52 protein-coding genes (2 of these 52 cut by a window edge) are annotated in these 57,671 nt (G+C 52.2%); 28 read left to right on the top strand and 24 right to left on the bottom strand.

The features are described 5' to 3' along the window. Window positions 1-820, bottom strand: partial view of a DMT family transporter gene (locus tag OGV57_RS02540; RefSeq protein ID WP_054528223.1) — the 5' portion only. Its footprint begins 95 nt before the window's first position; 820 of the gene's 915 nt are visible here — the first part of the coding sequence; its start codon is at window positions 818-820; the stop codon falls past the left edge of the window. Window positions 821-922: 102 nt separating this feature from the next. Here OGV57_RS02540 and OGV57_RS02535 point away from each other — a divergent pair, with 102 nt between their 5' ends. Then, a complete protein-coding gene (locus OGV57_RS02535) occupies window positions 923-1,837 on the top strand; it encodes a LysR family transcriptional regulator (RefSeq protein WP_003836947.1) in 915 nt (304 codons plus the stop codon). A gap of 5 nt (window positions 1,838-1,842) precedes the next feature. Here the strand turns inward: OGV57_RS02535 and OGV57_RS02530 are convergent, their stop codons facing one another. Then, window positions 1,843-2,391, bottom strand: a complete 549-nt coding sequence (locus OGV57_RS02530) for a TetR/AcrR family transcriptional regulator (protein WP_003035341.1) — start codon at window positions 2,389-2,391, stop codon at window positions 1,843-1,845. A gap of 85 nt (window positions 2,392-2,476) precedes the next feature. On the opposite strand from OGV57_RS02530, the gene OGV57_RS02525 reads away from it, so the two are divergent. The 3 genes from OGV57_RS02525 (at window position 2,477) to OGV57_RS02515 (ending at window position 4,889) form a co-directional block, all read left to right on the top strand. Next, window positions 2,477-3,685, top strand: coding sequence for an MFS transporter (locus tag OGV57_RS02525; RefSeq protein ID WP_003836950.1), 1,209 nt, complete (start codon window positions 2,477-2,479; stop codon window positions 3,683-3,685). Continuing rightward, on the top strand, window positions 3,685-4,500 hold the full coding sequence (locus tag OGV57_RS02520; RefSeq protein ID WP_003035335.1) for a Cof-type HAD-IIB family hydrolase: 816 nt from the start codon (window positions 3,685-3,687) through the stop codon (window positions 4,498-4,500). Before OGV57_RS02525 ends, OGV57_RS02520 begins: the two co-directional genes overlap by 1 nt. A gap of 107 nt (window positions 4,501-4,607) precedes the next feature. Beyond that, entirely contained in the window at window positions 4,608-4,889 is a 282-nt protein-coding gene (locus OGV57_RS02515; RefSeq protein WP_003836954.1) for a hypothetical protein, read from the top strand. 28 nt (window positions 4,890-4,917) lie between these two features. Here OGV57_RS02515 and OGV57_RS02510 read toward each other — a convergent pair whose 3' ends face one another. Continuing rightward, window positions 4,918-6,150: an MFS transporter gene (locus tag OGV57_RS02510; RefSeq protein WP_054528222.1), complete on the bottom strand. Its 1,233-nt coding sequence runs from the start codon at window positions 6,148-6,150 to the stop codon at window positions 4,918-4,920. Window positions 6,151-6,448: 298 nt separating this feature from the next. Between OGV57_RS02510 and ybjG the strand changes: the two genes are divergently transcribed. Together ybjG and deoR are read left to right on the top strand one after the other, a co-directional pair. After that, window positions 6,449-7,057 (top strand): undecaprenyl-diphosphate phosphatase, encoded by a 609-nt coding sequence (gene ybjG, locus OGV57_RS02505; protein WP_003836958.1) that lies wholly within the window; start codon window positions 6,449-6,451, stop codon window positions 7,055-7,057. Window positions 7,058-7,121: 64 nt separating this feature from the next. Then, the gene (gene deoR, locus OGV57_RS02500; protein ID WP_003836960.1) at window positions 7,122-7,880 is read left to right on the top strand and encodes a DNA-binding transcriptional repressor DeoR; all 759 of its coding nucleotides are present in this window, start codon (window positions 7,122-7,124) and stop codon (window positions 7,878-7,880) included. A 44-nt stretch (window positions 7,881-7,924) separates the two neighbouring features. Here deoR and dacC read toward each other — a convergent pair whose 3' ends face one another. Beyond that, a complete protein-coding gene (gene dacC, locus OGV57_RS02495; protein WP_003035316.1) occupies window positions 7,925-9,127 on the bottom strand; it encodes a serine-type D-Ala-D-Ala carboxypeptidase in 1,203 nt (400 codons plus the stop codon). 328 nt (window positions 9,128-9,455) lie between these two features. Here dacC and OGV57_RS02490 point away from each other — a divergent pair, with 328 nt between their 5' ends. Beyond that, the gene (locus OGV57_RS02490; protein WP_003836961.1) at window positions 9,456-10,082 is read left to right on the top strand and encodes a glutathione S-transferase family protein; all 627 of its coding nucleotides are present in this window, start codon (window positions 9,456-9,458) and stop codon (window positions 10,080-10,082) included. Between the two features lie 5 nt (window positions 10,083-10,087). Here OGV57_RS02490 and OGV57_RS02485 read toward each other — a convergent pair whose 3' ends face one another. Continuing rightward, a complete protein-coding gene (locus tag OGV57_RS02485; protein WP_054528221.1) occupies window positions 10,088-11,185 on the bottom strand; it encodes a PQQ-dependent sugar dehydrogenase in 1,098 nt (365 codons plus the stop codon). A 102-nt stretch (window positions 11,186-11,287) separates the two neighbouring features. Beyond that, window positions 11,288-11,671 (bottom strand): biofilm formation regulator BssR, encoded by a 384-nt coding sequence (bssR, locus tag OGV57_RS02480; RefSeq protein WP_003845496.1) that lies wholly within the window; start codon window positions 11,669-11,671, stop codon window positions 11,288-11,290. Between the two features lie 229 nt (window positions 11,672-11,900). Between bssR and rimO the strand changes: the two genes are divergently transcribed. Then, window positions 11,901-13,226, top strand: a complete 1,326-nt coding sequence (rimO, locus tag OGV57_RS02475) for a 30S ribosomal protein S12 methylthiotransferase RimO (protein WP_003035305.1) — start codon at window positions 11,901-11,903, stop codon at window positions 13,224-13,226. A 55-nt stretch (window positions 13,227-13,281) separates the two neighbouring features. On the opposite strand, the gene gsiD is transcribed toward rimO, so the two are convergent. The 6 genes from gsiD to OGV57_RS02445 all read right to left on the bottom strand — a co-directional run bounded on the left by gsiD (window position 13,282) and on the right by OGV57_RS02445 (window position 20,533). Continuing rightward, entirely contained in the window at window positions 13,282-14,193 is a 912-nt protein-coding gene (gsiD, locus tag OGV57_RS02470; protein WP_032936384.1) for a glutathione ABC transporter permease GsiD, read from the bottom strand. Window positions 14,194-14,195: 2 nt separating this feature from the next. Then, window positions 14,196-15,116, bottom strand: a complete 921-nt coding sequence (gene gsiC / locus OGV57_RS02465) for a glutathione ABC transporter permease GsiC (RefSeq protein ID WP_003836970.1) — start codon at window positions 15,114-15,116, stop codon at window positions 14,196-14,198. A gap of 46 nt (window positions 15,117-15,162) precedes the next feature. Next, window positions 15,163-16,701 (bottom strand): glutathione ABC transporter substrate-binding protein GsiB, encoded by a 1,539-nt coding sequence (gene gsiB / locus OGV57_RS02460; RefSeq protein ID WP_054528220.1) that lies wholly within the window; start codon window positions 16,699-16,701, stop codon window positions 15,163-15,165. Window positions 16,702-16,729: 28 nt separating this feature from the next. After that, window positions 16,730-18,601 carry a glutathione ABC transporter ATP-binding protein GsiA gene (gene gsiA / locus OGV57_RS02455; protein WP_003836972.1) on the bottom strand — a complete coding sequence of 624 codons (1,872 nt, stop codon included), beginning with the start codon at window positions 18,599-18,601 and terminating at the stop codon, window positions 16,730-16,732. Continuing rightward, entirely contained in the window at window positions 18,588-19,553 is a 966-nt protein-coding gene (iaaA, locus tag OGV57_RS02450; RefSeq protein ID WP_003836974.1) for a beta-aspartyl-peptidase, read from the bottom strand. The genes gsiA and iaaA overlap by 14 nt, the downstream gene beginning before the upstream one ends. Before the next feature lie 191 nt (window positions 19,554-19,744). Beyond that, complete coding sequence (locus OGV57_RS02445) at window positions 19,745-20,533, bottom strand: aminoglycoside adenylyltransferase family protein (RefSeq protein WP_054528219.1); 789 nt, start codon at window positions 20,531-20,533, stop codon at window positions 19,745-19,747. 175 nt (window positions 20,534-20,708) lie between these two features. Here OGV57_RS02445 and moeA point away from each other — a divergent pair, with 175 nt between their 5' ends. Continuing rightward, window positions 20,709-21,944, top strand: coding sequence for a molybdopterin molybdotransferase MoeA (moeA, locus tag OGV57_RS02440; RefSeq protein WP_054528218.1), 1,236 nt, complete (start codon window positions 20,709-20,711; stop codon window positions 21,942-21,944). Beyond that, complete coding sequence (moeB, locus tag OGV57_RS02435; RefSeq protein WP_054528217.1) at window positions 21,944-22,693, top strand: molybdopterin-synthase adenylyltransferase MoeB; 750 nt, start codon at window positions 21,944-21,946, stop codon at window positions 22,691-22,693. Before moeA ends, moeB begins: the two co-directional genes overlap by 1 nt. A 48-nt stretch (window positions 22,694-22,741) precedes the next feature. Here the strand turns inward: moeB and OGV57_RS02430 are convergent, their stop codons facing one another. Together OGV57_RS02430 and fsa are read right to left on the bottom strand one after the other, a co-directional pair. Next, window positions 22,742-23,671, bottom strand: a complete 930-nt coding sequence (locus OGV57_RS02430) for an Rpn family recombination-promoting nuclease/putative transposase (RefSeq protein ID WP_054528216.1) — start codon at window positions 23,669-23,671, stop codon at window positions 22,742-22,744. Between the two features lie 179 nt (window positions 23,672-23,850). Beyond that, window positions 23,851-24,513: a fructose-6-phosphate aldolase gene (gene fsa / locus OGV57_RS02425; RefSeq protein ID WP_003836983.1), complete on the bottom strand. Its 663-nt coding sequence runs from the start codon at window positions 24,511-24,513 to the stop codon at window positions 23,851-23,853. Between the two features lie 132 nt (window positions 24,514-24,645). Here fsa and OGV57_RS02420 point away from each other — a divergent pair, with 132 nt between their 5' ends. The 4 genes from OGV57_RS02420 to OGV57_RS02405 all read left to right on the top strand — a co-directional run bounded on the left by OGV57_RS02420 (window position 24,646) and on the right by OGV57_RS02405 (window position 30,381). Continuing rightward, window positions 24,646-25,545 carry a glycyl-radical enzyme activating protein gene (locus OGV57_RS02420; RefSeq protein WP_054528215.1) on the top strand — a complete coding sequence of 300 codons (900 nt, stop codon included), beginning with the start codon at window positions 24,646-24,648 and terminating at the stop codon, window positions 25,543-25,545. Window positions 25,546-25,550: 5 nt separating this feature from the next. Continuing rightward, entirely contained in the window at window positions 25,551-27,983 is a 2,433-nt protein-coding gene (locus OGV57_RS02415; protein WP_054528214.1) for a glycyl radical protein, read from the top strand. Window positions 27,984-28,149: 166 nt separating this feature from the next. After that, the gene (locus OGV57_RS02410) at window positions 28,150-28,965 is read left to right on the top strand and encodes a Cof-type HAD-IIB family hydrolase (protein ID WP_003836989.1); all 816 of its coding nucleotides are present in this window, start codon (window positions 28,150-28,152) and stop codon (window positions 28,963-28,965) included. Window positions 28,966-29,118: 153 nt separating this feature from the next. Then, a complete protein-coding gene (locus tag OGV57_RS02405) occupies window positions 29,119-30,381 on the top strand; it encodes a DUF1479 domain-containing protein (RefSeq protein WP_048998119.1) in 1,263 nt (420 codons plus the stop codon). Window positions 30,382-30,524: 143 nt separating this feature from the next. Here the strand turns inward: OGV57_RS02405 and OGV57_RS02400 are convergent, their stop codons facing one another. Continuing rightward, window positions 30,525-32,120 carry an ABC-F family ATPase gene (locus OGV57_RS02400; protein ID WP_003035269.1) on the bottom strand — a complete coding sequence of 532 codons (1,596 nt, stop codon included), beginning with the start codon at window positions 32,118-32,120 and terminating at the stop codon, window positions 30,525-30,527. A gap of 232 nt (window positions 32,121-32,352) precedes the next feature. Between OGV57_RS02400 and ldtB the strand changes: the two genes are divergently transcribed. Beyond that, window positions 32,353-33,273, top strand: coding sequence for a L,D-transpeptidase (gene ldtB, locus OGV57_RS02395; RefSeq protein WP_003845438.1), 921 nt, complete (start codon window positions 32,353-32,355; stop codon window positions 33,271-33,273). A 64-nt stretch (window positions 33,274-33,337) separates the two neighbouring features. Here ldtB and OGV57_RS02390 read toward each other — a convergent pair whose 3' ends face one another. Then, window positions 33,338-34,447 carry an anion transporter gene (locus OGV57_RS02390; RefSeq protein ID WP_048233313.1) on the bottom strand — a complete coding sequence of 370 codons (1,110 nt, stop codon included), beginning with the start codon at window positions 34,445-34,447 and terminating at the stop codon, window positions 33,338-33,340. Then, on the bottom strand, window positions 34,444-34,917 hold the full coding sequence (gene mntR / locus OGV57_RS02385; RefSeq protein ID WP_003035264.1) for a manganese-binding transcriptional regulator MntR: 474 nt from the start codon (window positions 34,915-34,917) through the stop codon (window positions 34,444-34,446). Before mntR ends, OGV57_RS02390 begins: the two co-directional genes overlap by 4 nt. Before the next feature lie 186 nt (window positions 34,918-35,103). Here mntR and mntS point away from each other — a divergent pair, with 186 nt between their 5' ends. Continuing rightward, window positions 35,104-35,232 (top strand): manganase accumulation protein MntS, encoded by a 129-nt coding sequence (gene mntS / locus OGV57_RS02380; protein WP_003836996.1) that lies wholly within the window; start codon window positions 35,104-35,106, stop codon window positions 35,230-35,232. A 276-nt stretch (window positions 35,233-35,508) separates the two neighbouring features. Continuing rightward, window positions 35,509-37,095 (top strand): phosphoethanolamine transferase, encoded by a 1,587-nt coding sequence (locus OGV57_RS02375; RefSeq protein ID WP_046669903.1) that lies wholly within the window; start codon window positions 35,509-35,511, stop codon window positions 37,093-37,095. 63 nt (window positions 37,096-37,158) lie between these two features. Here the strand turns inward: OGV57_RS02375 and ompX are convergent, their stop codons facing one another. Next, window positions 37,159-37,674 (bottom strand): outer membrane protein OmpX, encoded by a 516-nt coding sequence (gene ompX, locus OGV57_RS02370; RefSeq protein WP_003035257.1) that lies wholly within the window; start codon window positions 37,672-37,674, stop codon window positions 37,159-37,161. Window positions 37,675-38,027: 353 nt separating this feature from the next. Between ompX and rhtA the strand changes: the two genes are divergently transcribed. The 6 genes from rhtA (at window position 38,028) to ybiO (ending at window position 44,705) form a co-directional block, all read left to right on the top strand. Next, window positions 38,028-38,915: a threonine/homoserine exporter RhtA gene (rhtA, locus tag OGV57_RS02365; RefSeq protein ID WP_003035255.1), complete on the top strand. Its 888-nt coding sequence runs from the start codon at window positions 38,028-38,030 to the stop codon at window positions 38,913-38,915. Window positions 38,916-39,217: 302 nt separating this feature from the next. Continuing rightward, complete coding sequence (dps, locus tag OGV57_RS02360; protein WP_003035253.1) at window positions 39,218-39,721, top strand: DNA starvation/stationary phase protection protein Dps; 504 nt, start codon at window positions 39,218-39,220, stop codon at window positions 39,719-39,721. A 365-nt stretch (window positions 39,722-40,086) separates the two neighbouring features. Further along, window positions 40,087-40,833 carry a glutamine ABC transporter substrate-binding protein GlnH gene (gene glnH / locus OGV57_RS02355; protein ID WP_003837002.1) on the top strand — a complete coding sequence of 249 codons (747 nt, stop codon included), beginning with the start codon at window positions 40,087-40,089 and terminating at the stop codon, window positions 40,831-40,833. Between the two features lie 137 nt (window positions 40,834-40,970). Then, on the top strand, window positions 40,971-41,630 hold the full coding sequence (gene glnP / locus OGV57_RS02350) for a glutamine ABC transporter permease GlnP (protein WP_003035248.1): 660 nt from the start codon (window positions 40,971-40,973) through the stop codon (window positions 41,628-41,630). Then, a complete protein-coding gene (gene glnQ, locus OGV57_RS02345; protein ID WP_003035246.1) occupies window positions 41,627-42,349 on the top strand; it encodes a glutamine ABC transporter ATP-binding protein GlnQ in 723 nt (240 codons plus the stop codon). The genes glnP and glnQ overlap by 4 nt, the downstream gene beginning before the upstream one ends. A 118-nt stretch (window positions 42,350-42,467) precedes the next feature. Continuing rightward, window positions 42,468-44,705, top strand: coding sequence for a mechanosensitive channel protein (ybiO, locus tag OGV57_RS02340; RefSeq protein ID WP_048233310.1), 2,238 nt, complete (start codon window positions 42,468-42,470; stop codon window positions 44,703-44,705). Here the strand turns inward: ybiO and rlmF are convergent. Continuing rightward, window positions 44,702-45,628: a 23S rRNA (adenine(1618)-N(6))-methyltransferase RlmF gene (gene rlmF, locus OGV57_RS02335; protein ID WP_048233309.1), complete on the bottom strand. Its 927-nt coding sequence runs from the start codon at window positions 45,626-45,628 to the stop codon at window positions 44,702-44,704. The two genes, ybiO and rlmF, sit on opposite strands and share 4 nt — an antisense overlap. A gap of 210 nt (window positions 45,629-45,838) precedes the next feature. Here rlmF and mcbA point away from each other — a divergent pair, with 210 nt between their 5' ends. From mcbA to ybiJ, 5 genes are all read left to right on the top strand, one after another. Next, a complete protein-coding gene (gene mcbA / locus OGV57_RS02330; RefSeq protein ID WP_003837009.1) occupies window positions 45,839-46,099 on the top strand; it encodes a DUF1471 family periplasmic protein McbA in 261 nt (86 codons plus the stop codon). Window positions 46,100-46,392: 293 nt separating this feature from the next. Beyond that, window positions 46,393-48,678, top strand: coding sequence for a catecholate siderophore receptor Fiu (locus tag OGV57_RS02325; protein ID WP_286530709.1), 2,286 nt, complete (start codon window positions 46,393-46,395; stop codon window positions 48,676-48,678). 43 nt (window positions 48,679-48,721) lie between these two features. Next, complete coding sequence (ybiX, locus tag OGV57_RS02320; protein ID WP_054528213.1) at window positions 48,722-49,399, top strand: PKHD-type hydroxylase YbiX; 678 nt, start codon at window positions 48,722-48,724, stop codon at window positions 49,397-49,399. A gap of 75 nt (window positions 49,400-49,474) precedes the next feature. After that, window positions 49,475-49,741: a DksA/TraR family C4-type zinc finger protein gene (locus tag OGV57_RS02315; RefSeq protein WP_003035233.1), complete on the top strand. Its 267-nt coding sequence runs from the start codon at window positions 49,475-49,477 to the stop codon at window positions 49,739-49,741. A 303-nt stretch (window positions 49,742-50,044) separates the two neighbouring features. Then, window positions 50,045-50,305, top strand: a complete 261-nt coding sequence (gene ybiJ, locus OGV57_RS02310; protein WP_003035231.1) for a DUF1471 family protein YbiJ — start codon at window positions 50,045-50,047, stop codon at window positions 50,303-50,305. A gap of 98 nt (window positions 50,306-50,403) precedes the next feature. Here ybiJ and OGV57_RS02305 read toward each other — a convergent pair whose 3' ends face one another. The 5 genes from OGV57_RS02305 to OGV57_RS02285 form a co-directional block, all read right to left on the bottom strand. Further along, window positions 50,404-51,489 (bottom strand): malate/lactate/ureidoglycolate dehydrogenase, encoded by a 1,086-nt coding sequence (locus tag OGV57_RS02305; RefSeq protein WP_003845417.1) that lies wholly within the window; start codon window positions 51,487-51,489, stop codon window positions 50,404-50,406. A gap of 162 nt (window positions 51,490-51,651) precedes the next feature. Beyond that, window positions 51,652-52,620 (bottom strand): DNA-binding protein YbiB, encoded by a 969-nt coding sequence (gene ybiB / locus OGV57_RS02300; RefSeq protein WP_003035227.1) that lies wholly within the window; start codon window positions 52,618-52,620, stop codon window positions 51,652-51,654. Window positions 52,621-52,649: 29 nt separating this feature from the next. After that, window positions 52,650-54,800: an ATP-dependent DNA helicase DinG gene (gene dinG / locus OGV57_RS02295; protein ID WP_003035224.1), complete on the bottom strand. Its 2,151-nt coding sequence runs from the start codon at window positions 54,798-54,800 to the stop codon at window positions 52,650-52,652. A 154-nt stretch (window positions 54,801-54,954) separates the two neighbouring features. Next, the gene (locus tag OGV57_RS02290) at window positions 54,955-56,376 is read right to left on the bottom strand and encodes a DASS family sodium-coupled anion symporter (RefSeq protein WP_003837022.1); all 1,422 of its coding nucleotides are present in this window, start codon (window positions 56,374-56,376) and stop codon (window positions 54,955-54,957) included. Window positions 56,377-56,409: 33 nt separating this feature from the next. Then, a protein-coding gene (locus OGV57_RS02285) for a class-II fumarase/aspartase family protein (RefSeq protein ID WP_054528212.1) crosses the window boundary here: on the bottom strand, window positions 56,410-57,671 show its 3' portion. The gene runs 91 nt beyond the window's last position; the window shows 1,262 of its 1,353 coding nt (coding positions 92-1,353); its start codon lies off the right edge, out of view; it ends in the stop codon at window positions 56,410-56,412.

Raw genomic sequence — 57,671 nt, 5'->3', positions numbered from 1 at the left:
AATGCAGAGTGACGTGCAAAAACATCACGCTAAATAATCCGCCACTCAATGGGATCAAGTGTGAATAGATCTCTCCACGCGTTGCGCCAATGGCGCTAATCCCTTTGTTCCATAATAGATATGACAGCCAGGAAGGAAAAATAACAAGGTATGCCAGCCCAGTTACAACGCCTGTATTGGCATAGCTATTCCATCCCGGCATACCATTGCGTATCAACTCCAGAGCCAGTACCGGAATAAGTACAATCGCACCTAACAGCGCGCTCACTGCGACAAAGGCGTTTCCCTTTACCTCACGCGGTTTAATGCGTAAAAAGGCACAATAGACGGCCCAACTTAACGCTGACCCCATGGTCCAGAAATCGCCCTGATTCAGATGCGCAAATACCCGCGCATTTATCACATCACCCTGCGACACCAGCCATATAACACCAACAGTACTCAGGATCACACCAGCTATATTTCGCGCAGAAATCCGCTCTTTAAAAAAGAACTTATTGATTAACAGTACGAGCGCCGGGGTGGTGGACATATAAATCGCGGCATTAAGCGAGGTTGTATATTGCAAGCCGATATACAACGTTAAGGGGAAAAGAACCTGACCACAAAGCGCAAGGAAGACGATAGTACCAAAGGATTTTTTCATCACCGGCCATTGCTCTGTGACCTGACGAAAATAGAGCGTCATCAATAATAACGCGGTAAATACCCAGCGTGCCGCTGATAAAACGATGGGATTAACTTCAGCGACCAAGAGATGACCAATCACATAATTTCCACCCCAAAAACAGGCAGCCAGACTGAGTAAAAGATAGGGCATATTTGCGCCTTATTGTCAGTTGTACGGTATGACCACAAGGCTACGGCGGCGTGAGAATGAATGCTAATATAACGTTTTTATCCATCTGCATAGATTAAAACTATGAAATTTACGCTAAGGCAACTTGAGTTTTACATCGCGCTTGCAGAAACATTACAAATTTCCAAAGCTGCTGCACGCTGTCATATTTCTCAGTCATCAATGACCATTGCCATGCGGAACCTGGAAGAAGCATTAGACGTGCAGCTATTTGTACGTTATCCCAAAGGTGTGAAGCTCACCGCTGAGGGCGAGCGCTTTCTGGCACATGCCTGCAACATCATCAACAGTAGCCACTCGGCTATTGACGCCCTGCATGACAGGAGCGAAATTCTCACCGGCACGGTGCGCATAGGCATTGCTGAAACGCTCTCTGCCTATCTTATCCCGGATATACTCAACGATATTGAACGACGTTTCCCTTTGCTGGAGATCGTGTTTTATGAAGCTACTGCACCGGAACTGGTACAGGCGCTACGGGAACAAAAGGTCGATTTTTGCCTGCTTCTGACCTCAAATATCAACCATGATAACGACCTGGAGATCGAAACATTTATTCGTTCACAGCGCCGCCTGTGGACGTCTATTGGGCATCCGCTACAGAGCCAGGCATCGATCCGTTTAATAGACGTCGAGAAACTACCATTTTTACTACTGGAAACCGATAAGTACCCTGACGTAATCATCGATTACTGGCAGCAGCGTGGCTATACGCCCAATATCAGTTTTCGCAGCAACTCTTTTGAAGCAATAAGAAGTCTGGTTGCAAAAGGTAGAGGGATAACCATTTTATCCGACCTGGTGTATCGCCCGTGGTCACTGGATGGTCTGCGCGTCATGCACAGAACGATTGATGATTTTATTACTTATATGGATGTCGGGACGGTAAAAATAGCCGCCCGACCGTTGACGCCAGAGGCGGTAAAAGTCATTGATTTTTTACGTCAGGCCGTTACCCGCCTCGACAAACCATTTTGAGGATTTTATCTCTGCGGCAATTCGGCAATACGCTCCACCATCATCAGAATATCTTCTCGCTGCAGCGGTTTTTTATCCGTGACAAAATGCAGCGTCATTCCTTCAATAAACGCATCCAGCGCCCGCGCCGTAACCGGATCAAACCACTGCTCTAACGTTTGTTGGCTACGTAGCATCCAGTTCTGCATCACCGTTTTCAACGCTGGTTTACGGCTGGCGAAAGCATACAGCTGATACATAAGCTCCATATTATCAGGCGTTGTGACCTGGGAGCCGTAAATCATATCGGTAATCGCATGGCAGGCCGCCTGCGCATCAGCAACGTCGGCAAAAAAATCCTGGTACTGCTGAGACATAGTATGCGTAAAACAGCTGAATGCCTCCAACAGCAGATCATCTATTCCTGCAAAATAATAGGTCATGGAGCCCAGTGGCACCTCGGCAATCATAGCGATTTTACGGTGTGTAACCCCATGAATACCATGGATTACTATCGCCTTAAGGGTGGCCTGAACTATTTTTTCCCGCCGCTGCGGATCGTTTGCACGTCGCACTGCATTTCCTCTTCTTGCATTTGTGTACAAATGTACACAACCTTGCTAATGTTGTCTTCTTTCCTCTTTTCTTTGGCTCGAATTCATGACTGGCATCTCATCACGCAAAGCCTTAAGACGTCGCACCTGGGCGCTGTTCACGTTCTTCTTTTTACCAGGATTATTAATGGCCTCCTGGGCAACGCGTACCCCTGCCATCAGAGATATCCTCTCAATCTCTACCGCCGAAATGGGCGCGGTGCTGTTTGGACTCTCTATTGGTTCGATGAGTGGCATTCTTTGTTCGGCCTGGCTGGTGAAACGATTTGGCACGCGCAAAGTGATCCGCACTACCATGTCATGTGCGGTCATTGGGATGGCTATCCTCAGCGTGGCGCTCTGGCTACATTCCGCCTGGCTTTTCGCATTTGGTCTGGCCGTGTTTGGCGCCAGTTTTGGCGCAGCAGAAGTGGCCATCAACGTCGAAGGTGCGGCGGTTGAACGCGAAATGAATAAAACCGTGCTGCCGATGATGCATGGTTTTTACAGCCTGGGAACGCTGGCGGGCGCAGGAGTCGGGATGATGCTTACCGCCTTCAGCGTCCCGGCAAACGCGCATATTCTGCTGGCGGCGCTGGTAGCTATCACTCCTATCTTTATCGCCATCAAAGCAATTCCTGACGGCACGGGTAAAAATGCCGCTGATGGTTCTCCCTCCGGTGAAAAAGGACTGCCTTTTTATCGCGATATCCAGTTATTGCTGATTGGCGTCGTGGTGCTCGCAATGGCATTTGCTGAAGGTTCCGCCAACGACTGGCTTCCGCTGCTGATGGTGGACGGTCATGGGTTTAGCCCAACATCAGGCTCTCTGATTTATGCCGGATTTACGCTGGGCATGACCGTTGGCCGCTTTACTGGCGGCTGGTTCATCGACCGCTACAGCCGCGTCACGGTGGTGCGCGCCAGTGCGCTGATGGGCGCTCTCGGGATTAGCCTGATTATTTTTGTCGACAGCTCTTGGGTGGCGGGTGTTTCCGTTATTTTGTGGGGACTCGGTGCATCACTCGGCTTCCCGCTGACCATTTCAGCCGCCAGCGACACCGGCCCCGATGCACCAACCCGCGTCAGCGTTGTCGCAACAACCGGCTATCTGGCGTTCCTGGTTGGACCGCCGCTGCTGGGCTACCTGGGTGAACACTACGGCCTGCGCAGCGCTATGCTGGTGGTGCTGGCGCTGGTGCTTGTCGCCGCCATCGTCGCGAAAGCGGTGGCGAAACCGGATCTCAAAAATACCACGGTGATGGAGAACAGCTAATGAGCATCAAATTAATTGCGGTCGACATGGATGGCACATTTTTAAGTGACCAAAAAACCTATAACCGTGAGCGCTTTATGGCGCAATACCGCCAGATGAAAGAACAAGGGATCCGCTTTGTGGTCGCCAGCGGCAATCAATATTATCAGTTGATTTCCTTTTTCCCCGAACTGGCCAGTGAGATCTCATTTGTTGCCGAAAACGGCGGTTGGGTAGTCAGTGAAGGTGAAGATGTTTTTAACGGCGAACTGGCAAAGGATGATTTCCAGGCCATCGTTGAACATCTGCTGACCCGTACAGACATTGATATCATTGCCTGTGGTAAAAGCAGCGCCTACACGCTGAAGCAGTACAGCGATGAACATAAAGCTGTTTCTGCCATGTATTATCATCGTCTCGAATTTGTAGATAATTTTGACAATCTTAACGACGTTTTCTTCAAGTTCGGGCTGAATATTTCCGACGACAGAATCCCACAGGTGCAGGCCGATCTCCACGAGGCGATTGGCGACATTATGGTGCCGGTGCATACCGGCTACGGGAGCATCGATTTAATTATTCCTGGCGTGCATAAGGCAAATGGTCTGCGGCTGCTGCAACAACGCTGGAATATTAACGACGATGAGGTTGTTGTGTTTGGCGATGGTGGAAATGATATTGAAATGCTGCGCCAGGCGGGATTTAGTTTTGCAATGGCCAACGCTCATGAGCCGGTTATCAAGGCGGCGAAATATCGCGCGGGATCGAACAACGAAGAGGGCGTCCTGGATATTATCGACCGCGTGTTAAAGAATGAAGCACCGTTTACGCATTAACGCCTCAGCACAGACGGCAACAAAATGATGGCATGATCTATTCATAATCCGCCTCAAATTAACCCACTGGATTATTACTTCCAGTGAATATTTCAGGTGAGCGGATTATGAAGAAAAGTGTACTGATGGCGACATTGTTGCTGGGTTTTGCAGGGTCAGTATTTGCACAAAGCGTTACCGTTGATGTACCAAGCGGTTATAAAGTGGTGATCGTGCCCTCTTCCGTCAGCGTGCCGCAGGCGGTCAACGTGACTACCGCGCCACAAACGGTGTATGTTGCCCCGACTCCTGCCCCGGCTCCTGTTTATCGCGCACATCCTTATGCGCGACATGTTGCCAGCGTCGGTGAAGGCATGATCATCGAACATCAGATTGACGATCACCACTAAGCTTCTGCCAGGCCCGGGCAACCGGGCTTTAGCCTTCCCGGGAATCCCCTACCCGTTTATCTTTCAGGAAGATCACCATCAGAATCAGCCACAGCACCCCGCTGGCCAGATTGAACAAGCTGAACAAGCCGTTGCCTCCCAGCAGATAAGCGTGTTTACTCAGCTCGATACCAACGGTAAAAATCAGCATCTGCAACATACCCATTGCGGCAGAAACCGTACCTTTACTCATTTCACTGGCAAACAGCGTCAGGCGCACCAGCCCCGCATTCGCCACGCCAATGCCAAACGCATAGATACTCAAACCCGCCGTCATCCATAGATATGCATGAGATGACACCACCGTGGCCGCAGCGGCAATAATCAGGCCAACGGCAATTGGCCAGCCGCCCATGATAATCAGCGAACGCACGGTTTTTCGCGAAGTCAGACGCGCCAGCACCAGGTTACCGGCAATCAGCGCACCAAAAATCGGCACCTGCAACAGGCCATATTCGTAACTACTGAGATGTTCTCCGCTGATGATAATAATCGGAGATTGCGCAATCCACGCCAGTAACGGCAGGCTGACAAAACCCAACGCCAGTGCGCCTGCAACGAAACGCACGTTCCTTAGCACCAACTTATAATCCTTGCCCAGCTCTTTAATGGACAGCTTTTCACCCAGCCGGGTTGCCGTTTCCGGCATCGCGCGTTGCAGACCAAAAAAGGAGATGGCCGCCAGAGCAGCAAACAGGATAAACATCCCTTCCCACGGCAGAACATGTACCCAGGCTGCGCCTACCAACGGACCCAGCAGCGGCGCAATCAGCGCCACGTTTGCCATCAGCGCGGTAATTTTTATGCAGACCGCTTCTTCAAAGGATTCCTGAATGGCGGCGTAACCCACCGCACCAATAAAGCACAGGCTTATCCCCTGCAAAAAACGCAGGAAAGTAAATTGCTCAATATTCTGTGCAAGCAGGGTCGCAAGGCAGGTCACGATGAACCAGAGCACGCCGGTTAACATCACCGGACGACGCCCAACACGATCCGATAGCGGTCCTAACAACCACTGTAAAAACATGCCGCCAGCCAGATAGGCGGTCATGGATGTGGGTACCCAATCTAATCCGGCATTGTATTGCTCCACCACCGCCAACATTCCAGGCTGGATCATATCGTTGCCGATATAAGTAGAGAATTCGTAAAGCACCAGACAGAGAGGGAAAAGTAATGCATGACGCCCCAAACGGGCGCCTGAAGATAAACGGTTCTGCATGCAGTCTCTTAGCTATAGAAAAATCGCGCAAAGTGTAATAAATGCGCCGTACTGGTGATAGTGAATTATGTGATTTGAAAGCAAAATGCGCACATTTTTACATTCATTTGCTCAAGAAGATTTTGCTTTAAGGTTAATTTAAGTTGAGACCGCTATCATGCTCAATAAGTCTCATTAATTGTCTTAAAAATAGTCATTTAGCAGACAAATAAGACAAGACCGCTTTTTATCCCGTGAAAGCAATTTTATGCTCTCGCTCCCATGGGCCTTTTTAACGATTACACTGAGTCTGGACGTTATGCTGGAAAATCTGAACAACTCACTTTTTTACCTGATCAATGCAACACCCGACTCTGCGCAATGGGCAATTTCGCTCGCCATTTTCATTGCCAAAGATCTGATCAGCATTGTGCCGCTGTTAGCCGTTGTGCTCTGGCTTTGGGGACCGCGTGGTCAGGTTACGCTCCAGCGCCAGTTGGTCATCAAAATGGCCATTGCGTTGATAGTTGGTCTGACGATTTCCTGGCTGATGGGACATCTGTTCCCTCACGATCGCCCGTTTGTAAACCACATTGGTTACAACTTCCTGCATCATGCGGCAGATGATTCTTTCCCGAGTGACCACGGTACGGTTATCTTTACCTTTGCACTGGCCTTCCTGTTCTGGCATCGCCTGTGGACGGGCGCTCTGCTGATGGTCGTTGCCGTGGCGATTGCCTGGTCGCGGGTTTACCTTGGCGTACACTGGCCGCTGGATATGCTGGGCGGATTACTGGCTGGGTTGATCGGCTGTCTGAGCGCCCAGATGATCTGGCAGCGCTTTGGCGCGACCCTGTACCTCGGCTTGCAAACTTGCTATCGCGCCTGCTTCGCCCTCCCCATCCGTAAAGGTTGGGTACGTGACTAACCCACGGTAAAAAGAGTAGTATTAAGCGCGAAACTGAGCACTTATTCTATTCTCCAGGGGAACTATGGAAACTCGACGCGACGAGCGTATTGGTCAATTACTGCAGGCGCTGAAACGCAGCGATAAATTACACCTCAAAGAAGCCGCAACGTTGCTGGGCGTATCTGAGATGACCATTCGTCGCGACCTGAATAATCATGATGCTCCCGTCGTACTGCTCGGGGGCTATATTGTTCTGGAACCCCGCAGCGCTAACCATTATTTAATCAGCGATCAAAAATCCCGTCTGGTTGATGAAAAACGTCGCGCCGCCCAGCTGGCGGCGAGTCTCGTGCAGGCGCATCAGACCATCTTTTTCGATTGCGGTACTACCACACCGTGGATCATTGAAGCGATCGACAATGAACTGCCCTTCACCGCAATCTGCTACTCGTTGAATACGTTTCTGGTGCTGCAGGAAAAACCGCAGTGCCGCGTCATTCTGTGTGGTGGCGAATTCCATGCCAGTAACGCGATTTTTAAACCGCTCGACTTCCAGGAAACGCTGAACAATCTGTGTCCGGATATCGCCTTTTATTCCGCGGCAGGCGTTCATATCGAGAAAGGCGCGACCTGTTTTAATCTGGAAGAACTGCCGGTGAAGCACTGGGCAATGTCGATGGCGCAGCATCACGTTTTGGTGGTCGATCACAGCAAGTTTGGCAAGGTGCGGCCTGCGAGGATGGGGGAATTAAAACGCTTTGATACCATCATCAGTGATAACCGCCCTGACGATGAGTTTGTTGAGTACGCTAAAGCGCAACGTATCACGCTGAAGTATTAAGAGATACTGCCGGACGGCGATTGCGCCATCCGGCATAGGTAAGGTTAAGAGAACCAACCACCAAACCACTGGTGGAATTTCATCATCACAAAGTCCCACATGCGGCTAAAGAAACCACCCTCTTGCACATCCTCCATCACCATCAACGGACGTTGCTCAATGGATTTTCCGTTCAACTGAAAGTCGATAGTGCCCACAACCTGACCTTTCTTCAGCGGTGCAGTTAGCTGTGGTTCAGTCAGGGTAAAGCTGGCCTTCAGGTTTTTGAGCTGGCCACGCGGGATGGTCACAGAACCGCCTTCTCCGGCCCCCAAATTCACTTCACTCTTATCGCCAAACCATACGCGCTGAGTAACGAAAGTCGCATCCGGCTTGATCGGCGTAACAGTTTCAAAGAAGCGGAAGCCCCAGGTCAGCAGCTTTTCTGACTCATTAAAACGAATGCGATCGGTTTTCGCCCCCAGCACCACGGAGATCAGGCGCATATCGCCCTGGGTCGCGGAAGCCACCAGGTTGTATCCCGCCCCGGCAGTGGTCCCGGTTTTCATACCATCCACGTTCAGGTTGGTGCTCCACAACAGACGGTTGCGGTTCGGTTGACGAATTTTATTGAAGGTAAATTCTTTCTCTTTGTGAATAGCATACTCTTCCGGCACATCGTGAATTAACGCCTTCCCGAGCAGCGCCATATCACGTGCGGTACTGAACTGTCCTGCCGCATCCAGACCGTGCACCGTCTGGAAAGTAGTGTTGGTCAGCCCCAGTTTTTTCGCATAGCCGTTCATCAGACCAATAAAGGATTCCTGGCTGCCGGCAACGTAATCAGCGAGTGCAATACACGCATCGTTACCTGACTGAATGATAACGCCTTTATTCAGATCTGACACCGCAACCTGATCGCCGGGCTTGAGGAACATGACCGACGAACCGCGCAGGGCTGGATTACCGGTCGCCCAGGCGTCTTTGCCCACAGTGACCATGTCGTTGAGGTTAATTTTTCCGGCCTTCAGCGCCTGCCCAACCACATAGCTGGTCATGATTTTGGTCAGACTGGCAGGATCCAGTTTCTCATCAGCATTACCTTCCGCCAGCACCTTGCCACTGGCGTAATCCATCAGAATCCACGCGCGCGCGTCCACGCTCGGCGGGGCCGTCGGTTGCTCCGCCGCCTGTACGGTCGGCGCCAAAAGGATTAAGAGTGCAGAACCTGCAGCAAAGCTGCGAAGTGAAGAGAAGTATTGCGTCATAAATGCCACCCGAGTATCCATTCCAAAAAACCACGTCATACCACACCGTGTTTACACAAAACCGGCCAAGCGACCTCGACCAACCCATGCAGAAAAAGTCTGATGGATGACGTGTAAAATAAGTGCGGTGAGTAATAACGCACTAACGAGCTTAAAGAAACCGTAAGTTGGTAAAGTTTTTAAAGTTTATGCAATAACGCCGCGCTGCGCTGCTCCTGGCACGATTTTTTTAGACTTTGTTGCGTAAATATTAGGTTTACCCCACCATGTGAGCTAGTCAGATGGCATCTGCAGCCATAAAGCTGCTCAATTAATTTGCGGGGTTACTATGATTACACTGTGGGGTCGCAATAACTCGACCAACGTAAAAAAAGTATTGTGGACGCTCGAGGAACTGGAACTGCCGTATAACCAAATTCTGGCGGGCGGACAGCATGGCGGTAACCGCGATGCCGACTATCTGGCACTAAACCCGAACGGACTGGTCCCGTTGCTACGCGATGATGAAACGGACGTTGTTCTGTGGGAATCCAATACCATTGTCCGCTATCTGGCCGCTCAGTACGGACAAAAACGTTTGTGGATTGACGCTCCGGCCGCGCGCGCCGTCGGCGAAAAATGGATGGACTGGGCAAATCAGACGCTAAGCCCCGCGCATCGGGTTATCTTATTTGGCCTGGTCAGAACACCTGCCGATCAGCGCGATCTAGCGGCCATTGAGGCCAGTAAGCAAGTTTGCGATAACCTGTTTGCCATTCTGGATAACGCGCTGGCGGACCAGCCATGGTTCTCCGGCGCTGAATTTGGCACTGCCGATATCGCCGTTGCGCCGTTCATCTATAACCTGTTCAACGTTGGCCTGAGCTGGACCCCGCGCCCTCATCTGGAGCGCTGGTATCAACAACTGACCGAGCGCCCGGCGTTTCAAAAAATCGTGATGATCCCGGTTAGCTAAACAAATCAGGGACTCACTTTTAGTAATTCCCCGTCGGACTCGTCGGTTAACACGTACATATAACCGTCTGGTCCGACGCGCACATCTCGGATCCGTTGCCCCCTTTCCTGCAACAGACGACCATCCTCAGTGACCGTATTCCCTTTAACGCTCAGTACGATCACTTCTTTATCTTTCAACGCGCCGATGAACAACTTCTGCCGCCACTGTGGAAAGGTATCGCTATTATAAAAAGCCATTCCGCTGACCGCTGGCGACTTTTCCCAGTAAAAGATGGGTTGTTCCGTGCCAGCAACAATTTGACCTTTTGCTTCGGGAATTTTCAAACCACTGTAGTTAACACCCCAGGTCGCGACAGGCCAACCGTAGTTTTTCCCTTTCTCGGGGATATTAATTTCATCGCCTCCGCGTGGACCATGCTCATTGAGCCACAACACATCACTCCACGGATTCATCGCCATACCCTGCGGGTTGCGGATGCCATACGACCAAATCTCTGCCCGCGCTCCCGCCATGTTCACAAACGGATTATCCGGTGGAATTTTGCCCTCATCGGTCAGCCGTACGACCTTGCCCTGCAGCTTATCCAGATCCTGGGCGGTAGCGCGTTGATTATTCTCCCCCAGGCCAATAAACAGATAGCCGTTGCCATCAAATACCAGACGTCCACCAAAATGGTTTCCGGTAGAGAGCTTTGGCTGTTGGCGAAAAACGGTCTGAAATCCTTGCAGGTGTTTGAGATCGTCACTCAATCGCCCGTAGCCTACCGCGGTGCCCGCTTTGCCTTCGCGGTCGGTTTCAGCGAAGCTTAGCCACACCCGACGGGATCGTTCAAAGTCCGGAGCTAACACCACATCAAGCAATCCGCCCTGACCATTCGCCCAGACTTTTGGTACGCCGGTTAGCGGGTCGGAAAGCCCTTTATCAGGCTGCCAGAGTCGAAGCTGTCCACCTTTGAGCGTAATGAGCATACCGCGGTTATCGGGTAAAAAAGCCAGTGACCATGGGTGATCGAGTTTGGTTTGCAGCACTTCCACTTTTACCGCGACGGCATAAGAGGAAAATAGCGCAAGTGGGATAGCACAGAGAAAGAGTCGACGCATAACACCTCCTTAATGGCTCTGCATAAAGCGTAGCCAGCAAGGGGAATCACCCCGTCATATTTACATAATCTTAACGAAAAGGGGGAGCGCCCTCCCCCTGATTCAGACGTGTTCCAGCGTTGGGTAAGATTGCAAACTCTGGATACTCAGCGTCAGCGTTGTCAGGCAGTTTTCCAGTTTCTCTGCGTTAACGGCGATAAACGTTGGACAATCATGGTGTCCACTCATAAGACAAACAGCGGCGGCGGCTAACGCCCCTTCAGCACGATGAAGGGCATTCCACTCTTCCTGATCAAGATGCATACCGTGAAGCTGTGATTGTTCGTGCAATTCGCGATTCAGTGCAAAAAAATTATCACGCAGACGATCGCTCTCGCTGACTGACATGTAGCCTTTCGCTTTTCTCAACAGCAGATAAGCGGCAAGTTCGATACGGGCGTTTATCAATTTGTTGAGAAGATCGGTTCTCAGTCTGTCAACAACCATACTTTGTTCCTCCTCTTTCCAACTATGGTGCAACTTAATAGTATGGTTGTTTTTTGAACAAAGTCGTGTCCAGGATCAATCCATCACTTAAAATTAACATAATTTACAAATAATCTTTAATTCCGCGCCCGGCAGGCCGCTGATGGTATGAGATTGCGATACAATTTTTGTTCAGAACTCTGTAGAATCCCTGCCCTGAATATTCCAATAACTGAACACTTTTTACGCTATGAGCAATGTAACCCACCAGCCGAAAATCGGCTTTGTCTCCCTCGGCTGCCCGAAAAACCTCGTCGATTCTGAGCGCATCCTGACCGAACTTCGTACCGAAGGCTATGATGTCGTGCCAAGCTACGACGACGCGGATATGGTTATCGTTAATACCTGCGGCTTTATCGACAGTGCGGTTCAGGAATCCCTGGAAGCAATCGGCGAAGCGCTTAACGAAAACGGCAAGGTGATCGTCACCGGTTGTCTGGGCGCGAAAGTCGATCAGATCCGTGAAGTCCACCCGAAGGTGCTGGAAATCACCGGGCCGCATAGCTACGAGCAGGTTCTGGAGCACGTTCACCATTACGTACCCAAACCAAAGCATAATCCGTTCCTGAGCCTGGTTCCTGAGCAGGGTGTCAAGCTGACTCCGCGCCATTACGCCTATCTGAAGATTTCTGAAGGCTGTAATCACCGCTGTACGTTCTGCATTATTCCATCCATGCGCGGCGATCTGGTGAGCCGTCCGATTGGCGACGTCCTCAGCGAAGCCAAGCGTCTGGTCGATGCGGGCGTGAAAGAGATTCTGGTAATCTCTCAGGATACCTCTGCGTACGGTGTGGATGTGAAACACCGGACCGGTTTCCATAACGGCGAGCCGGTCAAAACCAGCATGGTTGATCTGTGCGAACAGTTATCAAAACTGGGGATCTGGACGCGCCTACATTACGTCTACCCCTACCCGCACGTTGATGACGTGATCCCGCTGATGGCAGAAGGGAAAATCCTGCCGTATCTGGACATCCCGTTACAGCATGCCAGCCCGCGTATTCTTAAACTGATGAAACGCCCAGGCTCCGTAGACAGACAGCTGGCGCGCATCAAACAGTGGCGTGAAATCTGCCCTGAACTGACGCTGCGCTCCACCTTCATTGTTGGTTTCCCGGGTGAAACGGAAGAAGACTTCCAAATGTTGCTCGACTTCCTGAAGGAAGCACGTCTGGATCGCGTGGGCTGCTTTAAATACAGCCCGGTAGAAGGCGCTGGCGCTAATGACCTGCCGGATCAAATCCCGGAAGAGGTGAAAGAAGAACGCTGGAACCGCTTTATGCAATTGCAACAGCAGATCTCTGCTGAACGTTTGCAAGAGAAAGTGGGCCGCGAGATTCTGGTTATCGTTGATGAAGTTGACGAAGAAGGCGCAATTGGTCGTAGCATGGCTGATGCTCCGGAAATCGACGGCGCGGTATACCTGAATGGTGAAACCAAGGTGAAACCTGGTGATATCATCCGCGTGAAGGTCGAAAACGCAGATGAATACGATCTGTGGGGTTCACGCGTTTAATAAGCGTAACTCAACCGTAGGCCGGATAAGCGTTACGTCTTATCCGGCCTGTAATTTATCCTTTTATCTTCGGGTCCAGCGCGTCGCGCAGACCATCTCCCAGTAAGTTAAACGCCAGCACCGTCAGGAATATCGCTACCGCCGGGAAAATCGCCACGTGCGGCGCGATCACCATGTCAGCACGCGCTTCATTAAGCATTGCCCCCCACTCCGGCGTCGGCGGCTGTGCGCCTAATCCCAGAAATGACAGGCTCGCGGCAGAGATGATCGACGAGCCAATTCGCATGGTAAAAAAGACCACGATCGATGAAACCGTACCCGGCAGGATATGGTTAAAAATGATAGTCGTATCGCTGGCACCAATACTGCGCGCAGACTCAATAAACGTCTGTTGCTTCAGCACCAGTGTATTTCCGCGCACCAGACGCGCGAAAGCAGGAATGGAGAAAATGGCCACGGCGATAATCACGTTCGCAATGCCGCTGCCCAGCACGGCGACCACGGCTATCGCCAGCAGAATGCCGGGAAAGGCGAACAGCACATCGCAGATACGCATAATCAGCCGATCCCACCAACCTTCGTAGTATCCCGCCAGCAGACCCAGCACTGTGCCAATCGCAGCGCCAATAAACACGGCAAAGACTCCTGCCGCCAGCGAGATTTGGGCGCCAACCAGCACGCGGCTAAAGATATCTCGTCCCAGAGAATCGACACCAAACCAGTGCAGCATCGACGGCCCATCATTCAAACGGTCATAATCGAAGTAATTCTCGGCATCAAATGGCGTCAGCCAGCGGGCAAAAATCGCCACCATGATCAGGAGCAATACAAACAGCCCAGCGAACATCGCCATGTGCTGTCGACGGAAACGACGCCAGAACTCATGCCACGGTGTGCGTATCTGCTCTGGCTTAACAAGGGGCATTGCATTCAAAATCGCCTGTCGGCGCCAGTTAAAAAATCGCATCCTTACTTGTACCTGATAGCCGGATTAATGGCGGCGTAAAGCACATCCACCACTAAGTTGATAAGAATAAACTCCAGAGAAAACAACAGTACCTCGGCCTGAATCACCGGGTAGTCGCGCATTTCGACGGAGTCCACCAGCAGTCGCCCAAGCCCAGGCCAGTTGAACACCTTCTCAACCACGATTGATCCACCAAGCAAAAAGCCAAACTGTAGTCCCATCATGGTGACCACCGGGATCATCGCGTTACGCAGACCATGTTTTAACACCACCCAGGTCTCACTCACCCCTTTAGCCCGCGCGGTGCGCATATAGTCTTCGCTGAGCACATCGACGAACGAGGCGCGGGTAAACCGGGCCAGCACCGCAGCCACCGCCGCGCCCAGAGTAATAGACGGGAGGATATAGTGCAGCCAGGTGTCAGCGCCAACGGTTGGCAACCAGCCAAGCTCAACGGAGAATATCTGCATGAGCAGCATGCCAAGCGCAAACGCCGGGAACGAGATCCCGGTGACCGCCAGCGTCATACTCAACCTGTCCGGCCAGCGATTGCGCCATACGGCTGCAATGATCCCCGCCGTCATACCAAATAACACAGCCCATGCCATACTCGCAATTGTCAGCCATAACGACGGCATAAAACGGCTGGCTATCTCTTCGGAAACCGGGCGACGAGAAACCATCGACGTGCCAAAATCGCCTTGCAACACGTTGGTCATGTAATGCCAGAACTGAATATGCAGCGGTTGGTCCAGACCCAGCTGCTTGCGTACCAGTTCAATCACCTCGGCGTCAGCTTCCGGTCCGGCAATCAGCCGGGCCGGATCGCCGGGTAGCAGGTGAACAAATAAAAACACCAGCACCGCAACAATCAATAGCGTTGGGATCAACCCCAGCAGGCGCTTGAAAACATAGTTAAGCATCACGCTCCCTTCGCCGGCCCCTGGTTAACGGGGCCGAATGAATAGCTTATTTTAAATCCGCATCATCAAAGCTAAATCCGGTGTCCGGCATAATCCAGAACCCGGTCAATCTGGTGCTGTGCGCCGAAATCAGTTTTTCCACAACCAGTGGGATCCACGGCGACTCTTTCCAGATAATATCCTGCGCATCCTTGTACAGCTTCGCTTTCTGCGCCGGATCGTTGGTTTGCAACGCTGCCGCTAAATCACTGTCCACCTGCTTATTGCTATAGAACGCCGTATTAAACAGTGTTGGCGGCCAGTTTTGTGATGCAAATAGCGGTGACAGCGCCCAGTCAGCTTCCCCCGTAGAGGCAGACCAGCCCGTGTAGAACATCCGCACCCCGCTCTCTTTCTGCGCTTTACCCTCTACTTCCGCCGCGCGCTGGCCGGCATCCATCGCTGTTACCTGAGCCTTAACTCCCACCTGCGCCAGCTGCTGCTGGGTAAATTGCAGCACTTTCTGCGCGGTACTGTGATTATGCGAAGACCATAGCGTGGTGGTAAAACCGTTCGGATAACCTGCTTCTTTCAGCAGTTCGCGCGCTTTCGCCGGGTCGTATGGCCATGGCGTATAGCTTTGCGCATAGGCTATCGACGGAGGAAGAACGCCCGTTGCTGGCGTGGCATAACCCGCAAACGCCACTTTCACCAGCGCCTGGCGGTTGATGGCATAATTCAGCGCTTCACGCACCTTCGGGTTGTCGAATGGTTTTTGCGTGACGTTCATGCTGATATAACGTTGCATAATAGACGGACTGGCCACCAGTTCCAGGTTTTTATTCTTCGCCAGTAACGCAGCCTGCTCGTAAGGGATCGGGAAGGCAAACTGCGCTTCCCCGGTCTGCAGCATGGCCGCACGCGTGTTGTTGTCGGTCACCGGACGCCAGGTAATCGTATCCAGCTTTGGCAGCCCTTGCTGCCAGTAACCCGCGAACTTCTTAACCTTCACAAAATCTGTCTGATTCCAGGTATCAAGCTGGTACGGCCCGGTCCCCACAGGGTGGAAACCGATCTCCTTACCGTATTTCTCCAGCGCGGCGGGAGAAATCATTGCCGTTGCCGGATGCGCCAGAATATTGATAAAGGCAGAGAACGGCTGTTTCAGCGTAATCTTCACCGTCGACGGATCGACGACTTCGGTTTTATCGATATTCTTATACAGGTTGTAGCGTTTCAGACGGTTTTCCGGATTGCTGGCGCGATCGAGGTTGGCTTTAACCGCATCGGCGTTGAAGTCGGTGCCATCCTGAAATTTCACGCCCTGACGCAGCTTAAGAGTGTAAGTCAGGCCGTCATCAGAAACCGTATAGCTCTCTGCCAGCACATTTTTCAGCTTCATCTCTTTATCAAGACCAAACAGTCCCTGATAAAACGACTTCGCTACCGCCTGCGACAATGTGTCATTCGCGTCATAGGGGTCAAGCGTGGTGAAATTGGATCCTACCGCCACCACCACGTCTTTGGCCGCCCAGCCAGGCGATGCGGCCAGCGCAGAGGCCACTCCCAAAGCAACCAGCCATTTCCGAGCAACAATTTTTGTCATGTTATTCTCCTTAAACCCTGTCTGCCTGTTATAAACGTGAAAGCGCATTTTCTGGTTGCCCACGCGCAACATAATGCCCCGGGCCAACTAACTGTAACGACACGGGGGAAATCTCTTCGCCGCGCTTGCGGATATTGCTGGGGATATCATCCGACAACAGCACACGCTGTGGTCGGTGATGCGATGGATCGGCAACTGGTACTGCCGCCATCAGTTTGCGCGTATACGGATGTTGCGGATTTTCAAACACCGCGCGTCGGGGGCCAATCTCAACGATTTGCCCGAGATACATCACCGCCACACGGTGACTGATCCGTTCCACCACCGCCATATCGTGGGAAATAAACAGGTATGCAATTCCCATTTCCCGCTGCAGGTCGAGCAACAGGTTGATAATTTGCCCACGAATTGAAACATCCAACGCCGAGACAGATTCATCGGCAATAATCACTTTGGGATTGAGTGCCAATGCCCGTGCAATACAGATACGCTGACGCTGACCGCCGGAAAACTCGTGCGGATAGCGCCAGGCATGCTCAGGCAGCAATCCTACGCGTTCCAGCAGCCATGCAACTCGTTTTGACCCCGCATCCCCCTGCAATAACCCATGCACCCGTAGCGGCTCCAGAATGGAATATCCCACCGTCTGACGTGGATCGAGCGAGGCATACGGATCCTGGAAGATAAACTGAATATCCCTACGCAGCGGCTGCAACTTGCTGGCAGCAAGGGTATCAATACGCTGTCCGTTGAAAATGATTTCCCCACGCTGAGACTCAACCAGGCGCAACAGCGCCCGCCCGGTGGTGGATTTCCCACAGCCCGACTCCCCCACCAGCGAGAGCGTTTCTCCCGGCCACAGGTCAAAGCTGACGTTTTCCACTGCATGCACCTCGCGAGTCACGCGATTTAGAATGCCGCTACGCAGAGGAAAACGCGTCACCAGGTTACGTACCTGCAAAATTGGCTCGCCTTCAACCACGGTATCCTGTTCGGTCTGTGGCTCTACATGGCTGGGATCGTGTAATGAAATAAGCGGGAAACGGCGCGGAAGTTCATGCCCGTTCATTGCCCCAAGCTGCGGCACGGCTGCCAGCAGCGCTTTAGTATAAGGATGCTGGGGAGCGTGAAAAATCTGCTCAACGCTGCCGGTTTCTACCGCCTCGCCCTGATACATCACCAGCACGCGGTCGGCAATATCCGCCACAACGCCCATATCGTGGGTAATAAAGATCACTCCCATCGACATATCCTGCTGCAACACTTTTATCAGTTGCAGGATCTGCGCCTGAATGGTGACATCCAGCGCGGTTGTCGGCTCATCAGCAATTAAAACCGCAGGGCGACACGACAGTGCCATGGCGATCATCACCCGCTGGCGCATACCGCCGGAAAGCTGGTGTGGATAACGCGATAAAATCGCCTTCGCCTCGGGGATACGCACCTGATCGAGCATTCGCTTCGCTTCTACCATCGCCTCTTCGTGACTGGCCCCCTGGTGCAAGCGGATAGACTCGGCAATTTGCTCGCCCACGGTAAACACCGGATTAAGCGATGTCATAGGCTCCTGGAAGATCATCGCGATATCCGCACCGCGCACGTGACGCATTTGTGATGCGCTCTGTTCACCCAGCTCAATAACCTGTCGATTACGGCGTCGGAGGAGCATTTCATCGCAGCTCACCTCGCCGCCGGACTGTTCAATCAGACGCATCAGCGACAAGGCGGTCACCGACTTACCAGAACCAGACTCGCCGACTATCGCCAGCGTTTCGCCACGCTTCAGGCGAAATGACAGATTGCGCACTGCGCTGACACGCTGCTGCTCCTGTTCAAAGGCAATATTCAGATTGCTGACTGCCAGCACATCGCTGGCATCAAGCTCATCACTGTGTGGCAACGCTATCTCCTTTTTCCCGATAAATACCGGTGGTTGGCGTATCACCTGCGTATCCCCAGGCGCGGTACATGCCTTCGCTGTTAAACGGCAAAGCGACATTGCCTTCATGATCGATAGCAATTAAACCGCCGCTGCCGCCAAGCGCCGGTAATTTTTCCATCACTACGCGTTCACACGCTTCGGATAAACTCAGACCGCCGTAGTCCATCAACGCCGCAATGTCATAGGCCGCCAAAGCACGAATAAAGACTTCTCCGGTTCCGGTGCAGGAGACTGCCACACTTGCATTATTTGCATAACAGCCTGCGCCAACCAACGGACTGTCACCCACCCGCCCCGGTAATTTATTGGTCATCCCGCCGGTCGATGTTGCTGCCGCCAGATTGCCAAACATATCTAACGCGACCGCACCCACGGTACCCATTTTGTTGTTTTCATCCAGCGGGCTCGCGCTATGGTCCAGCACCGTTTCACCCGCTGTTCGCGCCGCCAGAAGTTGAGCGTAGCGTTCTGGCGTCGAGAAAATATCCGCTGATACGCGCTCCATACCCTGCGCAATGGCAAAGTTTTCAGCCCCTTCACCTATCATCATGACGTGTGGGCTGTGTTCCATTACCAGCCGTGCCGCGAGAATCGGGTTTCGCAGATGGCTTACCCCGGCGACGGCGCCTGCGTTCAGCGTATTACCGTCCATCACACAGGCGTCCAGCTCATGGGTTTCATCACGGGTATACACCGCGCCAATTCCGGCATTAAACAATGGACACTCTTCCAGCAGGCGCACGGCCTCGGTAACGACATCCAGTGCGCTACGACCGTCTTCAAGCATCCGCTGGCCGGTTTCAACGATATCCGACAGCGCCTGTATATAACGCAACTCTTGCTCCTGGCTCAGCTGCGAACGGGTAATAGCCCCTGCGCCGCCGTGAATTGCAATGACTGCTTTACCCATTTTTTTCGTCCATTAGGTGGCAGGTACCGGGGTTATAAATATCAGAATTTCTGTGACTTATTGATTCGATTTTTGAATATAGAAAGATGCAGACGTCATGTAAAGGTTAAGGCCCGTACCTCACCCCCCATCCCATCAGGTTATTTAGATGAGTTAATCAGAAAGGGGATCTTCCAACATCGTTGAATATATTATTCAAGCCGATCGGCAATCTGTTTTTTTGCATAAAACACAAAGCGTTCAACAGACGGCATAGACGCAGCCCAGTTCTTTTTGGTTAACCCCAGGTATTCCGCACGCGCGGCTTGCAGCGTGTCAGCATACTCAACGGGTAATTGCGGTATAAGCCAGGCGGCGGCTTCATCTTTAGCGACAATATTGCCCGTAACCAGGCTGTACCAAATACGCGCCAGAGTAAGGATGATATTTCGCTCGTCACCCTCTAAATCGCCCGTTTTCTGCCACATATCAAGAATATGCCGAAATGTTTGCACGACATCGCTAAAAGGAATGACGTTGAATAACGTCTCAGCGGCTTCACCGAACAACGCTACGCTGGCGCGCCTGGCCTGGGTCAGCAGGATGGAAAGATCAGGATCCACCTGTGTCGGTTCAACAATTCCCGCGCGAATATCGTCACGCAACCATTCGCCAAATTGCATTTCTCTTGACGGTGGGAATTGCCAGGGTACAAGTTGTGAATAGATCACGATGGTCACTTCCAGCGCCCGATATCTATCAACGCTACCAGGCGGGGCTGATATTTCCAGAAAACCCTGCATCAGATCTTTTCTTTGCCGGGTAGTAAGTGGCTGCCTAATGGTAACCAGTAAATCGATATCGCTTTGGGGCTTTAAGCCACCTTCAACAGCAGAGCCATACAAATGAACAGCAACCAGGTCGCCCTCGATAATCCGCGCAATCAGTGCACTGGCGGCATTCACCTGTCGTCGAATTGAATCCGGGATAGTCGCAGACATTTAGCCTCCTGGAGAAAAAGCAGAAATCATGAGTCTATACTGCATTTTTCCTGTAGCGCTAATCTCTGGCAGAAAACCTGTATCAGATCTGATCCTAAGCCTGAGGTAGCATACTGTCCGCGTCCATTTTCTGACATAATGAGCGGATTCGATTTTGCCCCGCAGGAGTCTTCTCATGGAATTTACCGCCGGACTGATGCCGCTTGAAACGGCTCTTTCTCAGATGCTTTCGCGTATTACCCCACTCACCGCCGTCGAAACGCTGCCGCTGGTTCAATGCTTTGGCCGTATTCTGGCCACCGACATCGTCTCCCCGATTGATGTGCCGGGATTCGATAACTCGGCAATGGATGGCTATGCGGTGCGATTAGCCGATTTACAATCAGACCAGCCTCTTGCGGTGGCTGGCAAAGCCTTTGCTGGACAGCCATTTCACGGCGAATGGCCTGCGGGAACCTGCATCCGTATTATGACCGGAGCCCCGGTGCCTGCCGGTTGTGAAGCCGTGGTAATGCAGGAGCAAACGGAACAAACTGACGACGGTGTGCGTTTTACCTCCGACGTCCGCAGCGGACAAAATATTCGTCTGCGCGGTGAAGATATTGCAAACGGCGCGGTGGTATTCCCCACAGGAACTCGTCTGACAACCGCCGAGCTTCCCGTGCTGGCTTCGCTCGGTATTGCCGAGGTTCCCGTTGTGCGTAAAGTCCGCGTGGCATTGTTCTCCACCGGTGATGAGCTGCAATTGCCGGGTCAGCCGCTGGGCGACGGGCAGATTTATGACACAAACCGTCTGACCGTTCACCTGATGCTGCAGCAGTTGGGCTGCGAGGTGATCAACTTAGGGATTATTCGCGACAATCCCAACGCGCTGCGGGCCGCATTTATCGAAGCCGACAGCCAGGCCGACGTTGTCATCAGCTCTGGTGGCGTTTCGGTAGGCGAAGCGGATTACACCAAAACCATTCTGGAAGAGCTGGGAGAAATTGCCTTCTGGAAGCTGGCTATCAAACCCGGTAAACCGTTCGCCTTTGGCAAACTGAGCAACAGCTGGTTTTGCGGCCTGCCGGGTAACCCGGTGTCTGCTGCCCTCACCTTTTATCAACTGGTACAACCGCTGCTGGCGAAACTCAGCGGCAACACCGCCTGTGGGTTGCCTCCGCGCCAGCGCGTGCGCACCGCTTCACGCCTGAAGAAAACGCCAGGGCGTCTGGATTTTCAGCGTGGTGTATTGCAGCGTACCGCGGAAGGCGAACTGGAAGTCACTACCACCGGGCACCAGGGCTCGCATATTTTTAGCTCCTTTAGCCAGGGCAATTGCTTTATTGTGCTGGAGCGCGATCGCGGTAACGTTGAGGTCGGAGAATGGGTTGAAGTTGAGCCATTTAACGCACTGTTTGGAGGTCTGTAATGGCAGAACTCAGCGACCAGGAGATGATGCGCTATAACCGGCAAATCATTCTGCGCGGCTTCGATTTCGAAGGTCAGGAAGCGCTCAAAGATGCGCGGGTACTGGTCGTTGGTCTGGGGGGACTGGGATGTGCTGCAACCCAGTACCTTGCTGGTGCTGGCGTCGGGCATTTAACCCTGCTCGACTTTGACACGGTCTCCGTGTCGAACCTCCAACGCCAGACGCTGCACAGCGATGCAACCGTAGGGCAACCAAAAGTGATATCCGCTCGTGACGCGCTAACGCGGATTAACCCTTATATCGCCATTACGCCGGTGAATGCGCTGCTGGACGATAGCGAGATTCACGCGCTTATTGCCGAACATGATTTGGTGCTGGACTGTACGGATAACGTCAGCATCCGCAATCAGCTGAATGCCGGATGCTATGCCGCCAGAGTTCCGCTGGTTTCCGGTGCAGCGATTCGCATGGAAGGGCAAATTACCGTCTTTACGTATCAGGAAGGCGAGCCCTGCTACCGTTGCCTGAGCCGTCTATTCGGTGAAAACGCCCTGACCTGCGTAGAAGCTGGAGTGATGGCCCCGCTGATCGGCGTGATCGGCTCGTTACAGGCGATGGAAGCCATTAAGCTGCTGGCAAACTACGGTAAACCGGCATCCGGAAAAATCGTCATGTACGATGCCATGACCTGCCAGTTTCGCGAAATGAAGCTGATGCGTAATCCGGGGTGCGAGGTCTGCGGGCAATAAACGAAAGCCCCGGCGGCGTTTGTTATCCGGGGCTGAATTAATATACGTTCAATACGTCAGTGATTTAACGTCATCTTCAGAAAGCCCAGTAATCCTCACGATGACCGCCCGTGGGAGACCATCGTCCAGCATTGAGTGAGCAATGCGTAACGCTTCCTCGCGGCGGCCTTCAACCAAGCCTTTTTGCATTCCTTCCCGCATCCCCTTTCGCTGTCCTGCCCTACGTATTTTTTCCACAATATTCATTGTACTCTCCTTGTGTTCGGGTACCCGCTGCGCCAGCTTGCGCATAAATCGTCCAAAGCGCGGTTTGTGACCGTGCTGGATTAGCAGGTAATTAAACAGCGCTTTTAGCTGGCTGTCATTAGCGCTTCCGGTAACCAACAGCGCGGCCAGCTTGTCCACCAACCCCATCAAATCGCGCTGACGAATATGCTTTTGAATCAGTTCCAGAAGAGCAATGCGTCGGTGCTGCATAATTTCTTCATCTGGAACAACGGTAATATCTACCAGCGGAAAAGCTGACAGGTAGAGCTGACGTGCAAGTGTTGGATTATCAAACTCATCCAGCCAGCATAGAGAGAAGGGATAAGGTGTATCGATTCCGTGATAAAACAGCATCAGCACAACTAAAGGTAACGTATTATGCCCGGCGTCGAGGTGACTTTGCATTGCCGCTATCGCATAACGCATCAGGCGAAATGCCATATGAACATCCGGGCGGCTTTGATGTTCGATTACGACATAAATATAGCCGTGCCCTTCACTGGTTTTCATCGACCAAAGTACATCGGAATAATATGCACGTAAGTTATCCTCGATAAAACTGGTCGGTTGCAGCTTTAATGTCGAAAAATCGCACAGCGTTCGTAGCGTGGAGGGAAGATGGATTTCAATGAAATCGCGCGCCGTTTCCGGGTATTTTAAAAACGTTTTAAATAGCGCATCGTGCGGCGTGGATGTGGGTGATTTTTTCATGGCGGTCCGTCACCTGATTAACATGATGACACGACTGTACCTGCCATGATGACGGGTCGCATGCCGACTTTGTCGGTTTTACGAGGGGGATTCGCAGATAAAAGCGTACAACTGCAACACATTCATTTTGACGGAATCATGTACGCAATAATGCCGGGACTACATCCCGGCACTCTCGTTTAAATAGATGTGCGACCGAATGCGCTCTGCCAGTCGTGCTCAAACTTCGCGACGGCAGCATCAACTGCCGGAGAGCTAATCATCTGCTGAGCAACGTCCAGCGGTAGCGTGATGGACTCGCAGCCTGCCAGCAGGCAATCCAGCGCCTGACGCGGCGTTTTAAAACTGGCTGCCAGTACTTTGGCGTGCGGGGCATGCATTTTTAGTAACGTCTGCAGGTCGGTCACCGTCTGAATGCCATCCCCTCCTTGCGCATCCACGCGGTTAACGTATGGCGCAACATATTCCGCACCTGCCAGTGCAGCCAATAACCCTTGAGCTGCACCGTATACCGCAGTACCCAACGTCGGGATCCCTTCTTCTTTCAGCAATTTTATAGCCGCCAGACCTTCTGCTGTTACCGGCACTTTGACCACGATATCAGCAATGATTGCCCGCAGCTTACGCGCATCGCTAACCATCCCTTCGGCGGTGGTCGCCATCACCTGAGCAAACAGACGGCCTTGTCCTCCCATCGCTTCCTGCAGTTGCGGCAGTAGTACTTCCAGCGTCTGATTCCCCGCCGCCACAATACTCGGGTTAGTGGTCACCCCTGCCAGCGGGAAAATGCGCGCCAGAGCTTTTACCGCATCAACGTCAGACGTATCTAAATAGAGTTCCATAACCTTTCCTCAAACGAATAATTAGCATGAATAAAAGGTAGCACGGCGAAACCTCACGGTTAGTTGACGCACGTCAATATAACTTTCATTCGAAAGTAATTTAATCTTTATACGAAAGAAAAGAGGTCGCTTATGATTTTCAATATCCAGCGCTATTCCACGCATGATGGCCCCGGGATCCGTACTGTGGTGTTCCTTAAGGGATGCTCCCTGGGCTGTCGGTGGTGCCAGAATCCGGAAAGTCGCGCCCGTACGCAGGATCTGCTCTATGACGCACGTCTGTGCCTTGACGGTTGCGATCTCTGTGCTCAGGCCGCACCCGCGGTAATTGATCGGGCACTAAGCGGGTTGCTGATTCATCGCGAAAAACTGACCGATGACGATCTGACGGCGCTGACCCACTGCTGTCCAACGCAGGCACTAACCGTCTGTGGAGAGGTAAAAAGCGTGGACGAAATCATGGCGACCGTATTGCGTGATAAACCGTTTTACGATCGCAGCGGAGGGGGCCTCACCCTGTCCGGTGGTGAACCGTTTATGCAGCCAGAGCTGGCGGCTTCTTTGCTCAAAGCCAGCCACGACGCCGGCATTCATACCGCAGTGGAAACCTGCCTGCATGTCCCGTGGAAGTATATTGAACCATCATTATCTGACGTCGATCTGTTTCTGGCCGATCTAAAACACGTGGCGGATGCGCCGTTTAAACAGTGGACCGATGGCAGCGCCTCTCGTGTGCTGGAAAATCTAAAAAAACTGGCCGCAGCTGGTAAAAAAATGATTATCCGCGTACCGCTGATTCAGGGATTCAACGCTGACGAAGCCGCCATCCAGGCTATTACCGATTTTGCTGCCGACGAGCTTCACGTCGGGGAGATTCATTTTTTGCCCTACCACACCCTTGGTATCAACAAATACCACTTACTCAGTCAACCCTACAACGCACCGGATAAACCGCTTGATGCGCCTGCACTGCTCGAATTTGCCCAGCAGTATGCCAGCCTTAAAGGTTTAACCGCGACCCTACGAGGATAATCGCCATGACCACTCTGAAACTGGACACACTCAGCGATCGTATCAAAGCGCATAAAACAGCCCTGATCCACATCGTGAAACCGCCGGTTTGTACCGAGCGCGCCCAGCACTATACCGAGATGTATCAGCAACACCTGGATAAGCCGATCCCGGTACGCCGCGCGCTGGCGCTGGCCCATCATCTGGCGGAACGCACCATCTGGATCAAGCATGACGAACTGATTATCGGTAACCAGGCAAGCGAAGTGCGCGCCGCGCCGATCTTCCCGGAATACACCGTCTCCTGGATTGAAAAAGAGATCGACGACCTCGCCGACAGACCGGGCGCAGGCTTTGCGGTAAGCGAAGAGAATAAACGCGTCTTACACGAGGTGTGTCCGTGGTGGCGTGGTCAGACCGTGCAGGATCGCTGCTACGGGATGTTCACTGACGAGCAGAAAGGGCTGCTGGAAACCGGCATTATCAAAGCCGAAGGTAATATGACCTCCGGCGACGCACACCTGGCGGTGAACTTCCCGCTACTACTGGAAAAAGGTCTCGACGGCCTGCGCCACAAGGTCGATGAACGTCGCTCCCGCATCAATCTGACGTGTCTGGACGATCTCCACGGCGATCAGTTCCTGAAAGCGATTGATATCGTGCTGGAGGCCGTTAGCCTGCACATTGAGCGCTTTGCCGCGCTGGCGCGTAAAATGGCGTCCACAGAAACGCGCACCAGCCGTCGTGATGAACTGCTGACCATGGCGGAAAACTGTGATGTGATTGCCCATGAGCCACCAAAAACATTCTGGCAGGCGTTGCAGTTGTGCTATTTCATCCAGTTGATTCTGCAAATTGAATCTAACGGTCACTCAGTGTCGTTTGGCCGTATGGATCAGTACCTCTACCCGTTCTACCGTCGCGACGTAGAACTGAATCAGAGCCTCGATCGTGAGCACGCCATTGAGCTGTTGCACAGCTGCTGGCTGAAACTGCTGGAAGTGAACAAAATCCGTTCTGGCTCCCATTCGAAAGCCTCAGCGGGCAGCCCGCTCTATCAGAACGTAACCATAGGTGGCCAGAACATGGTCAGCGGTCAGGCGATGGATGCCGTCAACCCGCTCTCCTACGCCATTCTGGAATCATGTGGCCGCCTGCGTTCTACTCAGCCGAACCTGAGCGTGCGTTATCACGCGGGGATGAGTAATGACTTCCTTGATGCCTGCGTGCAGGTGATCCGCTGCGGCTTCGGGATGCCAGCCTTTAACAACGATGAAATCGTCATTCCGGAATTCATTAAGCTGGGCATTGAACCGCAAGACGCCTATGACTATGCAGCGATTGGTTGCATCGAAACCGCCGTTGGCGGCAAATGGGGCTACCGCTGCACCGGCATGAGCTTTATTAACTTTGCCCGCGTGATGCTGGCGGCGCTGGAAGGCGGACGCGATGCCACCAGCGGCAAAGTCTTCCTGCCGCAGGAAAAAGCGCTCTCAGCTGGCAACTTCAACAATTTCGATGAAGTGATGGATGCCTGGGATACACAGATTCGCTACTACACGCGTAAATCCATTGAAATCGAGTATGTCGTTGACACCATGCTGGAAGAGAACGTACACGATATTCTGTGCTCCGCGCTGGTAGACGACTGTATCGAACGCGCGAAAAGCATTAAGCAAGGCGGCGCGAAGTATGACTGGGTATCAGGTTTGCAGGTGGGTATCGCCAACCTCGGCAACAGCCTGGCAGCAGTGAAGAAACTGGTCTTTGAACAGGGCGCTATCGGTCAACAACAACTGGCCGCCGCGCTGGCCGATGATTTTGACGGTCTGACCCATGAGCAGTTACGCCAACGACTAATCAACGGCGCACCGAAATATGGCAACGATGACGATAGCGTTGATACGCTGCTGGCCCGCGCTTATCAGACTTATATCGATGAACTGAAACAGTATCATAATCCGCGTTACGGACGTGGTCCGGTTGGCGGCAATTACTACGCCGGGACCTCGTCTATTTCTGCAAACGTGCCGTTTGGCGCAGCAACGATGGCAACGCCGGATGGCCGTAAAGCACACACTCCACTGGCAGAAGGCGCAAGCCCGGCTTCCGGTACGGACCATCTCGGCCCAACTGCGGTAATTGGCTCGGTGGGTAAACTGCCGACCGGTTCGATTCTCGGTGGCGTGCTGTTAAATCAGAAGCTGAACCCGGCCACGCTGGAAAATGAGTCTGACAAACAAAAGCTGATGATTCTGCTGCGTACCTTCTTTGAAGAGCACAAAGGTTGGCATATTCAGTACAACATCGTTTCTCGTGAAACGCTGCTGGAAGCCAAAAAACACCCGGATCAGTACCGTGATCTGGTGGTGCGTGTAGCGGGTTATTCCGCCTTCTTCACCGCGCTGTCTCCGGATGCACAGGACGATATCATCGCGCGCACTGAACATATGCTGTAACCCTCCCGCCCGGTGGCGCTACGCTTACCGGGCTTACATACTCCCCTTTAGCCAGGTAAGGCGAAGTTGCCACCTGGCGTTTTACTTTCATTCGAAATTAAATTTGTGCTTTAGCTCACATTGTTATTAAAATGTTTCTGGTCGCAGTTATGAGCCAGGAGCATATATGACCATCAAAGTTATCGTCACCGATATGGACGGAACTTTTCTCGACGACGCCAAGCAATACGATCGTGCACGCTTTATGGCGCAGTATCAGGAACTGAAGAAACGAGATATTGAATTTGTCGTGGCAAGCGGCAACCAGTATTACCAGTTGATCTCCTTTTTCCCGCAGCTCAAAGATGAGATCTCTTTTGTCGCCGAGAACGGGGCGCTGGTGTTTGAACATGGCAAACAGCTGTTTCACGGCGAACTTACGCGCCACGAATCACGCATTGTCATTGGCGAACTGCTCAAAGATAAGCAGCTCAACTTTGTGGCCTGTGGACTGCAAAGCGCCTACGTGAGCGAAAATGCCCCAGAGTCCTTTGTCGGTTTGATGTCAAAACACTACCACCGCCTGAAACCCGTAAAGGATTATCAGGATATCGACGATGTGCTGTTCAAGTTCTCGCTGAATTTACCTGACCAACAGATCCCGCTGGTTATCGATCACCTTCATTCTGCTCTAGACGGCATTATGAAGCCCGTCACCAGCGGCTTTGGGTTTATCGACCTGATCATTCCGGGCTTACATAAAGCCAACGGAATCAGCCGTCTGCTAAAACGCTGGAACCTGTCACCGCAAAACGTGGTCGCCATTGGCGACAGTGGCAATGACGCGGAAATGCTGAAGATGGCGCACTACTCTTTCGCCATGGCCAATGCGGCAGAGAGCATCAAAGCGATTGCCCGCTATCAGACCGATGACAATAACCATCAAGGCGCGCTGAACGTAATTCAGGCAGTGCTGGATAACACTTCACCTTTTAACGTCTGATCCTGCCAACCGGGGTATCCCTCATCCCGGTTTTCACTCTTTTTCTATTTTGCTCACACCAGCAGGTTTTTAAACTTGCATTAACTAATTTTTAACTTATATTGTCACTTGTAATTAAATTTAGTTTCGAATGAAGGTTAATGCGAGGTGGTTATGGCTTTTACTTTTACCAGCGACACGTTGCCCGCCGATCACAAAGCGGCAATCCGTCAGATGAAACAGCAACTGCGGGCACAGCTTGGGGATGTTCAGTTGATCTTCAATCAGCTGAGCGATGCCATTGCCACCCGCGTGGCGGAAATCAACGCTCTCAAAGCGCAAGGCTCCCCGGTATGGCCTGTGTTGTCCTATGCGGATATCAAAGCGGGTCGCGTGAGTGCAGAGCAGCGTGAAGAAATTAAGCGTCGCGGATGCGCAGTCATTAAAGGGCATTTCCCCCGCGAACAGGCGCTGGCATGGGATCAGTCGATGCTTGATTACCTGGATCGCAACCATTTTGATGACGTCTACAAAGGGCCGGGCGATAACTTCTTCGGCACCCTGAGCGCATCGCGACCTGAAATCTACCCCATTTACTGGTCCCCGGCGCAGATGCAGGCCCGCCAAAGTGAAGAAATGGCCAATGCCCAGTCGTTCCTCAATCGTCTTTGGACATTTTCAAGCGAAGGTAAACAATGGTTTAACCCGGATGTCAGCGTTATCTACCCTGACCGTATACGCCGCCGTCCGCCGGGAACCACCTCCAAAGGGCTGGGCGCGCATACGGATTCCGGCGCGCTGGAACGCTGGCTGCTGCCTGCGTATCAGCAGGTATTTGCTCATGTTTTCAATGGCAAGCTGGCAGATTACGATCCGTGGCAGGCTGCGCATCGCACCGAAGTAGAAGAGTACACGGTGGATAACACCACCAAATGTTCAGTATTTCGCACCTTCCAGGGCTGGACTGCGTTGTCCGATATGCTGCCAGGTCAGGGATTGTTGCACGTGGTTCCGATTCCTGAAGCGATGGCGTATGTGCTGTTACGCCCATTGCTTGACGATGTGCCGGAAGATGAGCTTTGCGGCGTAGCGCCCGGCAGAGTCCTGCCTATTTCCGCACAATGGCATCCGCTGCTGATTGAAGCGTTAACCAGCATCCCACAACTGGACGCCGGAGACTCTGTGTGGTGGCATTGCGATGTGATTCACTCCGTCGCGCCTGTCGAAAATCAGCAGGGCTGGGGTAACGTAATGTATATCCCTGCCGCCCCGATGTGCGAAAAAAATCTGGCCTACGCCCACAAAGTGAAAGCTGCGCTGGAAAAAGGCGCATCGCCGGGTGATTTCCCGCGAGAGGATTATGAAACTAACTGGGAAGGACGCTTCACGCTGGAGGATTTGAATATCCACGGTAAACGCGCGCTGGGGATTATTTAATATGTAGCTTACACAATTTTCCCTAGGTATTTCGCGTTACAGGAAGGCGACCAGCCTGTAAATCCCCGGGAGCTTACATAAGTAAGTGACCGGGGTGAACAGGTGCAGCCAACACACCTGTAACACGAAAGACGACGGGTAAATTAACCGTCAATACCTTTACTACGCAGGTAATCTTCGTAGTTGCCGGTGAAGTCGATCACGCGTTCCGGCGTAATCTCAATCACGCGGGTCGCCAGGGAACTGACGAACTCACGGTCGTGAGAAACAAAGATCAACGTGCCCTGATACATTTCCAGCGCCATGTTCAGCGACTCGATAGATTCCATATCCAGGTGGTTGGTCGGTTCATCCATGACCAGGATATTCGGTTTCTGCATCATCAGCTTACCGAAAAGCATGCGTCCTTTTTCACCACCGGAGAGCACTTTTGCAGGTTTCTTGATATCGTCCTGGCTGAACAGCAGACGGCCAAGGAAGCTGCGCACAACCTGCTCATCATCGCCTTCTTGTTTCCACTGGCTCATCCATTCGAAGACGGTCAGATCGTTTTCAAACTCGTATTCATGATCCTGCGCGTAGTAACCCACCTGGGCGTTTTCAGACCACTTAACGGTACCGTTGTCCGGCTGCAAATCGCCAACCAACGTTTTCAGCATGGTGGATTTACCCACGCCGTTGGCACCAATGATGGCAACCTTCTCCCCTACTTCCAGCAGCAGGTTGAAGTTTTTAAACAGCGGACCTTCATCAAAACCTTTCGCCAGCGCTTCCACTTCCAGCGCGTTACGGAACAGTTTCTTATCCTGTTCGAAGCGGATGAACGGGTTCTGACGGCTAGACGCTTTCACTTCGTCGAGCTTGATCTTATCAATCTGACGCGCACGAGAGGTCGCCTGTCGAGATTTAGACGCGTTGGCGCTAAAGCGGCTGACGAAGGATTGCAGATCGGCAATCTGTGCTTTCTTCTTGGCGTTATCGGCCAGCAGACGTTCACGCGCCTGGGTTGCCGCCGTCATGTATTCGTCGTAGTTACCCGGATAAACACGCAGTTCGCCATAGTCCAGATCCGCCATGTGTGTACAGACCATGTTCAGGAAGTGACGGTCGTGCGAAATGATGATCATGGTGCTGTCACGCTCGTTCAGCGTCTGCTCCAGCCAGCGAATGGTGTCGATATCCAGGTTGTTCGTTGGTTCGTCGAGCAGCAGAATGTCCGGGTTAGAGAACAGCGCCTGCGCCAGAAGCACACGCAGCTTCCAGCCGGGCGCGACTTCGCTCATCGGGCCGTAATGCTGTTCTACCGGAATGCCTACGCCCAGCAGCAGTTCACCCGCACGCGCTTCCGCAGAGTAGCCGTCCATTTCGCCATACTGAACTTCGAGATCAGCAACTTTATAGCCGTCTTCTTCGCTCATCTCAGCCAGGGCGTAAATGCGATCGCGCTCCTGCTTCACTTCCCACAGTTCAGCGTGACCCATGATCACGGTGTCAAGCACGGTGAATTCTTCAAAGGCGAATTGATCCTGGCGCAGCTTACCGATACGCTCGTTAGGATCGAGGGAAACGTTACCCAGCGTCGGTTCGAGGTCGCCGCCGAGAATTTTCATAAAAGTGGATTTACCGCTACCGTTCGCGCCAATCAGGCCGTAACGGTTGCCGCCGCCAAATTTGACGGAAATATTTTCAAACAGCGGCTTACTGCCGAACTGCATGGTGACGTTGCTGGAAACTAACACTGGCGTATCCTGAAAGAGAAAGAAATATGTGACAAACCGCTTATTATGCCATAAGTCTGCAAGAAGATCGCGTCTTCATGCGGAAGGGATAAAGTGAAACCAAAAGGAAAAAAATGTGATTTAGTACACATCCGAATTCCTTGTTGCTCAGATTGCACATATAATGCGTGCCCAACACTACATAAATCTCAACCCACTAGCCTGCCTGGCACTGAATCTCGCATACATGAATATGAATATGAAATTAACAACGCTTTTCGCGGCGGCACTCGCAATAGTTGGTTTTTGTAATACCGCTTCAGCCGTCACGTACCCGCTGCCGACCGATGGTAGCCGTTTGATTGGCCAAAACCAGGTCATTACTATTCCTGAAGGCAACACCCAACCGCTGGAGTATTTTGCGGCAGAGTATCAGATGGGTCTGTCTAACATGCTGGAAGCCAACCCGGGCGTGGATACCTTCCTGCCGAAAGGCGGCACCGTGCTGAACATTCCTCAGCAGTTGATCCTGCCGGATACCGTGCATGAAGGTATTGTTATCAACAGCGCTGAAATGCGTCTGTACTACTACCCGAAAGGCACCAACACCGTCATTGTTCTGCCGATCGGTATCGGCCAGTTGGGCAAAGACACGCCAATCAACTGGACCACCAAAGTAGAACGTAAAAAAGCAGGCCCAACCTGGACGCCAACGGCGAAAATGCATGCGGAATACCGCGCTGCAGGCGAGCCGCTGCCAGCCGTTGTTCCGGCTGGTCCGGATAACCCGATGGGACTGTACGCGCTGTATATCGGTCGCCTGTATGCTATCCACGGTACCAATGCTAACTTCGGCGTCGGCTTACGTGTCAGCCACGGTTGCGTACGTCTGCGTAACGACGACATCAAATTCTTGTTTGAAAATGTGCCGGTCGGCACCCGTGTACAGTTTATTGATGAGCCGGTAAAAGCCACTACCGAACCAGACGGTAGCCGTTACATCGAAGTACATAACCCGCTGTCTACGACTGAAGCACAGTTCGAAGGCGGGGAAATTGTACCGATTACCCTGACCAAGAGCATTACCAGCATCACCGGTCAGCCTGACGTCGATCAGGCAGTCGTTGAGCAGGCGGTACAGAACCGTTCAGGTATGCCGGTTCGTCTGAACTAAGCACATACCTAAAACGAAAAAGGCGGATGATTCATCCGCCTTTTTTATTGCCTCAATGCCGCTATTACATTAATAACAACAAACCATAACCCACCAGCGCCGCCCATATCAGCATCGGTACCGAATACCAATGAAAACGCCACCAGATCCGGCGGTCGTTTGCCATCCGTAACGCAATGAGATTCGCCAGCGATCCTGGCAACAGCCCAAAGCCGCCCACATTGACCGCCCAGGCCAGAAGCAGCGTTGGCGGGACGTAGTTCAGCAGCAAAATCGTACTGGGCACATTACTGATAAACTGCGACAGGCCAATGGCGGTCAGCCAAAGTCCCGGCGCTGAAAGCGCGCCAATCTGGTGGGTTATCCCCTGCAGGGCCGGAAGCTGCGTCAGCAAGTGCACATCAATGAACATCGCCATAAACACCAACAGCAGCGTCCAGTCTACGCTGAGGATCACGCGGCGAGCCAGCACCATGAACCCTGCCGCCACAATCGCCAGACCCCACAGCTCTTGTTTTAACTCCAGTGCTGCAAGGAAGATGATATACAACATCAGACAGCCCCACACCAGACGCGGTTGCCAGTCAGGTGCGCGCGTACCGGTATGATAGTGCAACGCTTTATTCGGGAAACTGAACCAGCACAGCACCACCAGCGTCAGCATCATGGCCCCCGCAAGCGGCGCCATTTGCCAGGTAAACGCGGTAAACGATAAGCCTGAGCGTCCCCACATCAGAATATTTTGTGGATTGCCTATTGGCGTGAGCAACGATCCGGCGTTAACCGCCAGCGCCTCAAAGATAATCAGGCGATTCACCGGAATAGCGCACAATTTTTTCAGGGTGATGGTCAGCGGAACAACAATAAACAGCGCAACATCGTTGGTCAGAAACGTCGACAACAACGCCGCCGCCAGCACCATAAATATCGCCAGCTGGCGCTCTGTTTTGAAACGGCGGGTCATCTTGCGCCCTAACACATCGAAGTAACCGCTTAGCTCCACGCCTTTGGTCAGTAACATCAGGCCACTGAGTGTGATAATTGTGTGCCAGTCAATCGCTCCCGGCCACGACCGGGGTGTAAATGGCGTGAACAGGCTCAGTACAACCCCAACGATGATTAACAGCTGGAAAAAACGATCGCGCTGTAAGGCGCGTAATAAAGGAAAACTCATTCAGAGCCTGTTCCTTGCTGTTGCGTAAACCGGCTAAAAGCCTCCAGCGTTTCCTTACTGACGTGATGCTCCATCCCCTCCGCGTCGCGACGGGCAATTTCCGGACTGATACCTAACATCAACAGGAAATTCTCCACAATCTGATGACGCTCCCGACTTTCCTGAGCCAGTCGTTCACCTTCTGCGGTTAAAAACACGCCTCGCCAGGGGATCATTTCAATCAATCCGACTGAAGCAAGACGCTTAAGCATTTTAGCAACCGTCGGCTGGGAAACCCCAAGCCGTGCGGCCATATCCACCTGGCGCGCTTCACCTACCTCAATAATGAGATCGGAAATCAGCTCTACGTAGTCATCAATCAGCTCACGGCGATGCGCCTCCCGGACCTGACGAAATCCTTCAACGTGTTCTTCGACATTCACCAATTGCGTCACTTTTTTTGTTGTTGGCGTACCTGCGCGACGACTCATTCTGCTTCCTCGTTACTGTGACGCGTTAACGGCATCTGATTAGAGAGCGCTCATTGTAAACCAGAGTTGCGCGGGCACAAAAAATTAACGTTTTAGCAATAGCTATATAATATAGCCTGTGCTATATCTGTATATAATAAAGACATCCCTCAAGGACTGATGGGATCGTGAAGTCAGGAGGTTTACATGAATGAATTTAAGAGGTGTATACGCGTGTTTAGCCACTCTCCCTTTAAAGTACGGTTGATGCTGATCTCTATGCTGTGTGACATGATTAACAGCAAACCAGAGAAGGATAAACCTTCAGAAAATTAATGCGGCGTTGCGGTACGCCGCTTCTTTTTCCTGCCGTCATCCGGGTACGGTGGTGGTTTTCGTCCCAATAACCCTTCTTTTTGTCAGTTTTGCCACGTCCCTCACAAAACAATTTCTTTGTAGTAGTTGACCTTCTCTTGCGCACACTCTATCTTTTCGCAGCCCTGCATATATTGCGGCTCGCGGATGCGGACCCTATCCCTCTTCTCGCTCTCTCAGGCAGGCAATGACCCTTAGCGCCAGGGTAAGCACATGGCGTTTTTGTAACAGTGGCATATGAATTTAACCCTCAAAGATTCAATCATTGCTCGTAGCCGGGCGATTAGTCCGTGGACTGGCCTCTATTTCTTACAGTCTCTGCTGATCAACCTTGCGCTGGGCTATCCGCTTAGCCTGCTCTATAGCGTTGCTTTCACCTGTATATTGATGCTGCTGTGGCGCAGCGCGCCGCGCGCGCAGAAAGTGCTGATTGGCCTTTGCTCACTGATTGCGGCAATGTACTTTCCGTTCGGCCAGGCTTACGGCTCACCGAACTTCAATACCTTGCTGGCGCTGCACTCAACCAATATGGAAGAGTCCACCGAAATCCTGACCATCTTCCCCTGGTACAGTTATCTGGTTGGGGTGTTTATTTTCGCCCTTGGCGTTATCGCCGTACGTCGTAAAAAAGATGAACAAAAGCGCAGCTGGAATAAGTTCGACAGCGTTTGTTTGCTGTTCAGCGTTGTCGCATTCTTTGTTACCCCGGTACAAAACCTGGCCTGGGGCGGCGTGTTCAAGCTGAAAGACACTGGCTATCCGGTTTTCCGGTTTGCCAAAGACGTGATCGTCAATAACAACGAAGTGCTCGACGAACAAGAGCGTATGGCGAAGCTGTCGAGCGTGAAAGACAGTTGGACCGTAACCGCCGTGAAGCCGAAATATCACACCTACGTCGTGGTGATCGGCGAAAGCGCCCGCCGCGATGCGTTAGGCGCGTTTGGCGGCCACTGGGATAACACCCCGTTTGCCAGCTCCGTTAACGGCTACATCTTTGCGGATTACATTGCTGCCAGCGGTTCAACGCAAAAATCACTCGGCCTGACGCTGAATCGGGTGGTCGACAATAAGCCCCAGTTCCAGGATAACTTTGTCACCCTGGCCAACCGAGCAGGTTTCCAGACATGGTGGTTTTCCAATCAGGGACAAATTGGTGAATACGACACGGCCATCGCCAGCATTGCAAAACGCGCTGATGAAGTTCAGTTCCTCAAGAACGGTGACTTCGAAGCGGATAAAAATACCCGTGACGAAGCGCTGTTGAAGATGACCGCACAGGTGCTGGCAACCGAGCGCACTCAGCCGCAGCTTATTGTACTGCATTTAATGGGCTCACATCCGCAGGCCTGCGACCGTACGCAGGGTAGGTACGAGACTTTCGTCCAGTCAAAAGAGACGTCTTGCTACCTGTACACCATGACGCAAACGGATGACCTACTGCGCCAGCTATACGATCAGCTACGTAATAGCGGTACCAGCTTCTCGATGGTCTATTTCTCCGATCATGGCCTCGCGTTTAAAGAGCGTGGAAAAGAGGTGCAGTACCTGGCGCATGACGATCAGTTCCAGCAGAATTTCCAGGTACCTTTCATGGTGCTGTCGAGCGATGATAAAGCGCATCGGGTGATTAAGGCCCGCCGATCCGCCAATGATTTCCTCAGCTTTTTCTCGCAGTGGACAGGGATTAGCGCAAAAGAAATAACCAACAGCTACCGCTTTATCTCAGAGAAAAAAGCCGGGCCGGTGTACATCACCAACTTTAAGCTGCAGAAGGTGGACTACAACCACCTTGGTACCGACATCTTCGAGACCAAATCTCGTTAACAGCTCATGTTGCAGGCAAAAAAATCCGCCCCGAGAGGCGGATTTTTCATATCACCGAAGTGATTAGAAGCGGTAACCCACGCCAGCGATCCAGGTGCCAACGTCAACGCTACGAATACGGCTCTGCTCGTAGGAGAAGTCCAGAGCAACGTTTTCGATCGGGTTGAACTGCAGACCAGCACCGTAAGAGAAACCGTAGTCGCTGGTGGTGTGGTTGTCAGCCGGGGATGCTGCGTTCTGGAATTTACCGTAACCAACACCAACTACACCGTAGATGCTTGCCCAGTCGTTCAGACGGTAAGCCGGACCAGCAGTGATGCCGTAGTACTGGGTTTTGTTGTAGTCGCCAGAAGCATCGGTACGATCTTTTTCAGTGTAAGTGAAGGAACCGATAACACCCAGCGGGTTGTTGTCCTGCTCGTAGCGATACTTCAGGTTGAAACCGTTCATTTTGTTCGCTGCGCCCTGAGCATCGCTCTGAGCGTAACCACCGGTAACGGTAGAAGTAGCAGCTACAGCAGTACCTGCGGAGAAAGCCAGAACAGCGGCCAGTGCTGAAAGACATGCAATTTTTTTCATAACCACCTCAAATGTGCTTCAAGTAAATCTTAAGTTTTAAATATACCAAAAATTGATGGGAAACTCTTTGCGATTAGCGATGTCTAACGGGGTCTTTCATGTAACAGAACATTTCAGGAATCCGCTATCTCTTTCAATTAACATCACTTTTCTAACGTAAAATGCCATTATTGCGCGCACAATATGGCACATTCATCCAGATTATTCCTAATCACACAGATTATTAATCCATCATTTTCATGCCATTGTACGGAACTGAGCAATTTTTTTTTCAACGAATACTCAACCACATGTGTGTATTTCCATTACACTCGCTGTTTTACTTCTATTGACATAATTTGACAGGAGAAAGGATGCCGGGGTCGTCACGTAAAGCGCCAGTCTGGTTGCCTATTTTGGTTTTGCTAATTGCTATGTCCTCCATTCAAAGCGGAGCATCTCTGGCGAAATCGCTGTTCCCGCTCGTCGGCGCGCCGGGCGTTACCGCGTTGCGCCTTGCGTTGGGCACCCTCATCCTTATCGCCTTCTTTAAACCCTGGCGTTTGCGATTCGCCAAAGAACAGCGCCTGCCCCTTCTGTTTTATGGCCTGTCTCTGGGCGGGATGAACTATCTCTTCTATCTGTCAATCCAGACCGTGCCACTGGGAATTGCCGTGGCGCTGGAATTTACCGGCCCGCTGGCGGTAGCGCTGTTTTCATCCCGGCGCCCGGTGGATTTCATTTGGGTTGCACTGGCTGTACTCGGACTGTGGTTCCTGCTGCCATTAGGTCAGGACGTTTCTCACGTCGATTTAACCGGTGCTGCGCTAGCGCTGGGGGCTGGTGCCTGCTGGGCCATCTATATTCTTACCGGGCAGCGAGCCGGGGCAGAACACGGTCCGGCAACCGTCGCAGTAGGGTCATTAATTGCAGCGCTGGTATTTGTGCCAATCGGCGCGATCCAGGCTGGTGATGCCTTGTGGCATTGGTCCATTCTGCCGTTAGGCCTGGCCATTGCAGTCCTCTCTACTGCACTTCCCTATTCACTGGAGATGATTGCGTTGACGCGCCTGCCGACGCGTACTTTCGGTACATTGATGAGTATGGAACCTGCCCTGGCAGCGGTTTCCGGAATGATCTTCCTCGGTGAAACGCTGACGCTTATCCAGACACTCGCTCTGGGTGCCATTATCGTCGCATCAATGGGCTCTACGCTCACTATTCGTAAAGAGCCACAAATAAAACAAGTCGACGTGAATTAACCACGTAATATTCTGCATGGTTTGCATAATCATGCAGAATATCCAATTGTAAATCTGCGTGATAATAATTCTAAAAAATATAATTTTCTCATCCGCATATTTCATTTAATCTCAAAATTAACATAAAAATAACACCACGCAAGAAACACAACAATCAATGCATTGATTTTACTAGATATTTTATATTTATCCTTTCTTCGCTATTAAAGTAATAGGCAACACCGGAAAAAAAAATCCAAATTTAGCGCTATACTTAATTCCGTTGAAGAGTTGGGACATAACTATCAAGAGGATATGAAAATATGAGTACCGCGAAACTGGTAAAAACAAAAGCATCCGCTCTCCTTTATACCCGCAACGATGTGTCTGATAGTGAAAAGAAAGCGACCGTAGAACTGCTGAATCAGCAAGTAATCCAGTTCATTGACCTGTCATTGATCACCAAACAGGCTCACTGGAACATGCGCGGCGCAAACTTCATTGCGGTACATGAAATGCTGGATGGCTTCCGTACAGCCCTGACCGATCACCTCGACACAATGGCTGAACGCGCCGTACAGTTGGGCGGTGTGGCACTGGGCACAACTCAGGTTATTAATAGCAAAACGCCTCTGAAAAGTTACCCGCTGGATATCCATAGCGTACAGGACCACTTAAAAGAACTGGCTGAACGTTATGCCGTAGTTGCAAACAGCGTACGTAAGGCTATTAGCGAAGCAAAAGACGAAGATACCGCAGATATCTTTACCGCAGCTTCTCGCGACCTCGATAAATTCCTGTGGTTTATTGAAGCCAACATTGAGTAACCGCAGACATAAGAATTACCTATATAACCCTCGCTCCGGCGGGGGTTTTGCACATCTATGGTGCATAACATTGATCGTTCGTCACTCCAAAGTAAATTATTTGTAATAATCACCTCACACAATCGTTAACGAAAGATTGTTTTATCAACAATTTTTACGCTAAATAGTCATACCGTTTGCACCGTGGCTGGTTCGCACCAAATGAGCGCCCCAAAACAGTGCAAATTACTCGCTTTGCCCTACTTATTGTGCAGAGAAACGAGATACCCTCTTGTTAAAACAATGAGTTGCAAAATTGGCACGATTCTTTCATTAAGCCATATGTTCTCGCAGGGGATCGCCCCGTGGATATAAAAGGAAATCCTATGAAGTCTGTATTAAAAGTTTCACTGGCTGCACTTACCCTGGCTTTTGCGGTGTCCTCCCATGCCGCAGACAAGAAACTGGTTGTCGCAACCGACACCGCGTTTGTACCGTTTGAATTCAAACAGGGTGACAAATACGTTGGTTTTGATGTGGATCTGTGGGCTGCCGTTGCCAAAGAATTGAAACTGGATTATGAACTGAAACCAATGGATTTCAGCGGCATCATCCCGGCTCTGCAAACCAAAAACGTCGACCTGGCGCTGGCGGGTATCACCATCACCGATGAGCGTAAAAAAGCGATCGACTTCTCCGATGGCTACTACAAAAGCGGTCTATTAGTGATGGTGAAAGCAAATAACAACGACGTCAAAAGCGTAAAAGATCTGGATGGTAAAGTCGTTGCAGTTAAGAGCGGTACCGGTTCCGTTGATTACGCGAAAGCGAATATCAAAACCAAGGACCTGCGTCAGTTCCCGAACATCGATAACGCCTATATGGAACTGGGCACCAACCGCGCAGACGCCGTGCTGCACGACACACCAAACATTCTTTACTTCATCAAAACAGCTGGCAATGGCCAGTTCAAAGCTGTAGGCGAATCACTGGAAGCCCAGCAGTACGGCATCGCCTTCCCGAAAGGCAGCGACGACCTGCGTGAGAAAGTGAACGGCGCGCTGAAAACGCTGAAAGAGAACGGTACTTACAACGAAATCTACAAAAAATGGTTCGGTACTGAACCTAAATAATAACCGGTAGCGTTGCCCGGTGGCGTGATGCTTACCGGGCCTACGCCTGGATTTTTGAGACCTGTAAGCCGGATAAGCCCAGCACATCCGGCAAAACGGGCATTTGAATATTTACACCACGGTAACAGGAACGACATATGCAGTTTGACTGGAGTGCCATCTGGCCCGCCATCCCGCTTTTGATTGAAGGCGCCAAAATGACCCTGTGGATCTCGGTCCTCGGTCTGGCTGGCGGTCTGATAATCGGACTTGCAGCAGGGTTTGCGCGCACTTTCGGCGGTTGGATCGCCAACCACGTAGCGCTGGTGTTTATCGAAGTCATTCGCGGTACGCCAATCGTTGTGCAAGTAATGTTTATTTACTTCGCTCTACCAATGGCATTTAATGATTTACGCATTGACCCCTTTAGCGCCGCCGTTGTCACCATCATGATCAACTCCGGTGCCTATATTGCGGAAATCACCCGCGGTGCGGTGCTCTCAATCCATAAAGGATTCAGCGAAGCCGGACTTGCCCTTGGACTTTCACGCACAGAGACTATTCGCCACGTTATTTTGCCTCTCGCGCTGCGTCGTATGCTGCCGCCGCTGGGCAACCAGTGGATCATCAGCATTAAAGATACCTCGCTGTTTATTGTCATTGGCGTCGCTGAACTGACCCGTCAGGGCCAGGAAATCATTGCCGGTAACTTCCGCGCACTGGAAATCTGGAGCGCCGTTGCGGTGTTCTATCTGATCATAACGCTGGTGCTGAGCTTCATTCTGCGTCGTCTGGAAAGAAGGATGAAAATCCTGTGATTGAATTTAAAAACGTTTCTAAGCACTTTGGTCCAACCCAGGTGCTGCACAATATTGACCTGAACATTCAACAGGGTGAAGTAGTGGTGATTATCGGGCCGTCAGGATCCGGTAAATCTACCCTGCTACGCTGCATTAACAAACTGGAAGAGATAACCTCTGGCGATCTGATCGTCGACGGTCTGAAAGTGAACGATCCGAAGGTAGACGAACGGTTAATCCGCCAGGAAGCCGGGATGGTATTTCAGCAGTTCTATCTGTTCCCGCATCTGACGGCGCTGGAAAACGTCATGTTCGGGCCGCAGCGCGTACGCGGGGCGAATAAAGAACAGGCCGAGAAACTGGCGAAAGAACTGCTGGCGAAAGTGGGTCTGGCCGAGCGCGCGCATCACTACCCTTCTGAGCTGTCCGGCGGTCAACAACAGCGTGTGGCTATTGCCCGTGCGCTGGCGGTGAAACCGAAAATGATGCTGTTTGATGAGCCAACCTCAGCGCTGGATCCAGAACTGCGTCATGAGGTTCTGAAAGTTATGCAGGATCTGGCGGAAGAAGGGATGACCATGGTGATTGTGACCCACGAAATCGGTTTTGCCGAAAAAGTGGCTTCACGCCTGATTTTCATTGATAAGGGTCGTATTGCCGAAGACGGTAATCCGCAGGCCCTGATTGAAAATCCGCCCAGCCAACGCTTACAGGAATTCTTGCAGCACGTTTCCTGATAGCTCTGCCTCCCTTCGCCCGAAGGGAGGTTTTTCACCAGAATCCTCTCATTTCAATTCTCTCCCGCCCTGACATCTATACTTATCCTTTTGTATTTATTTTCTCATGGGAGGAGTCATGCGCGGGATCCTGTTCATCATTGTTTGTCTGTTGAGTCTTCCGACCCAGGCGGTGACAATTCCTGGCGTCACCACGCCAACATCAACCAACGCGCAAACCACAGCGGCGAAAGAGCCGGATATTGAACAGAAAAAAGCGGCTTACGGTGCACTGGCCGATGTGTTGGAAAATGACGCCTCGCGTCAGGAGCTGATCGGTCAGTTACGCAAAGTGGCCACTGCCCCTCCTGCCGAGCCGGTGCCGACCATTGTCCCGCCCACGTTAACGGAAGAAAAAACGGTACTGGAAAACGTCACGGACGTCACCCGCCACTACGGTGAGGCGCTCTCCAGCCGCTTTGCCCAGCTTTATCGCAATATTACCGATGCCCCGCATAAGACCTTTAATCCGCAAACGTTCACCAATGCTCTGACGCATTTTTTAATGCTGGCGGTGTCAGTGTTCGGTTTTTTCTGGCTGGTTCGCCTGTGCGCGCTACCGTTGTATCGCAAAATGGGACAATGGGCACGACGCAAAAACCGCGAACGCAGCAACTGGCTTCAGCTTCCGGCGATGATCGTTGGCGCATTCGTTATCGATTTGCTTCTGCTGGCGCTGACATTATTTGTCGGGCAGATACTGAGCGACAAAATGAACGCTGGCAGTCGCACGATCGCCTTTCAGCAAAGTCTGTTTCTCAATGCCTTCGCCCTGATTGAATTCTTCAAGGCCATTTTGCGCCTGATATTTTGCCCAACGGTGGCCGAGCTGCGCCCGTTTAACATTCAGGATGCTGGCGCACGCTACTGGAATCGCCGTTTAAGTTCATTGAGCAGCCTGATTGGCTACGGGCTTATCGTTGCCGTACCCATTATCTCTAATCAGGTCAACGTGCAGGTCGGCGCGATGGCCAACGTCATCATCATGTTGTGTATCACGCTATGGGCGCTGTACCTGATTTTCAGAAACAAGAAAGAGATAACGCAGCATTTGCTGAATCTGGCGGAAAGATCCCTCGCTTTTTTCAGTCTGTTTATTCGTGCTTTTGCGTTGGTATGGCATTGGCTGGCCAGCGCCTATTTCATTGTGCTGTTTTTCTTTTCGCTGTTTGATCCGGGCAACAGCCTGAAATTCATGATGGGCGCTACGCTGCGCAGCCTGGTAATCATTGGAATTGCCGCCTTTGTTTCCGGCATGTTTTCCCGCTGGATAGCCAAAACTATTACCCTTTCGCCACACACCCAGCGCAGCTATCCGGAACTACAAAAGCGGCTGAATGGCTGGCTGTCGACAGCGTTAAGCGTAGCCAGGATCCTGACGGTGTGCGTTGCGGTGATGCTGCTACTGAATGCCTGGGGGCTGTTCGACTTCTGGAACTGGCTGCATTACGGCGCAGGAGAAAAAACAGTGGATATCCTGATCCGTATCGCGCTGATTTTATTCTTCTCCGCCATCGGCTGGACGATTCTCGCCAGCCTGATTGAAAATCGTCTGGCTTCCGATATCCACGGTCGTCCGCTGCCCAGCGCTCGTACCCGCACCCTACTGACACTGTTTCGTAACGCACTGGCGGTGATCATCAGCACGATCACCATCATGATTGTGTTGTCGGAAATCGGCGTCAATATCGCCCCCTTACTGGCCGGGGCCGGGGCGCTGGGGCTGGCTATCTCTTTCGGCTCGCAAACGCTGGTAAAAGATATTATTACCGGGATTTTTATTCAGTTTGAAAATGGCATGAACACCGGCGACCTGGTGACCATCGGTCCACTCACCGGTACGGTTGAACGGATGTCCATCCGTTCTGTGGGCGTGCGTCAGGACACCGGGGCGTACCATATCATTCCCTGGTCATCGATAACGACCTTCGCCAACTTTGTGCGTGGCATTGGCTCAGTCGTCGCCAATTACGACGTAGACCGCCATGAGGATGCGGATAAAGCGAATCAGGCGTTGAAAGATGCGGTTGCTGCGGTGATGGAAAAAGATGATATTCGCGGGCTGATTATTGGCGAGCCGTCGTTTGCCGGGATTGTAGGATTAACCAATACAGCATTCACACTACGGGTCTCGTTTACCACCTTGCCGCTGAAGCAGTGGACGGTACGTTTTGCGCTCGACAGCCAGGTGAAGAAATACTTCGATCTGGCCAACATACGCGCCCCGGTACAGACCTATCAAGTGTTGCCTGCACCAGGGAATGGCCCAACATCTGCGGCAAGCGAACCGCTGCCGCCAACCGAGCCAACGCTTTAGCGTTTACGCGCCATAAAACGACGACGCTGATCGTTATCCATAAAGGTCCAGGCAATAAAGCGACTCTGCTTTTGCCCCTGGGCCATCTCTTTCTTGACCACTTTCACCGCGCCCGCATCCGTTAATGCGTGGTACAGCGGAGGCAAGTTCTCGCCGCGAGAAACCAGCGTGGTAAACCACATAACCTGACGGCCAAAAGCCTGGCTTTCGACGATCATTTTTTTGATGAACGCTACTTCGCCGCCTTCACACCACAGCTCCTGCTGTTGTCCGCCAAAGTTCAGCGCATCATCTTTATCTTGCCCCAGATTACGACGTTTACGCTCGCTTCCTGCGCGGGCTGAGGCCGCAGAATCATGGAATGGCGGGTTACACAATGTGGCTTCATACTGCTCATTTTTGTGAATGATACCGTTGAAGATTGCCGAAGCATCTTTCTGACGACGCAGACGAATAGCACGGGTTAACCCCGGATTGCCGTTTATGATCGCCTGAGCGCTGTTAAACGCTTCGCTACTGCTCTCACTGCCCGTGAATCGCCAGCCGTATTCATGCACGCCGATCAGCGGATAAATACAGTTTGCCCCTACGCCTATGTCCAGGATGCTCGCATTTGCCGGAATGGTTCCGCTGGTTTCCCCCAACAGGTCGGCCAGGTGGTGAATGTAGTCAGCGCGACCAGGCACCGGCGGGCACAGAAAGCCGTCTGGAATATCCCAGTGTTTCACCGCATAAAAATGCGCCAGCAGTGCCTTATTGAGCGCCTTGACGGCCTGCGGATTGGCGAAATCAACACTCTGCTCGCCGCCGGGCGTGAGGGTGAGAAATTGCGTCAGCTCTGGGGTAACCTGGCATAAAGTCGCAAGATCATAACGGCCATTGTGGCGGTTGCGTGGGTGTAATCCCGGTTTCTGGGCGGACATAGCATTCTCCTTTTAACAGCGGCGTAAGATACCCGCATAACGCCACGCGGTAAACACACACAACAAGGAAATTTGATTTTTTACGCCTGTTTGACGCTTTGCTGATTGTTCGAAAAACAGACAGTTCATCACCAGTTTTTTGCGGTAAATGTCATCCGCTGACGACCTAAACTTATCAGGCACACCTGTTGTTTTTCAGAGGATATCACCATGAAGAAATGCCTCACATTACTTGCCGCTACCGTACTTACCGGCATGACATTTGCCTCCTTTGCTGCACAGCCATACACCAGCCCAGCTACCGGTCAGCTACAAGCTTCCGGCACAGTATCTGCTACCGGTGCAACTAACCTGAGCGATCTCGAAGACAAGCTGGCAGAGAAAGCGAAAGAGCAAGGGGCAAAAGGCTTTGTCGTTAATTCTGCTGGCGGTAAAAATCAGATGTACGGCACCGCAACTATCTATAAATAACTCCCCTTCCTTAGCCTAACTGCATTCATCCCGAATGCAGTTATGTGCGCGCTGTTCACTTCATTGCAGCTCAATTTGTAATCAATGTGTTGGCATTTTGAATCCAATGTAAATAAATGTATTTATTTTTGAATTAATGAATGTTAAAACGTCGCACTGATTAGAAATGATTATTAAAATCATTATCAATTACACATTCATTTTCGCGAGACCTGCAGGGTACAACATCCACAGAGATGTCCCTTCGCGTGAGTGAAACCGTCTACTCAAAAAATAATAAGTCATTAATTAAAATGGATAAAAATCGCAACTTGCCGTCCAGTAGTTTTCATTCACTGACTTTTTTTGCCGGTCTGTGCATTGGCCTGTCTCCGGTAGCCCAGGCTGTCGCAGCAGGCGATCAGGATAAAAAACAAGAAGATACGTTGGTCGTTGAAGCGGCCAAACCTTCGCTGTACGCCCCAACACAGTCTGCCGACCCTAAATTCTCCCGCCCGGTGGCGGATACCACCCGCACCATGACGGTGATTTCTGAGCAGGTGATTAAGGATCAAGGCGCAACAAATTTGACCGATGCGCTGAAAAACGTACCGGGCGTTGGCGCGTTTTTCGCTGGCGAAAACGGCAACTCCACTACCGGTGATGCGGTTTATATGCGTGGCGCGGATACTTCGAACAGTATTTATATCGACGGTGTTCGTGATATCGGCAGCGTCACGCGCGATACCTTCAATACCGAACAGGTCGAAGTGATTAAAGGTCCTTCCGGTACCGACTATGGACGTAGCGCACCGACTGGCTCTATCAATATGATCAGCAAACAGCCGCGTACCGACTCAGGAATCGATGCGTCGGCCAGCGTCGGTAGCGCCTGGTTCCGCCGTGGTACGCTGGACATCAACCAGGTTATCGGCGAGACCACCGCCGCACGTTTAAACCTGATGGGTGAAAAAACACATGATGCCGGTCGCGATAATGTTAAGAATGAACGTTACGGCGTGGCCCCCTCACTTGCTTTTGGCTTAGGCACCGAGAACCGACTGTATCTGAACTATCTGCACGTTACTCAACACAACACACCGGATGGAGGCATTCCCACCATCGGCCTGCCGGGTTACTCCGCGCCTTCCGCAGGGACGTCTGCACTGAATCATTCAGGAAAAGTGGATACGCATAACTTCTACGGCACCAACTCGGATTACGACGATTCGACGACCGATACCGCGACGATGCGTTTTGAACATGACCTGAGCGACAGCACCACGATTCGCAACACCACCCGCTGGTCGCGCATTAAACAGGATTATCTGATGACGGCGGTGATGGGCGGTGCGTCTAATATTACGCAACCCACCAGCAGCGTCGACACCTGGACATGGTCACGCCTGGCAAATACCAAAGATGTCAGTAACAAAATCCTGACCAACCAGACCAACCTGACCTCAAAGTTTTACACGGGATCCATCGGTCACGACATCAGCACCGGCGTGGAGTTGACGCGCGAAACACAAACCAACTATGGCGTCACCCCGATTACCCCGCCGCCGGTTAATATTTATCATCCCAACAGCGACGTGAATATCGGCGGATTATCGCGTAACGGCGCCAACGCTAACGGGCAAACCGATACCTTTGGCGTATACGCTTTTGATACGCTACAAATTACCCGTGAGTTTGAGCTGAACGGTGGTATTCGCCTCGACAATTACCGCACTGAATATGACAGCGCCACCGCTTGCGGCGCTTCTGGCCGTGGTGCAGTGGCATGTCCGACAGGCGTCGCCAAAGGTTCCCCGGTCACCACTGTGGATACTGCCAAATCAGGCAATCTGGTGAACTGGAAAGCGGGCGCGCTGTATCACCTGACCGATAACGGCAATGTCTACATTAACTATGCCGTTTCTCAGCAACCGCCGGGCGGCAGCAACTTTGCCCTTGCTCAGGGCGGAAGCGGTAACAGCGCAAACCGTACCGACTTCAAACCGCAGAAAGCGAAAACCAGCGAGATTGGCACCAAATGGGAGGTGCTGGATAAGCGCCTGCTGTTAACCGCCGCAATTTTCCGCACGGATATTGAGAATGAGGTTGAGCAGAACGACGACGGAACCTGGTCCCAGTACGGGAAGAAACGCGTTGAAGGCTACGAGCTCTCGGTAGCAGGCAACATCACCCCCGCATGGCAGATTATTGGGGGTTACACCCAGCAACGCGCCACCATCCACAGCGGCAAAAACGTTGCTCAGGATGGTTCTTCTTCCCTGCCCTATACGCCGGAACATGCGTTCACGCTGTGGAGCCAGTGTCAAGCAACCGACGATGTTTCCGTTGGCGCAGGCGCTCGCTACGTGGGCAGTATGCATCGCGGTTCGGACGGCGCCGTGGGTACGCCATCCTACACTGAAGGTTACTGGGTCGCCGACGCCAAACTGGGCTATCGCGTGAATCGCAATCTCGATTTCCAGCTAAACGTCTATAACCTGTTCGACACCGATTATGTATCCTCCATAAACAAGAGTGGATACCGTTATCATCCAGGCGAGCCAAGAACCTTCCTGCTCACCGCCAATATGCATTTCTGATCCATCGCGTGGGGCGAAAGCCCCACTTTCAGGAGAAACACTGATGATGTACCACATTCCCGGCGTTCTGTCGGCGCAGGATGTAGCCTGGTTTCGCGAGCAACTGGACGCAGCCGACTGGGTTGATGGCCGCGCAACCACCGGCACTCAGGGGGCGCAGGTTAAAAACAACCAGCAGGTAAATACGCAAAGTGAACGCTACGGCGTTTTACAACAGGCGGTACAGACTGCGGTAAATAACAGCGCACTTTTCTTCGCCGCGGCACTACCGAAAACGCTCTCCACACCGCTGTTTAATCGCTACCAGGACAACGAGACCTACGGTTTTCACGTTGACGGCGCGGTGCGTAGCCATCCGGAGAACGGCTGGATGCGCACAGACCTTTCCGCAACCTTATTCCTGAGTAATCCGGATGATTATGAAGGCGGAGAGCTGCTGGTTAATGACACCTACGGCCAGCATGCGGTGAAGCTTCCGGCAGGCGATCTGGTGCTTTACCCTTCCAGCAGCCTGCACTGCGTCACGCCAGTAACCCATGGCGTTCGTGTGGCGTCCTTTATGTGGGTACAATCGATGATCCGTGACGACAAAAATCGCGCCATGCTTTTTGAACTGGATAAAAACATTCAATCCCTGAAGGCTCATCATGGAGAGAGCAACGAGATCCTGTCATTACTCAATCTCTACCATAACCTGCTGCGCGAATGGTCTGAAATCTGATACTGCTGGCGCATGGTCGTTTTTCAGCCATCATCTTCGCTATACTTAGTCTGTAGACATCTGCAGGAGGTACACATGGCATCCGGATGGGCAAATGACGACGCTGTAAACGAACAGATCAACAATACTATTGAAGATGCTGTTGCCCGTGCCCGCGGTGAGTTACCGACGGGGGAAAGTCTGTATGAATGCGAAGAATGTGGCAATCCTATCCCTCAGGCCAGACGTGAGGCCGTACCTGGGGTACGCTTGTGCATCACTTGCCAACAGGATAAAGATTCACATAGCGCGGCATTTTCAGGATATAATCGCAGAGGTTCTAAAGATAGCCAGCTACGTTGACTCATCTTTACCAAAAGTTTCAGCGCATACGATTTCCTTTACGAGCACGCTTTTTCGCACTCTGTGTGGCAAAATGTGCCGTTGTTGGTTTCTCTGTAAAGCGCAATGACAAGAACTGTAAATCCCTCGCCTGAATTTATTAATATTCAATAAGTTATTTGTCATTCAATTTTTTTGATTGATGTCGTCAATTCTATTCGATTTTCTCTCACCAAAAAAAACGTGATACTTATCACATCGACGAAACAACGTCTTCTTAAAGAACACTGACTACTAACAGAACAACCCTGCGAGAGATTAATCATGAAAAATATCAAATTTGCTGTTGCTGCCATCGCCCTGTCTACCCTGTCATTTGGCGTTTTCGCTGCCGAGCCGGTTTCCTCCACTCAGGCACAAAGCATGAATAAAATTGGTGTAGTTTCTGCTGATGGCGCCACCACACTGGATGGCCTGGAAGCCAAACTGGCTGAGAAAGCGGCTGCTGCTGGCGCAACTGGTTACAGCATCACTTCCGCTGTCGGTAAAGACAAAATGAGCGGCACCGCGGTTATCTATAAATAACCGAAAGATTACCTGTACGACCCAATGCTCCAACCCTCATTGACCCTGTTTGTTACCCTTTGTTTGCCCGTCCGCCACTGGACGGGCTTTTTTTTTGCTTAGTGTTCAAGTCGTTGACGGAATTCCTGCAATACGGCGTCCGGCATGCCTATTTGCAGCGCCGCCTCGCAAATCGCCTGCCAGCTTCCTGCATCCAGCGGAATACCGTGTTCCAGCCGTTCCTCGCGAGTATTCACTTCCCACTCCCCAGGCAACAGGATCGGGGCATCTTCAGCATGCGGGGACGCTTTCACCCACTCAGCAAATGCTGCGACCTGGTTGTCGCAGTCCGGCGCGCCGAACAGTTCCGGATTCATAATAATAGTGGTCATACAGTTGATGATGGCGTCCGGGCTGGTCTGCAGGCTCTCTTCATGTGTGGTTTTACCCCCTGAAAGCGCACCACCCATAATTTCGCACATCGCCGCCAGCGCATACCCCTTGTGCTCGGCAAAGGTTAGCAACGATCCCAGCGGAGAAACCTGCATTACCGCAGGATCGGTTGTAGGCATCCCCTCCACATCAATCAGACATCCAGGAGCTACCGGCTCGCCCTTATGCCATGCCACACGGGTTTTGCCAAACGCGATGGCACTGGTTGCATAGTCGAGCAATAGCGGGAAGGTATTTTTACGCGGAAAAACAACGCAGAAGGGGTTAGTGCCAAAACGACTATCGCGGCCATGAAACGGTGCAACCATCGGGATCCCGACCACACTCACAAAATGCACTGAGACAAAACCTGCAGCCGCGCATTGCTCCGCCCAGTAGCCAATACGTCCGATATGATGCGAATTATGTAATGCCACGGCGGCGATACCGTGCTGACGAGCTTTTTCAATCCCCAGCGTGATGGCTTCGTGAGCCGCCACCTGACCAAAGGCACAATCGCCATCAAGCGTAATCACCGCCCCCGCATCTTTTACCACTTTGGCATGACGGTTGATTTGCAGATGCCCCAGCGAGAATGAACGAATATAGCTTGGGATCATACCGATGCCGTGGGAGTCGTGACCGGCGAGGTTAGAGGCTATCAGATGATCGGCCACCAGCCGCGCCTCCTGATCATTGCTTCCCATCTGGTGAAAAACGGCCTGGATAAAGGCGTGCAGCGTTGGCACATGGAAGCGATGTCCACTGTTCATTGTTATCTCCTGTTGTGTCGCGTGTTTGTTGTGTTTCTTATTTTTCAACAAACTATGCTGCGCCACGGCGCTCAGGAGGTCAATAAACGTGCAGAAATTTCACGTTGCCGAAAAGAGAAAACCGACAGACCAGGTAAAAGGCCCGTCGGGATAACAAATAAATCAGAAACTTTGCTCGACGCGGGCAAGTCCTTCGGCCAGCGAGGCGGATTCACCGGTTGCCACCAGGCAGCAGGCCATCTGAATTTTCAACGATGCCGGGACCGGCTCACTGCCAGCCAGACAACGCTCAATCCAGCGCGCGGTGGTTTCCGGATCTTTTGCCACCGGCAGCGGTACCGGCTCGTCAGGCATCTCGCTTTGTCGGTCCTGTAACACTCGCACACCGGATGAATCTATCAGGCTTATCTGCGGGCAGCGCTGCGGGTTGGCATACACTTCGCCCTCGGTACCATGCATCAACAGGCCGCGCCCACCGATATCGCCGAAGAACTTCGCCACACGCGAGACGTATTCCGGGTGGGAAACGCTGGAAAGACGCAGCGCCGCATCTTCAGCAAACGGCGTGGCTAATTTAGCCAGCGTGTGCGCACTGTTACGCACGCCCATGCGCCAGCGCATCGCCAGCTGTTTCTCCAGCGGAGGGCACAGCGCGCTCACCGGGATAAACACCGGCTGATGACCATCCAGCTTTGCCTGCGCCTGCCCGGCATGCAGCGTTGGCGTAATCCCCATCAGTTCAAAAATGGTTTCTGTCAGCACGCGGGTTGGATCCTCGCTGACGCCGTGCACTACTACCGGGAAACCGAGCTTATGCAGTAAAATCGCCAGCAGCGGCGTCAAATTCGCCTGCTTGCGTGCACCATTGTAGCTGGGAATGACAATCGGCATGGGTTTGGCTACTGGCGGAGTCAGGCGAATGGTGTGGTTTTGCATCGCTTCGTAAAAGCCCAGCATCTCCGCTTCGCCTTCGCCTTTAATACGTAGCGCAATCAGCACCCCGCCCATCTCAAGATCAGGTACGTCGCCGTTCATCATATGGGTATACAGTCCGCGAGCAGTATCCTTGTCCAGGTCACGCGCGTGATTTTTTCCTCGCCCAATCTCTTTAATGATTTTGCGGTAATCCATCGATAACTCCTTGCCTGTTGCTCGCATCGTTAACGCCGACGGCGGCGCGTGGGTTTCGCTTTTTCTTTTGGTTTTACTATAACGTCTGGCACAGCAGGTTGCTCTATCGGAAATATGGGTAACGCGTTCAGTAAACGCTTGCCATAGTTTTTGGTCAATAAACGTTTGTCATAAATAACCACTTCTCCCCAGCAGCCATGGCTACGGATGAGTCGCCCAACCTGCTGGATCAAATTGAACGACGCCGCAGGCAGGCTCTGCACCTCGAAGGGGTAGCGGTTCAGGCTTTTCAACCACTCGCCCTCGGTGATCACCACCGGGCTGTCGATCGGTGGAAAAGCAATTTTGTGAATATGCACCTGGGTCAGCAGGTCGCCTTTCAAGTCCAGACCTTCAGCGAAAGATTGCAGCCCAACCAGCACGCTGCGCTCGCCGTTGGTCACCCGTTTGCGGTGCAACTCTACCAGACGATAGCGCGGCTGATCGCCCTGCACCAACAACAGCAGGCGCAGATCGGTAACATGCTCAAGAAAACGCTGCATCGCCCGACCGCTGGCAAAGAGTACCAGCATCCCCTGATGCTTTTTGCTTTCCAGTTGTTCGCGAAAATAGGCGGCCATTTCCGCGATATGCTGCTCTTCGTTATCAATTAACGGTTCGTAGCGCATCTGCGGAATGACGATTTTGCCCTGTTCAACGTGATTAAACGGTGAATCCAGCGCGACAAACCGATCCCCTGCTTTTTCCTTCAGACCACTCATCTCCTGCAAACGCGAGAAGCTGTTGAGCGAGCGCAGCGTTGCGGAAGTGACGATAATATGCGGGACGCTACGCCACAGCAGTCGTTCGAGCTGATCGCTCACACGGATCCCCACGCAGTGGAACCAGACGTGGATCTGCCCGTCACGCACCTCGCGCGTCGCCCATTTACTCACCGGCGCACCTGACGACTGCGCGAGCGATGCCAGCCGCCACAGTTTGCTTTGCGCCTCAAACATGCCCAGCGCCCGGTTCATCTGCAAAATAACCCGATGCAGACGCACAATATCGTGAGTGCCGGTTTTTTCGCTGAGATCGTTGAGGAACAGTTCCGCCAGCCCGCGTAGCATTTCCGTAAGCTTTGCCAGACGCTGACAAATCTCCATCACTTCTGCAGGCAGTTCGCCCATCGCAAAGCGGTGTTCCGCCTCCTGAGTAGCAGGCATATACAGATTAAGAATGTTATTGAGCGATGAAATCAGTTCATACAGCTCTTCACAGTGACCGTTCAGACGCTCGGCATTCGCCAGCGGCGGCGTGGTTTTCGGGCGAAACTGTTCAAGACAGGTCGCCACTAATTTGCAAAACAGATCCAGCTGGAGCCGGTACCAGGGGGCGCTGATTTCCGCGCTCATCTCCAGCGCATCGCGCGCGACATCCGGCAAATGGTGGCCTTCATCAAGTACCAGCAACAAGTTTTTCGGCTCCGGCAAAACGGCTTCGCTTTCCATCGCCGCCATCACCAGCGCATGATTAGCCACCACCACTTCAGCTTCCTGAATCTCCCGGCGGGCGACAAAAAAAGGGCATTCACGATAGTAGTGACAGTTGCGATTCAGACAGCTAGCTTTATCGGTGCTCAGACGCTGCCAGAGTCCGTCGTCAATGGCGATATCGGTGTGATCGCGCAGCCCGTCCCACTTGTAGCTGTCGAGATCGCCTTTTAACCTGGCGCAGCGCTTTTGTTCTTCCTGGTTGTTGGGCGTCAGGTCATCGTCGAGAAAAGCCAGCAGATCCTGCTGATTGGGTTCAGTACTGGCCAGCGCCGCTAAGTTACGCGGGCAGACATAGCGTCCGCGACCAAACGCGGCGGTAAAACGCAGGTCAGGGATAATTTTGCGCAGCAGCGGTAAATCTTTGCTGTAGATCTGATCCTGCAAAGCAACGTTGGCGGTACTGACTACCAGCGTTTTTTGTTCTTCACGCGCAATGGCAATACCGGGAATCAGATACGACAGGGTTTTCCCCACCCCGGTCGGCGCTTCAATCGCCAGATGCCGCCCTTCTTCACCTGCCAGCGTTTTCGCGACGTCAGCAATCATCTGCCGCTGCGGCGCACGGGGGATAAAGTCGGGGATCTGTTCCTGAAGCGCCTTATACCAGGCGGCGATTTGCGCTTTTAACGCGGCCGTTAGTGCCATGAGAAAACCTGAAATACTGTATAAACAGCCACTATTGTGGCACATTTCAGGCCCTGGATGTACCTTTTTCCCCCATTCTGGAAAGCGTTTCGCAATTCATTTTTCCTGGCCGGACGGCTGTTCGAGTCCTGTCCGGCCAATAATTCACTGACGTTTAATAGTATCCCAACAGCTTCCACCACAGCATGCCCACGGCAAAAATGATGATCACATTTGCCGTCACCACACAGAGGTTAATTTTGTAAAAGCGCGGTCGTTCAAAATAGCCCTGGGCAAAATAAATGGGGCCAGGTCCACCACCATACTCGGTATTCCCCCACATCAGGTTACTAAAGATACCGAAGCAAATAGCCACCATCATCGGCGGTGCTCCCGCAGCGATCGCCGTGGCCGCGAAAGGGGCATACAGCGCAGCCACATGCCCGGTCGCCGTAGCGAAGAGATAATGGACGTAAATGTAAAGGATCCCCAACACAATAAAGGACTCGATCGCGCCAAAACCCTGAATACCGCTGCCTAACTTTATGGTCATCCATTTAATAAAACCCAGATCGGCAAGCCCTGTCGCCAGACTAATAATGACGCTAAACCAGATCACCGTATCCCAGGCGGCGTGGTCATTAAGCAAACTTTTCCAGCTAACAGCGCCCGAGGCAAACAGATACGCAGCCAATCCCAGCCCGACAGATGTGGCAGACAATCCCGTAATCAAGCTGGTCCCCCAACCAACCAATGCCAGCACAAAACCAAACGCGACCTTTTTCTCATTGCTGCTCATCGAACCGAGCTCACCGAGAGCCTGTTTGCCCATCGCTTTCGCCTCCGGCGTACGCTTAAGCTCGGGATCCAATAATTTATAAACCAATAGCGGCATCAGGCAGAAACAGACCATCGCAGGAACCACTGCGGAAATAAACCATCCGCCCCAGGTTATCTCTATTCCTAATGACGATTTCGCCAGACTCGCTACCAGCGGATTCGCCGCCATCCCGGTGAGAAATATTGCCCCGGTAATCGGCGTAAACTGGAAGCACACCATGGTTAAGAAATCGCCGATACGCTTGCCCGTTGCCCCCGGCGCTGAGCCCAATACATCATTGATGGAACGAGTGATAGGGAAAATAATCCCCCCGGAACGCGCGGTTACTGATGGCATTGCCGGGGCCATAATCAGATCGGAAACCCCCAGTGAGTAAGCGATACCCAGGCTGCTGCCACCAAAGAGCGATAACATTTTATACGCAATACGTTTCCCCAATCCCGAGGTTACAAAACCCAGAGACAAGACGTAGGCACAGAAAATGAGCCATACTGTACCGGATGCAAAACCTGACAATGCTTTTGCCTCTGGCAACGTTTTGGTGAAAATTACCACGCAAAGTGCAATCAACATCACCGCCCCCGAAGGGAGCGGCTGGGTAAGAATCGCGGCTATGGTCGCGGCAAATATCGCGAACATATGCCAGGCCTGAGGCGTCAGACCAGCAGGTACGGGATAAAACCAAATGATCGCGCCTATCGCCAGCGGTATCAGGAACGAGAGAATGGATTTTCCCGTGGCAGAATTTTTTGACATAAAAATATCCTTATTCCGTTAGCCCAAGAGCGTTCATTTCCGCGACATATATCTCGCTAATACCTGATCCACCATTGCTGGCGCCATTCCAAGGTAATTTGCCGGGTCGGTCAGTTCTTCAATCAACTGCGGGTCAAGTCGTTCCGAGACAGATGGCATCGCATTCAGCACGTCCGCTAATCGCCCGCCTTGTTCGTTGACGATGCGGCAAGCGTCGTACACCACATCATGCGCATCCTGACGACCAATGTACGGAGCCAACCCCATCATGACCGCTTCAGCCACAATCAATCCGTTGGTCATACCGAGGTTACGTTTCATCGCCGCTTCATCGACCACCAGCCCCGCCAGCATAAAGTTAGCCTGATGCAATGCCCCCGCGCTGAGAACGAAACTCTCCGGGATAGCAATCCATTCGGCATGCCACGGCCCGGTTGCACGCTCCAGATCTTGCACCATTGCATCAAGCATCAGCCCTGCCTGTTGGCGAACGCCTTTGGCACAGGCCAGCATTAACTCGCTGGAAATAGGGTTGCGTTTCTGCGGCATAGTACTGCTGGCACCGCGTCCTTTAACAAACGGCTCATACAGCTCACCAAACTCGTTTGCTGCCAGCAGCATTACGTCGTAGGCAATCTTGCCCAGCGACCCGGTAATCACCGCTAACAGGTTCACCGCTTCGGCAAAACCATCACGCGCGACGTGCCAGGTGGAGGTTGGAACATTCAGACCAAGCTCTTCCATCATCGCTTTTTGTACCGCCAGCCCTTTATCCCCCAGCGATGCCAGCGTACCGGCCGCCCCCGCAAATTCGCCAACCAATACACGAGGACGCGCCTGGGTAAGACGTTCCGCGTGGCGTTCAAACATATCCAGCCAGATGGCCGCTTTGTAACCGAATGTCACCGGCAAAGCCTGTTGTAAATGGGTTCTCCCGGCCATCGGCGTATCACGGTAGCGGCGTGAAAGATCGGCCAGCGTGGCGCGGAGTTTGTCCATATCGGATTCAATGAGCGCAAAAGCATCACGAATTTGCAGGACCACTGCGGTGTCCATAATGTCCTGAGTGGTTGCCCCCCAGTGCACATAGCCGCCGGACTCGCCAGCCTGTTTAGAAATCTGGTGCACCAGCGGTAGGATCGGATAACCCACAATTTCGGTTTCATGGCGTAATAAATCAAAATCGAGCGTATCGGCATTACATTTTTCAGCAATTTCCTGCGCCGCAGCCTCAGGTATCACACCGCAGCGTGCCTGGGCTTTAGCTAATGCCACTTCCACTTCCACGTATTTGC

The organism is Citrobacter sp. Cf087 (assembly GCF_030334285.1).
Taxonomy (GTDB): Bacteria; Pseudomonadota; Gammaproteobacteria; order Enterobacterales; family Enterobacteriaceae; genus Citrobacter; species Citrobacter freundii.
This window is presented reverse-complemented; position numbering and strand designations above follow the sequence as displayed.

Coding starts and splice junctions, on each gene's coding strand:
- OGV57_RS02445 (WP_054528219.1), bottom strand. CDS start 20,533: ATGTCTGCGACTATCCCGGATTCAATTCGACGACAGGTGAATGCCGCC.
- mcbA (WP_003837009.1), top strand. CDS start 45,839: ATGAAGAAATGCCTCACATTACTTGCCGCTACCGTACTTACCGGCATG.
- glnH (WP_003837002.1), top strand. CDS start 40,087: ATGAAGTCTGTATTAAAAGTTTCACTGGCTGCACTTACCCTGGCTTTT.
- dinG (WP_003035224.1), bottom strand. CDS start 54,800: ATGGCACTAACGGCCGCGTTAAAAGCGCAAATCGCCGCCTGGTATAAG.
- iaaA (WP_003836974.1), bottom strand. CDS start 19,553: ATGGGTAAAGCAGTCATTGCAATTCACGGCGGCGCAGGGGCTATTACC.
- ybjG (WP_003836958.1), top strand. CDS start 6,449: ATGCTGGAAAATCTGAACAACTCACTTTTTTACCTGATCAATGCAACA.
- OGV57_RS02305 (WP_003845417.1), bottom strand. CDS start 51,489: ATGAACAGTGGACATCGCTTCCATGTGCCAACGCTGCACGCCTTTATC.
- gsiD (WP_032936384.1), bottom strand. CDS start 14,193: ATGCGATTTTTTAACTGGCGCCGACAGGCGATTTTGAATGCAATGCCC.
- OGV57_RS02420 (WP_054528215.1), top strand. CDS start 24,646: ATGATTTTCAATATCCAGCGCTATTCCACGCATGATGGCCCCGGGATC.
- dacC (WP_003035316.1), bottom strand. CDS start 9,127: ATGACGCAATACTTCTCTTCACTTCGCAGCTTTGCTGCAGGTTCTGCA.
- rhtA (WP_003035255.1), top strand. CDS start 38,028: ATGCCGGGGTCGTCACGTAAAGCGCCAGTCTGGTTGCCTATTTTGGTT.
- moeA (WP_054528218.1), top strand. CDS start 20,709: ATGGAATTTACCGCCGGACTGATGCCGCTTGAAACGGCTCTTTCTCAG.
- ompX (WP_003035257.1), bottom strand. CDS start 37,674: ATGAAAAAAATTGCATGTCTTTCAGCACTGGCCGCTGTTCTGGCTTTC.
- mntR (WP_003035264.1), bottom strand. CDS start 34,917: ATGAGTCGTCGCGCAGGTACGCCAACAACAAAAAAAGTGACGCAATTG.
- OGV57_RS02510 (WP_054528222.1), bottom strand. CDS start 6,150: ATGCAGAACCGTTTATCTTCAGGCGCCCGTTTGGGGCGTCATGCATTA.
- OGV57_RS02325 (WP_286530709.1), top strand. CDS start 46,393: ATGGATAAAAATCGCAACTTGCCGTCCAGTAGTTTTCATTCACTGACT.
- rimO (WP_003035305.1), top strand. CDS start 11,901: ATGAGCAATGTAACCCACCAGCCGAAAATCGGCTTTGTCTCCCTCGGC.
- ybiX (WP_054528213.1), top strand. CDS start 48,722: ATGATGTACCACATTCCCGGCGTTCTGTCGGCGCAGGATGTAGCCTGG.
- OGV57_RS02520 (WP_003035335.1), top strand. CDS start 3,685: ATGAGCATCAAATTAATTGCGGTCGACATGGATGGCACATTTTTAAGT.
- ybiO (WP_048233310.1), top strand. CDS start 42,468: ATGCGCGGGATCCTGTTCATCATTGTTTGTCTGTTGAGTCTTCCGACC.
- deoR (WP_003836960.1), top strand. CDS start 7,122: ATGGAAACTCGACGCGACGAGCGTATTGGTCAATTACTGCAGGCGCTG.
- mntS (WP_003836996.1), top strand. CDS start 35,104: ATGAATGAATTTAAGAGGTGTATACGCGTGTTTAGCCACTCTCCCTTT.
- OGV57_RS02535 (WP_003836947.1), top strand. CDS start 923: ATGAAATTTACGCTAAGGCAACTTGAGTTTTACATCGCGCTTGCAGAA.
- OGV57_RS02525 (WP_003836950.1), top strand. CDS start 2,477: ATGACTGGCATCTCATCACGCAAAGCCTTAAGACGTCGCACCTGGGCG.
- OGV57_RS02485 (WP_054528221.1), bottom strand. CDS start 11,185: ATGCGTCGACTCTTTCTCTGTGCTATCCCACTTGCGCTATTTTCCTCT.
- OGV57_RS02375 (WP_046669903.1), top strand. CDS start 35,509: ATGAATTTAACCCTCAAAGATTCAATCATTGCTCGTAGCCGGGCGATT.
- gsiB (WP_054528220.1), bottom strand. CDS start 16,701: ATGACAAAAATTGTTGCTCGGAAATGGCTGGTTGCTTTGGGAGTGGCC.
- ldtB (WP_003845438.1), top strand. CDS start 32,353: ATGAATATGAAATTAACAACGCTTTTCGCGGCGGCACTCGCAATAGTT.
- ybiJ (WP_003035231.1), top strand. CDS start 50,045: ATGAAAAATATCAAATTTGCTGTTGCTGCCATCGCCCTGTCTACCCTG.
- glnP (WP_003035248.1), top strand. CDS start 40,971: ATGCAGTTTGACTGGAGTGCCATCTGGCCCGCCATCCCGCTTTTGATT.
- OGV57_RS02515 (WP_003836954.1), top strand. CDS start 4,608: ATGAAGAAAAGTGTACTGATGGCGACATTGTTGCTGGGTTTTGCAGGG.
- fsa (WP_003836983.1), bottom strand. CDS start 24,513: ATGGAACTCTATTTAGATACGTCTGACGTTGATGCGGTAAAAGCTCTG.
- rlmF (WP_048233309.1), bottom strand. CDS start 45,628: ATGTCCGCCCAGAAACCGGGATTACACCCACGCAACCGCCACAATGGC.
- OGV57_RS02415 (WP_054528214.1), top strand. CDS start 25,551: ATGACCACTCTGAAACTGGACACACTCAGCGATCGTATCAAAGCGCAT.
- bssR (WP_003845496.1), bottom strand. CDS start 11,671: ATGGTTGTTGACAGACTGAGAACCGATCTTCTCAACAAATTGATAAAC.
- ybiB (WP_003035227.1), bottom strand. CDS start 52,620: ATGGATTACCGCAAAATCATTAAAGAGATTGGGCGAGGAAAAAATCAC.
- dps (WP_003035253.1), top strand. CDS start 39,218: ATGAGTACCGCGAAACTGGTAAAAACAAAAGCATCCGCTCTCCTTTAT.
- OGV57_RS02410 (WP_003836989.1), top strand. CDS start 28,150: ATGACCATCAAAGTTATCGTCACCGATATGGACGGAACTTTTCTCGAC.
- moeB (WP_054528217.1), top strand. CDS start 21,944: ATGGCAGAACTCAGCGACCAGGAGATGATGCGCTATAACCGGCAAATC.
- gsiC (WP_003836970.1), bottom strand. CDS start 15,116: ATGCTTAACTATGTTTTCAAGCGCCTGCTGGGGTTGATCCCAACGCTA.
- OGV57_RS02490 (WP_003836961.1), top strand. CDS start 9,456: ATGATTACACTGTGGGGTCGCAATAACTCGACCAACGTAAAAAAAGTA.
- OGV57_RS02390 (WP_048233313.1), bottom strand. CDS start 34,447: ATGAGTTTTCCTTTATTACGCGCCTTACAGCGCGATCGTTTTTTCCAG.
- OGV57_RS02405 (WP_048998119.1), top strand. CDS start 29,119: ATGGCTTTTACTTTTACCAGCGACACGTTGCCCGCCGATCACAAAGCG.
- OGV57_RS02430 (WP_054528216.1), bottom strand. CDS start 23,671: ATGAAAAAATCACCCACATCCACGCCGCACGATGCGCTATTTAAAACG.
- OGV57_RS02315 (WP_003035233.1), top strand. CDS start 49,475: ATGGCATCCGGATGGGCAAATGACGACGCTGTAAACGAACAGATCAAC.
- OGV57_RS02290 (WP_003837022.1), bottom strand. CDS start 56,376: ATGTCAAAAAATTCTGCCACGGGAAAATCCATTCTCTCGTTCCTGATA.